Below are 57,671 nucleotides of genomic sequence, written 5' to 3'. Positions count from 1 at the left end.
GGAAGCCGAGAGCACGGTGAGCATGGGGGAGAAGGTTCGGGTGCATATCGCCTCCGAGCACAACGAACTCAAAGGCCTCGACGCCGAAGCTGAGGTGGTACGGGTTACCGCGCTGGGGAATGGTCGCCAATCCTTGGGGCTGGCAATTCTGTCGATGAAATAGCACACACCAGATATGACAAAGGCGGCCTAAGCCGCCTTTGTCATATCTGGAACTGTTAAATCTGCAACAAGCGTTAGAAATCGTCTTCGACCTGACCGTCCTTCACCTTGAACTCTCGGTTCTGCAGGAAAGCGTTACGGATAAACAGGTACTTGTCGCCGCTGATCAACTTCTCAGCCGACAGCAGGCTGGCGCGAGTATCGATCACATCCACCGCACGGGTCACGTTACGCGCTGGCACATCATTAATGTACGGATAGGGTTCGAGGAAGCTATCAGGAATCTTGCCGGCGGCATCCCGCACAGTGCTTGGCCCCAGCAGCGGCAAGACCAGATAAGGGCCACTGCCCAAGCCCCAGGCGCCAAACGTCTGACCGAAATCTTCATCGTTGCGTTGCAGGCCCATTTCATTGGCCACATCGAAGAAGCCCAGCAAACCGAAGGTGGTGTTGAATATCAGGCGACTGGTATCAACGCCAGCGTTCTGCACTTTACCTTGCAGGAGGTCGTTGGCCAGGTTGCCGACATCGCCAACGTTGTTGAACGCGTTATGTATGCCATCTTCGAGAAACTGTGGAGTCACTGCCTGATAGCCCTGCGCCAGAGGCTTCAACGCATAGGTGTCGAGGGTATCGTTGAAACGGAACATCGCGCGATTGAAGCCCTCCCACGGGTCCTCTTCAGCGGCCTGCGCCACCACTGGCAACAGCGCCAAGCTGGCACAAACAAAAAGTTGGCCTAGACGACCGACCCAGCTCGTGGCGATCAAACGCATTTGCAGTCTCTCCGTGAGAAAAGTAGTGTGGCGCCCCTGAGGCAGCCATGTAGGCGGCGCAGTATAAAGCCACAAACGCCTGTTTTGGCAGCATAGCGATGCTCCCCGCAGCGAGAAAAAACACTGAAAACTGCTCTGGGTCGAACTCAGCAGTAGTCAGTCAGAACCTGTGCAAGAGCAGCTCTCAATCCGAGTAAATAGCCTCCAGCTCGATTTCTAAGGCATCTGGACGCCAGAACTCCTGATCGAACTCCACAGCCCGCCCGTCCCGGGCGAAGCTCAAGCGCTCCAGGTAGAGCGCCGGCGAACCTGGCGCCAACTGCAAAGGCTCTGCCTGTGCGGCACTCAATGCCGTCGGGTGCATGGCCAGCTGGCAGCGCGCTGGAACCAAGTCAAAGCGTTCGCGCAACAGGTTCATCAGCGAAGTGTCCAGGTCATGCTCGAGCAATCCTGGACACCAGCTGGCATCGAGAGCGATCAGCTCAATCAGCACCGGGCGCTCGTCGACCCAGCGCCGACGCTGCAGAAAGAACACCAGATCGCTCTCGGCCACCGCCATACGCTGCGCCAGCCAGGTACCAGCGGGACGACATTCGGCGAGCAAGGTCTCCGTGCGCGGCACTCGCCCCTGGGCGGTGACGTACTCCATAAAACCGGTGGTCCGGGTCGGGTTGTAGCGAATTCGTGGCGGCGCGACGAACCAGCCGCGGCGGTTCTCGCGATACACCAGCCCTTCGACCTCCAACTGCTGCAGTGCCTCACGCAGGGTGACGCGAGTGCAAGCAAAACGTTCCGCCAACTCGCGCTCCGACGGCAGCTTATTGGTGGCGAACACGCCTTGGGCAATGTCCACGGCCAACTGGTCGCGAATGCGCAGGTATTGCGGGGACTGATTAACCGGCATAAGAAGCTCTCAAATCTTGGCACGGCGATTATATCGATAGGCGGGCGCTAGCGGTGCCCGTCACGCAGCCTTCATCTAACCGTCATCTGCGCTGTTTACCTTGGACTAGACCAACTACCCGGATGCTCGCCATGCCGCCCCTCGCTACGCCTCCCCATGCCTTTACCGCTGTGCTGTTCGGCCTGTCCGGCTGCCTGGTGGATTTCGGCGCACGCACCTTGCCGGTGACACTACTGCGCCTCTGCCCCGGCGCCGCCAGCCAGCGCCTGCCCACTCAACTGGCGCCAGCCACGGCTTTAGCCGCAGTACTTGGGCGCGACCCGCAGCCCGCGGAGTTACTCGGCCTGAATCAGACGCTGGTGGAGACCGCGAGCGAACACGCCGAAGTCACCCCGGGTGCACTGGCGCTACTCGAGCAACTGCAGCAGCAAGGCGTGCCCTGTGCCTGGCTCGATGAACTGCCGCGCGATGCCAGCATCCGCCTGGCCACCCCCCTGCCCAGCTGGCTACACGCGGCACAAATCTGCAACACTCGGCCCTGGCCGGCACCGGATGCCTGCTGGCAGACGCTGATGGAGCTAAAGGTGGCTAATCTTGCCGGTTGCGTACTGATCAGCGGTGAACCGCGTTTGCTGCAGGCCGGGCTGAATGCCGGGCTCTGGACAGTCGGCTTAGCGGCCTGTGGGCCATTGTGCAACCAGGCACCTGCTGACTGGCAGGCACTCCCGGCAGTCGAACGTGATCAATTACGCGCACAGGCCACCCTCGAGTTGTACCGCTTGGGGGTCCACTCGGTAGTCGACCATCTGGCCGAACTGGGTCCAAGCTTGACCGACCTTGCCATTCGCCGACAGAAAGGAGAGAAACCTTGACTCTTAATCGCCAACATTTTACCGAGCAACTGGCTGAACTCTTCGCCCAACGTGGCGCCGAGCCCTATGGTGAGGCCGTCAGCCAAGAGCAACACGCGCTGCAGTGTGCCACCCTGGCCGAACGCTCTGGCTGTAGCGAGAGTCAGGTGGTTGCCGCACTGCTGCACGATATCGCTCACCTCTATGAAGACCCGGAGGAAATCGAGCAACACGATCTGCGCCACGAGGAGCGTGCCGGCGAGCTACTGCGTCCCCTGCTGCCGGAGGCCGTGTGGCAGCCTATTCGTCTGCATGTCGCCGCTAAGCGTTATCTCTGTGCGACGGACGCGGCCTACCATGCAGAGCTATCGCCAGCTTCGCGACACAGTCTGGAATTGCAAGGTGGCCCCTTTGATGGGCGCGAGGCGGAGGCCTTTCTACGCGCGCCGTTCGCCCAGGAAGCCCTGGTTCTACGCCGTCTGGACGACCTAGCCAAGGACCCAAGCATGCGCACACCGGCACTCGAACACTTTTATCCAGCGCTGGAGCGTCTGCTGCGCGCTTGATCGAGATCAGGCAAAGCTGCCGCGCTTGGATTAACCTCTAGAGAGGCAGGGATCTTTCGCGTTACGCGCAGGGTCAATGCTTTTGCCTATTTACGGAGGAAGAACGCCATGCCTGCCCGCGAACTGCAGCAGCAATTGAACCAACTACGCGAGCAACTGGAAAAAGGCCCGCCGCTCTCCGCCGAGGAATATGCGCATCTGCTGGAGCTGGCGAAGCAGATCGAACTGCAACTTGAGCGCGAAGCCAGCGCGCCGGATACCAGCCTGGTGGATGGCGTGAATCTCGCAGTGGAGCGTTTCGAAGTCGAGCACCCAACCCTGGCCGCCACCCTGCGCAACATTGTGCAAAGCCTGGCCAACATGGGGATTTAGATCCCCAGCAAGCAAAAACCCCGGCCGCGGCCGGGGTTTTCCGTTATTGGCGCACCAACCGGCGATTATCCGGCTTGATCGGCCCTGTACTGCGGTAGGGATTGATGTCCAACCCACCACGGCGCACATAACGCGCGTACACCGTCAGCTTTTCCGGCCGCAGCAGATGCTGCAAATCGAGAAAAATGCGCTCCACACACTGTTCATGGAAGTCCGCGTGCTGGCGGAAACTCACCAAATAGGCCAGCAAACTGGCATGATCCAGCGCCGCACCACGGTACTCCACCACTACACTGCCCCAGTCTGGCTGACCGGTGACCGGGCAGTTGGATTTGAGCAGATGGCTGTGCAGGCTTTCCTCGACGACCTGCGTCGCATCGCAGCGCAGCAGCTCGGGTTGCGGGTGCTCATAGCCCGTGATGGTTACATCCAGCTCGTCGATGCACACACCGGGCAGCGGCGCCACGCCTTCTGCCTCCACCTCGTTCAGGCTGCGCACCCGCACCGCCACCGCCTTGCCGGCTGCCGCAGACAAGTCTTTTTCCAGCACCGCCACCAGGGCCGCGAAATCGGCGAACACAGTCTGGTTCAGCGAGTTGAGGTAAAGCTTGAAGGACTTGGACTCAATGATATTCGGCGAATCCGCCGGAATCGCGAACTCGCCGATGGCTACCACCGGTTTGCCTGAGGGCAGCAGCCACGACAGCTCGAAACAGTTCCAGAAATCCACGCCTTGATAAGGCAGCGTCTGCGCCGTTAACCCCAGCTCGGCCCACTTGGCCGCGCGCGGAATCGGAAACAACAAGGACGGCGTGTAGGTGGCGATATATTCGCTGGATTTACCCAGCGGCGAATGTTCGGCAGCGGGATGCATGACGGAAAACCTGGCTAGTCAAAACGCGGCAAGTGTATACAGTTTCCGCCGCGTTTTCAGCCGGGGCCGAAGTCGGCCTGACGTTGCGAGGACCGAACCGGACAGGAGGCCCCGGTGTACCTGCCGATCGCCGAAGTCGAATCCAAGACCTGCCGCGCACTATGCCGGGGCCCCTGCGAGGCCTCAAGGGTCACCAGCGGACACGAGTGGCATGCCCTTCTATCCTACCCGCAACGGCCGCCAACGACGCAGCAGCAGGTACAGGGTCGGGATCACGAACAAGGTAAAAAAGGTACCGACCAGCAGGCCTCCGACTATCACCAGACCGATCTGCTGGCGGCTCTCGCCGCCGGCGCCGCTGGCGATCACCAGGGGCAGCGAACCCAGCACCATGGCGCCGGTAGTCATCAGAATCGGCCGCAGACGCTGCACCGAAGCGTCGATCACCGCCGCACGCAACTCCTCGCCTTCACGCAGCAGCTTGTTGGCGAACTCGACGATCAGGATGCCGTGTTTGGTGATCAGGCCGATCAGCGTCACCAGGCCGATCTGGGAGTAGATATTCAGCGTGCCACCGAACAGGCTCAGCGCCAGCAAAGCACCGACCATGGACAGGGGCACACTGAAGAGAATGATCAACGGATCGGTGAAACTCTCGAACTGTGCCGCCAGCACCAGGTAGATAAACACCAGGGCCAGGGCGAAGATCAGGGCGATGCCGGCGCTGGATTCCCTGAAATCCCGCGAGGTGCCGGTGAAGTCGTACTGGGTGTCCGCCGGGAAGACTTCGCGCGCCATGTTCTCCAGGTGGGCCAGAGCCTCGCCCAGGGTAAAACCGACGCCGACGTTGGCGCTGATGGTCACCGCACGCAGTTGATTGAAGTGGTTGAGCTCACGAGGCGCCACCGTCTCGCGCACCTCGATCAGGTTCGACATCTGAACCATCCTGCCTTCGCGACCGCGCACATATACACGATCAAGATCCGCGGGGTTGCTGCGGTCGACATTCGCCAGTTGCACCAGCACATCGTACTGCTCGCCATGCTGTTTGAAGCGGGTGACCTGTCGACTACCGAACAGACTTTCCAGGCTGCGGCCGATGGTCGCCACGTCGGTGCCGACGGCCACGGCCTGTTCGCGATTGACCTCGATCTTAAGCTGCGGAGTGTTCAACTTAAGGTCGCTGTCGGTGCTTTCCAGCCCCGGATAATCCCGTACCCTGGCCAGCAACTGCTCGACATATACCTGCAGCTCGGCGTATTCCAGAGAGGAACGGATCACCAGGTTCACTGGCTGGGTGCGGGCGCTCTGCCCCAGGGGCGGACGATTCACCGGAAAGGCCCGGATGCCGGTAATGTCCTGCAGCTTAGGCAGCAGCTCATTACGAATCTCGAACTGGCTACGCGTGCGGTCCGCCCAGTCCTCCAATTTCATAAAGGAAATACCCTGGGCCACAGTCGGGAAACCGGCGATCACCAGGTAACGGTTAGTCTCGGGAATGCTGGCATAGGCCTGCTCCAGCTGACGGGCATAACGGCTGGTGTAATCGAGGGTGGCGCCGTCCGGCCCATTGAAGATGCCGACAATGGTGCCGGTATCCTCGGTCGGCGCCAGTTCAGACTTCAGCCCACTGAACAACCATGCACAGGCCACCAAGATCGCCAACAGCAATGCCAGCACAACCACCCAGGTGCCCAGGACCCGCGCCAGCAGGTGCCTGTAACGGTCAGTCAGGCCATGAAGAAAGTCTTCGATCCAGTTGTAGACAGGGTTATGCCGCTGATTCGGCCGATGGGCTTTGAGCAACCGGCCACACATCATCGGCGTCAGGGTCAGCGCCACGAAGCCGGACACCAGCACGGCGCCGGCCAGGGTCCAGGCGAATTCGGTGAAGAGCTTGCCGGTAGTGCCCTGCATAAAGCCTATGGGGGCGAACACCGCGGACAGGGTCAGGGTCATGGCTATCACCGCGAAGGCGATCTCGCGGCTGCCCTTGAATGCCGCCTGCATAGGCGACAGGCCCGCTTCGATATGCCGGTGGATGTTCTCCAGCATGACGATGGCATCGTCCACCACCAGCCCGATCGCGAGCACCATGGCCAGCAGGGTCAGGGTGTTGATACTGAACCCCATCAGCGACATCAAAGCGAAGGCGCCGATCAGCGAGACAGGGATGGTCACCAGCGGAATCAGGGTGGCACGCAGGGAGCGCAGGAAGATAAAGATGATCAGGATGACCAGCGCCACTGCCTCCCAGATAGTGATGTAGACATTGGCGATGGATTCGCGAATGAACAGGGAGTTGTCGTTGGCCACCGCCATCTCCATACCCTCGGGCAGCAGTGCGCGGACCTCCGGCAGGGCCTCGGCCAGGCCATCGGAGATATCCAGCGGGTTGGCGGTGGCCTGCTTGACCAGCCCCAGGCTCACCGCCGGGCGGCCCTTGTAGCGCACGACGCTGCGCACGTCGGCGGCGCCGATCGCGGCATGGCCGACATCCGATAAGCGCAGCAGGTAGCCGCGCGAGTCGTCCAGGATCAGGTTGTTGAATTCATCCGGGGTTTTCAGATCGGTTTCGGCCAGCACGGTGAATTCGCGCTCCACCGATTCGATGCGCCCGGCCGGTATCTCCACGTTCTCCCGGCGCAAGGCGTTTTCGATGTCCTGCACGGTCAAGTTGTGCGCTGCGAGTTTTTCCGGGTCCAGCCAGATACGCATGGCGAAGGTGCGCGCCCCCCGCACCTGCACCTCGGATACACCGGCAATGGTCTGCAACCGGTCCTTGATCACCCGCTCCAGTAGGTCGGTGATATCCATCGCCGAGTAACGTTCGCTGTAGAAGGCCAGCCAGATCACCGGCTGCGCGTCCGCCTCGACCTTCTGTACGATGGGTTCGTCGATCTCGTCCGGCAGCAGGCCTCGGACCCGCCCCAGGCGGTCGCGCACGTCGTTGGCCGCCTCGTCGGAATTGCTGCCCAGGCGAAACTGCGCGGTGATCTGGGTATTCTCTGCGCGGCTGATGGAGCTGACGAAGTCCAACCCTTCTATGCCGGACAGCACGTCCTCGATTGGCTGCGCCACCTGGGATTCCATGATCTCCGGGCTGGCGCCGGGATATATCACGTTCACCGTGACGATCGGCACATCGATATTCGGGTATTCGCGCACCCTCAGGCGCTCGTACGCCATCAAGCCGATCAGCACCAGGATCAGCGACAGCACGGTGGCAAAGACCGGGCGGCGAATGCAGATATCCGAAAGCGTCATGTGCCATCTCTCGCACGCTTGATGCGCACCGACATACCCGGCCTGACCTTCTGCCAACCGGCACTGATCAGGGTGTCGCCCAGGCTCACCCCCTGGCGCACTTCCACCTGGCCGGCCCGGCGACGGCCGAGCTGGATCTCCCGCAGCTCTACCTTGTTATCGATCACCAGGTTGACCATGAGTTTGTCCCCCATCGGCATCACCGCCTCCTCCGGTATCACCAGGGCCTCGGGACGCTCGGCCAGGATCACCGAGACCTTCACGAACTGCCCGGGTTTGAGGCGTTGGTCACTGTTGCCGAGGGTGGCGCGAATCGCCTGGCTACGGCCGACTTCATCCAGCCGCGGGTTGATCGCCGCGATCTCACCGATAAAACGTTCACCGGGGAAGGTGTCCAGGGTGATCTCGATCGGCTGCCGAAGGCGGATCTGGCTGACGGCTTTCTGCGGAATGCGGAAATCCACCTTGAGCGGATCCAGCACCTCCAGGTTAACGATGTCCTGGCCGGCGCTGAGGTAGTCGCCAGGGCTGACCTGACGCAGCCCCAGCACACCGGCGTAAGGAGCGTGGATCTGCGTCTTGTCCAGACGCGCCTGAGCGAGGGCAAGGCTGGCCCTCGAGGCTTGCTGCTGGGATTGGGCTTCGTCCAGGGCCTGGGCGTTGCTGGCGCCGCGTTTGAACAGCATCTGGGCGCGCTGGAAGCTCCTTTCCGCCAGATCCAGGTTGGCCTGGGCCTGGGCCAACTCGGCACGGGCGATCGAGCCATCCAGGCTGAGCAGCAGGTCGCCGGCCTTGACCGCCTGCCCCTCGCTAAAATTCAGGCGGTCCACGCGCCCGACGATTTCCGAGCGGATCATCACCGACTCGTCCGAACGCAGCGAACCGAAGGTAATCAGTTCGTCCCGCACCAGAGTCTTTTGCGGCTGCACCACCTCGACCAGTGGGCCCTGGGCTTCCTCTGCCTGACTCCAGCCGGCAGTCAGCAGCAGGAAGACAGGCACAAGCAAGGGGCGCGGAAACGTGAACATAGCCAACCTCATCGTTTTGTAGAGGCTGAGTTTAACGGTCGGTCTTGCGCAGTTCCGCCGTCAAAGATGCGTCCTATGCTTATGAGGGCCGCTTACTGGCGCATTCCACGACCACTCACCAGCAGGCGGACGCAGACCACATACAACACCGCCGTAGCGACCAGCATAAAACCGATGGCAATGCTGATGCGGATATCCGAGACGCCCAGAATGCCGTAACGGAAGGCGTTGACCATGTGCAGCACCGGGTTGGCCATGGACACCGCCTGCCAGAACGGCGGCAGCAGGTTGATCGAATAGAACACCCCGCCCAGGTAGGTCAGCGGTGTCAGCACGAAGGTCGGGATGATCGAAATATCATCGAAATTGCGCGCGTACACCGCATTGATGAAACCACCCAGGGAGAAAATCGTCGCGGTCAGCAACACCACCAGAATGGTGATACCCAAGTGATGCACCTGCAACTCGGTGAAAAATAGCGACAGTAAGGTGACGATCAGCCCCACCGCCAGGCCGCGCAGCACTCCACCGATGGTGTAGCCCAGCAAAATGGTGTGTGGCGAGATCGGCGCCACCATCAACTCTTCGACCGAACGCTGGAATTTGCTGCCAAAGAAACTCGACACCACGTTGCCGTAGGCGTTGGTGATCACCGACATCATGATCAGGCCCGGCACGATGTATTCCATGTAGGTGAAGCCACCCATGTCGCCGATCTGCCGGCCAATCAGATTGCCGAAGATGACGAAGTACAAGACCATGGTAATCGCCGGCGGCAGCAGGGTTTGCGGCCAGATCCGCATGAACCGGCGGATTTCCCGATAGACGATGGTATTCAGGGCGACCCAGTTCGCCTGCAGCTCGGTATTAATTAGCTCCGAATTCATACCGCCACCTTCGCCAGATTTTTCTCCACCAGGGAAACGAACAGCTCCTCCAGGCGATTGGTTTTATTGCGCAGGCTGAGTACCTGAACGTGCTGCTGCGCCAGTTGGCGAAACAGTTCGCTCACCCCCAGGCTCTTCTCCACCTGCACCTCAAGGGTATGGCTATCCAGCAATTGCGAGGGATAGCCGATCAACTGCGGCGGAATCAACAGCGAGTCCTTGAGATCGAGCAGGAAGGTTTCCACATGCAGCTTCTTCAGTAACTCACGCATGCTGGTGTTCTCGACGATCCGGCCGTGGTCGATGATGCCGATATTGCGACACAGTTGCTCAGCCTCTTCCAGATAGTGCGTGGTCAGGATGATGCTGATGCCCTGCTCATTCAGTTCGGTGAGAAAGGTCCACATCGAACGCCGCAGTTCGATATCCACACCGGCGGTGGGCTCATCGAGAATCAGCAGACGCGGCTGATGCACCAGCGCGCGGGCAATCATCAGGCGGCGCTTCATCCCACCGGAGAGCTCTCGCGAGGGCGCGTTGCGCTTGTCCCAGAGCCCCAATTGAGTCAGGTACTGCTCGGCGCGTTCCTTGGCGATACGCGCCGGGATGCCGTAGTAACCGGCCTGGGTCACCACTATGTCGAAGGTCTTCTCGAACTGGTTGAAGTTGAACTCCTGCGGCACCACGCCCAGGCAGCGCTTGAGCGCGGACGGATTGCGATCGAGGTCATGGCCAAACACGTTCACCGTGCCACTGCTCTTGTTGACCAGGGTCGACAGGATGCCAATGGTGGTGGATTTGCCGGCACCATTGGGGCCGAGCAATGCAAAAAAATCGCCTTCGGCCACTTCCAGGTCAATACCGTGGAGGGCCTTAAAGCCATTGCCGTAGGTTTTGGTCAACTGCCGGATGGACAGAGCAGAACTCATAAGAGATACACACGCCAAAAAAATGAATGGATTTAGTTAAGGACTCTAGCCGCTGAATACAACCGGACAATCCACCCAAGTCTATCGCCAGATAGCTTGCAGGCTGAAGCTTTATGGGGTGTCAGGTTAGCGCCGCCATCACTGCCAGACGATAAGCCGGACGCTGCTTCAGCCGCTCATACCAGGCTGCCAGCCTTGTAGGCCGGGTGAAACCCGCGCGGTTAAAATTTTGATAGCCGGCTGACATTATTATTTGTACTCGGCGGGTTTCACCCGCCCTACCCGTTCGATCGGCATTTCGAACCAGGCGTAGGCGAAACAACCCAGCGGAATATCGCCCATGCCGAAGTGTTCACCGGACAGAAAAGGCTGCCTGGCCAGGGTATTTTCAGGAATGCCGAGCAGCTCAGCACAACGCTGTAGCGCAGCGGCAATCACCGCAAGATCGCGTTGATCGGCCGGGGTACGCACGATGCCCCGCACCACAGGGCTTTTTTTGCGTTGGTGGAGTTCTTTCGTCCCCATATTTTCCGCATTACGCAATCTCCTCCGGCTCGATCGTCCTAGGCTTTTTCCAGCTCAGGCACCCTACCACTGCGAGCGCAGGAATAAAGACCGCGGGGCTGATGTTATCTATCGAGCATTTTTATAGTTCAGGTTGCACCTCTGCCTGCAGGTCACCCATCACCACTGGTGCATCGGCCGCAAACAGGTGGGGATAACAGAGCGCCAAGTGGCTGAAAAACAGCTCTTCAGGCAGATCGGCAAACTGACCATGATCGACCAGGTACTCCATATAGCGTTCGCCCTGCTGGTTGAACGGGTGGAACACGCTGTCGGTTCGCCCATCGAAATCCAGCGGCGCCACCTTGAATAATTTGCACAAGGTCAAGTTGAACGCAGGCGTGGCCTTGACCCAACGCCCCTCGAGATAAAACTCGGTGTAGCCGTGCATGGCGAACACCTCGCTGCGTAACAATTCCAGCAGACGCGGAGTCGACAGGTGATTGCGCACATCCGCCAGGCCGATTCTCGCGGGAATCCCGCAGTGCCGAGCGCAGGCCGCCAGCAATGTGGCTTTAGGTACGCAGTAGCTTTCGCCAGTCGACAGCGCATGACTGCCCTTCAAGGTTTCCGGGTCACGACTGAAGACGTATGGGTTGTAACGGATGCCATCGCGGACCGCGTAGTACAGGCTCGCCGCCTGCTCGATCGGGTCACGGCTGCTGCCGCGCATGCGCTCGGCGAACTCCACTAGCATCGGGTGGTCACTATCGATGAAGCGGCCGGGTTCAAGGTATTCGCGCATGGGGAAACTCTCCGGGGGGCGTAGCGTCAATGAAGGCAGGGCTTCACTCAAAGCGAACCTCAGTCTAACGACGCCCATCCTGCCGCGCTCACCGCGATTCGGCCAAGCTTACCGCTCTTGTCGCCATCTTCTACCGATGCCGACTAAGCTCGTGAGGACCTGCTATAGCCACGCTGTCTCCATGGAGGATTCCGCATGCTCGTTGTCTGGTTGCTCGTTCTAGTTCTCGGCGTCGCCTTTCTGGCTCACCGTCGCACCGCCCCGCTACCTGCCCTGGCAGTGGTTGCCGCCTATTTGCTGGCGATGGCTGTGTTCAGTCGCGCGCCTGTATTGCTGCTGGCGATCTTCTGGCTGCTGTGGCTTGGCGTGGCTTTACCGCTGGTGCTGCCAGAACTACGCCGCAAGCTGATCAGCGCGCCCCTGTTCGCCTGGTTCCAGCGCACACTGCCAGCAATGTCGGAAACCGAGCGCGATGCCATCGAAGCCGGCACCGTCTGGTGGGACGGCGAGCTGTTTAGCGGCCGCCCGAACTGGGACACGCTACTCGCCTACCCCAAGGCGCAGCTGACGGCAGAAGAACAAGCCTTTCTCGACGGCCCGACTGAAGAACTCTGCGCGATGGTAAGCGACTGGGAAATCGGCCAACTGCTGGATTTACCGCCCCAAGCCTGGGAACACATCAAGCAACACGGCTTCTTCGCCCTGATCATTCCCAAGGAATACGGCGGTAAAGGCTTCTCCGCCTACGCCCACTCGCAAGTCGCGATGAAACTGGCGACCCGCAGCGGCGATCTGGCGTCCACCGTGATGGTACCCAACTCCCTCGGCCCCGCAGAATTGCTGCTGCATTACGGCACCGATGAACAGCGCAAATACTACCTGCCACGCCTGGCCCGCGGTGATGACATCCCCTGTTTCGCCCTCACCGGCCCGCTAGCGGGCTCGGATGCCGGCGCCATGCCGGATGTCGGGATCATCTGCAAAGGTCAATGGGAAGGCCAGGAAGTCACAGGTCTGCGCCTGACCTGGGAGAAGCGCTACATCACCCTCGGACCGGTCGCGACGCTGCTCGGCCTGGCGTTCAAGGCCTACGACCCCGAGCACCTGCTGGGTGAGCAAGAAGATCTCGGCATCAGCCTCGCACTAGTACCCATCGAAACCCCGGGAGTCGAAATCGGCCGCCGCCATCTGCCGCTCGGCGCCGCCTTTATGAACGGGCCAAACTCTGGCAAAGACGTGTTCATCCCACTGGACTACCTGATTGGCGGGCAGGCCATGCTCGGTAAGGGCTGGATGATGCTGATGAACTGCCTGTCAGTCGGCCGCTCCATCTCGCTGCCGGCGGCCGGCACCGGCGCGGCAAAATTCGCCAGTCTAGTGACCGGCCAATACACGCAAATTCGCGAGCAGTTCAACGTGCCTCTGGCGGCCTTCGAAGGGGTTCAGGAGGCCCTGGCGCGGATCGGCGGCAATGCCTGGCTGATGGACAGCGCACGCATCCTCACCGCCAATGCCGTGGATCTCGGCGAGAAACCCTCGGTGCTCTCCGCCATCCTCAAGTACCACCTGACCGAGCGCGGGCGTGAGTGCATCGGCCACGCCATGGACGTGCATGGCGGCAAGGGCATCATCATGGGTCCGAATAACTACCTGGGCCGCGCGTGGCAAGGTGCGCCGATCTCCATCACCGTGGAAGGCGCTAACATTCTCTCGCGCAACCTGATGATCTTTGGCCAGGGAGCGATCCGCTGCCATCCCTATGTACTCAAGGAAATGACTCTGGCCGGCCGTGAGGACCAGGATCAGGCATTGCTCGAATTCGACCAACTGCTGCTGCAACACATCGGCTTCGCCGTCAGCAATACCGCCAGCAGCTTGATCCTCAGCCTAACCCTCGGCGGTTTCGCCGAGGTGCCTGGTGACAACCTCAGCCGCCCTTACTACCGAGCACTGAACCGTCTTGCCGCCGCCTTCGCCCTGCTCGCCGACTTCAGCATGATGCTGCTCGGCGGCGAACTGAAACGCCGCGAACGCCTATCCGCGCGACTGGGCGATGTACTCAGCCACCTTTATCTGGCCTCTGCGGCACTCAAGCGCTATCACGACCTCGACTATCCCGAATATCTGCGCCCTTCCGTGCGCTGGGCACTTGAAGAAAGCCTGGAAAAAGCCGAGAAAGCGCTCGACGAACTTCTCAGCAACTTTCCCAACCGGGTACTTGGCGGCCTGTTGCGCGCCCTGGTGTTCCCCTTCGGCCGCCGCCACAAGGGCCCATCGGACGTCCAGGATGCCGAGATCGCCGGTATTCTCGGGCGCGCCAGTGGCGACCCAGCCTTGGAGGAGCTGCTCGCCGGCTGCTATCGCCCACAAGCGCAAAGCGACCCGGTCGGCGCCTTGCAGCATGCCGTCAACCTGCTGAGCGCCAGCCAACCACTACAGAAGAAACTGCAGCAGGCGCTCAAGAGCGGTCAGGTACAACCGGCCGCTGGCGAAAACGTTATCGACGCCGCGCTCACAGCTGGAGTACTACTCCCTGAAGAAGCGCAGACCTTACGCCAGGCCGAAGCCGCGCGGCGCCAGGTGATCGATGTCGACGACTTCGCCAAGGACGAGCTCAAGCCCAGCCCCGGTAAAGTCCGCTAGCGGGACAGCGGGCGCCGGGAGCTCTATACTTCCGCGCCCGTTTTGCTCTTGAGGATTTGCACATGGCCAGCCCCTATCTCGACCATCATCTCGCCCTGCTCGCGCACCTGCGTGGCATCCTGGTCGCCTTGGGCGAGGCCGAGCAGGTTCCCGAGGAAAGCCATGCGCTGTTCCTCGACCGTTTCGATGAACTGCTGACGCTGCTGCAAGAGTCTCCAGAAGAGAGCCTGTACCTGGGCCAGGATCTGCTTTGCCAGGTCATCCACCGCTACCCGCAAATCACCCATCTGGTACCACGCGACCTGTTGTGGTTCTTCGGCGGTGATTGTCTGCACTTTATGCCGGATGAGGAAATCACCCTCTTCCAGGCACTTGACGAACGTCGCTACGAAGCAGAGCAAAATGACGAACCCTTCGACTGGGTGCAGGAAAAGCAGCTGCTGGCACTCCCCCAGGAAAGCAGCAAGCACTAAAAGCTCGGACTCAAAAAGAAAAAGGCCCGCACGGCATGACCGGCGGGCCTTTTTCATGCTGCAAACTTAACATCCAACAAAGCATGCAGAAACAAAAACGCCGCTCAGAGAGCGGCGTTTTTGTTTTTTTGGAGCGGGAAACGAGACTCGAACTCGCGACCCCGACCTTGGCAAGGTCGTGCTCTACCAACTGAGCTATTCCCGCTTGAACAACGTTTACAACTAGAAAATGGCGTCCCCTAGGGGACTCGAACCCCTGTTACCGCCGTGAAAGGGCGGTGTCCTAGGCCACTAGACGAAGGGGACAAACAACGCTTTTCAACATTGCTTGGAAAATTTGGAGCGGGAAACGAGACTCGAACTCGCGACCCCGACCTTGGCAAGGTCGTGCTCTACCAACTGAGCTATTCCCGCTTGAACATCGTTTACAACTAGAAAATGGCGTCCCCTAGGGGACTCGAACCCCTGTTACCGCCGTGAAAGGGCGGTGTCCTAGGCCACTAGACGAAGGGGACGTTGCCCGGAACTCATGACAAGCCATGACGCGCATTTTCCGTGCTTTGCATGCTCTACCTGTCGGCTTAGCGCTGCAAAGTGGCGCGAATTCTAGGGAGCCTTTCCAAGGTCGTCAACACTTGAGTGAAAATTACTTTAAATCAATGACTTCAGACCAGAAACTGATGCGTCTCTATCAGCATCAGCGCTAAGGCACTACACTCGGGCGAAAAAACCAGTAGTCGAGAGGTTGTAAAGGTGTCCCCACTCGTAATTACTCTGCTCATAGTCACCGGCATCTCCATCCTGATCGCCATTGGCTACATCACTCACATGGTAGAGAACAGTAAACTGGAAAAAGCACGGCTTAGAGCCGATCTCAATGATCGCCTGCGTCGCTGCAACGAGATATCTGAAGCGTTACCCGGTCAGTTGATGAGCCCAGCGCTCAAACTGCTGCTCTGCCGCCTGCTGCTGCAGTTTAGTGAACGCATGCTGGTGCTGGACAAAAACAGCGCCGCACTCAAGGAGCGGATCGAGGAACTGCGTGGACTGATCGGCAAAGGCGAGTCGATCCCTGTACGCAATCCACAGCAACCCATACTGACTGAAGCGAAAGCCAAAGATATTCGCTTCCTTCTGGAAAACCTCCACGGCCAGATCACCCGCTCGGCTCAAGACGCTTTCCTGCCTACCAATGAGGCCAAGCATTGGTTCCAAGAAGTTCGCGAGATGCTGGTACAGCTGCATATCGAACTGTTTAACAACGTCGGCCAGCAGGCACTTCAACAGAACCAACCCGGCCAGGCCCGCCTGGCGTTCGAACGCGGCGTGCAGTATCTACGCAAACAACCGGATCCGACCCGCTATCAAGGGCCGCTCAAACAGTTGGAAAACCTATTGGCGCGGGCCAATTCGATGGTGCTGGAAAATATTAAGCCAGCGACAGACGAACCCAACCAACTGAACGACGGCCTCAGGTCACTGGAAACCGATGACGACTGGAAGAAGAAGAATATGTACGACTAAGGGGGCGCTTTGCCCTTAAGGCGCGCGAGTCGGTACAGACAGTGCTTCCAGGCGAGCAGAAGATGCTGGCCGAATTGAGCGGCAAGGCTTAACCGCCATGCAAATCAAAAAGCCCGGATGCCGGGCTTTTTGATTTCACGCACTTTATACCGCCGGCTCAGCAGTCGGTCAGACGCAAAAATATTGCCGCCAACTGCTCCAGCCCTCGCTGATCCGCTTCGCTGAAACGCGCGAGCTTGGGACTGTCCAGATCCAGCACTGCAATCAACCGCCCATCCTTCACCAGCGGAATCACCAACTCGCTATTGGAGGCACTGTCGCAGGCGATATGCCCGGGAAAAGCGTGCACATCGTCAACCCGCTGAGTCTGCCGAGTGGCCGCGGCAGCACCACAAACCCCCTTAGCGAAAGGAATCCGCACGCAGGCCACCTGGCCTTGGAATGGCCCGAGTACCAGCTCCCCTTGATGATTCAAGTAGAAACCCGCCCAGTTCAAATCTTCCAACTCATGGAAGAGGAACGCGGAAAACTGCGCAGCATTGGCAATAAAGTCGCGCTCATCGGCCAGCAAGGACTCCAGCTGCGCCGCCAACAAGCCATAGCCCTCCAGCCCCGCTCCGCTGTGTTGTAGATCGATCACCCCTTCACCTCCAACAGCTTCAGCCCCACCCAGTACCGCGCAAACTGATAGGCGCAGCGGCCATTGCGATTACCGCGTCCCAGCGCCCAGCGAATGGCGAGTATTCCCAACTCATCATCCCACGCCCAAATCAGCCCGGCCTGCGCCGCCAACACGCCGACCCAATGGCGCACCACGTCGAGGAAATGCTCCTGGCTAAAGGGGTAGAACGACAGCCATAGGCCAAAGCGGTCGGATAGCGCAATCTTGTCCTCCACCGCCTCATTCGGGTGCAGTTCGCCATCGACCATCTGCCAGTTTTCGTTGTCGCTTTGCTTTTCCGGCACCAGATGGCGGCGATTTGACGTGGCATACAGCAGCACGTTGTCCGGAGCACGCTCCAGCGAGCCATCCAGCACACTTTTCAACACGCGGTAGTCGCCCTCGCCAGCCTCGAAAGACAGGTCATCACAGAACAACACAAAGCGCTGCGACTGCTTCGCCAGTAGCTCGACAACGCGTGGCAGATCGGCCAGATGATCACGTTCAATCTCGATCAACCGCAGCCCGGCACCAGCATGTTCGGCCAACAGCGCCCGCACCAGCGACGACTTGCCCGTGCCACGCGCCCCCCAGAGCAAGGCGTGGTTAGCTGGCAGACCCGCGACGAACTGCCGAGTATTACGCGCCAGTTGCTCACGCTGGGTATCCACGCCGATCAAATCCGTCAAGTCCAGATCCAAGCTCACCGTCAACGGCTGCAAGTACCCACTGCGGCCTTCACGGTGCCAGCGTGCCGCTAAGCTCTGACTCCAATCGAGCGACACCCGCGGCGCCGGTAACAGAGGTTCGAGACGCGCCAGCACGGCATCCGCACGCTCTAGAAAAGCATTCAAACGGGAGTCCACGGCTTGCTCCTTAGGATCGATCAGAGGCATTGCACCCTGCCAGCCAACGAGTCAGATCGGCTATGCTTGGCGAGCGCACGGACACGAGGCTCGCCCAGTTACCCATGGATATTTCGCTCACCCATCGCCTGTCATTCAAACAGGCCAGCCTGACGGTACTGGTAGCGTTTATCCTCGGCACGTTGCTCAGCCTGCTTCAAGTGAGCAGCGATTATGCCAGCGAAGATGCCTCCATCAACCGCGAGATTCGCGCGCTACTGGAGATCAGCCACAACTCCGCCACCCGCATCGCCTACAACATCGATACAGAGCAGGCCCAGGAGCTGGTTGTCGGCCTGTTGCGCTCGCCGGCCGTAATCAGTGCCGAGATCGTCGACGACAGTGGCGTGAGCCTGGCCAGCGCCAACCGCCCACGCATCGAGAGCGACTATCGGCTATTCAGCGACTACCTGTTCGGCGAGCGCCGGCAGTTCGAAAATCCGTTGTTCGTTGCCCACGCGCCCCATGAACCCCTCGGCCTGCTGCGTCTGGAAATAGACACCTACGCCTTCGGCAGCCACTTCCTGCGGCGCGCCCTGCTCACCCTGCTCAGCGGCTTTGCCTACAGCCTACTGCTCTCGCTGATCCTGCTGGAGTTGTTCTACTTCATGCTGACCAAACCGCTAGTCGGCGTTATCCACGCCCTCAGCGCGCGCGATCTGCGCAGCCCGACCCGGCAACCACTGCCCTGCCCGGCCGGCCATGAACACGATGAAATCGGCATCCTGGTGGATGTCACCAACCAGCAACTGACCAGCATCTCCGAGGAAATCGAACAACGGCGCGAGGCCGAGGCTCGCCTGAGCCAGTACCTGGGCGAACTCGAGAACATCATCTCCGCCCGCACCACCGAGCTGAAAGCGAGCAACACCCGCCTGACCTTGTCGAATCAAGAACTGGAGATTGCTCACAGCACGGCCCATAAGATGGCCCTGGCGCGCGCAACCTTCCTGGCCAACATGAGCCACGAGATCCGCACCCCGCTCAATGGCCTGCTTGGCATGCTCGCCCTGGCGCTCGACAGCCCGCTGAATACCGAGCAACGCCAACAACTGTCGATCGCCCACGACTCCGGCAAGGTATTGGTGGAACTGCTAAACGACATCCTTGACCTGTCCAAGTTCGAGGCCGGCCAGCTGGAGTTGGAGCGCATCCCCTTCGACCTCGGCGAGCTGACCGAGGACACCGCCAGCCTGTTGTCGCAGAACGCTGGCCCTAGTGTCGAATTAACCTGCCTGATTGATCCACTGCTGCCGGCGCAGCTGCTCGGCGACCCGACCCGAGTCCGCCAGATCGTCAGCAACTTGCTGGCCAACGCCCTCAAGTTCACCCATTCCGGCCGCGTCGATGTACGCGTCAGCGCCAATGCTCTGGGTGTGAAGATCATCGTCGGTGATAGCGGCATCGGCATTGCCGAAGCGGCCCATGCGCGGATTTTCCAGCCATTTGCCCAAGCCGGCGCGACTATCACCCGCGAGTACGGCGGCACCGGGCTCGGTCTGGCCCTGACCCGGCGGCTCTGCGAGGCCATGCACGGGCAACTCAGCCTCACTTCGCAGGTAGGCGTTGGTAGCCAGTTCTGCGCCGAATTGCCGCTATCCGGCTCCACCTCGGCACTGGAGCTGCCGCCGCTGCAAGGTCGCGTGGTCGCACTCAGTTCCGCCAGCAGCGGCCTGAGCGAACTACTGGGCAGCCTAGTGCCGGCCTGGGGCCTGGATTATCAGCGCCTGGACAGCTCTGCCGAGCTTGCGGAAATCAAGGCCGACCTGCTGATTAGCGACCGCCCGGAAGCACTGTTCGGCCTGCGCCCGGCTCTTCAGCAGCCAATCCTGCTAGTCACCGCCTATGGCAACTTTATGCCCAGCGAGCAAGCCGCCGCCCTGGCCCCCATGGAGCAGCTAGCTCGGCCTTTGGCGCGCACGGCACTCTATCAAGCCCTGCAGCGAGTCCTGCAGCCGGACACGGAGATAGTCGCCAGCCCCCCTCACGTTGTGCCGCCCGTACAAAGACAGGGACGCGTGCTCCTAGTGGAAGACAACCCGGTCAACCAATTGGTGGCCAAAGGCATGCTGAACAAAATGGGCTGCCAGGTGCTGATCGCCGCGCACGGTGGTCAGGCGCTCGACTATCTAGAGCAAGAGCCCGTCGACCTGGTACTGATGGACTGCAATATGCCGGTGATGGATGGCTATGAGGCCAGCCGCAGGATTCGCCAGAGCGGACGCTGGCCAGACTTGCCGATCATTGCCCTGACCGCCAACGCCCTGCCGGACGAGCGCGAGCGCTGCGCCGCCGCCGGCATGAATGACTACCTGGCCAAGCCCTTTCGCCGTGAAGAGCTGGCCGCTTTACTGGAGCAATGGTTACCTATTATGGCAAAGCCATAAGCCGATCAAGCAAATCACCGATACGACTGCGCAACTCGTCCAGCTCATCCAGATTGACTCCGCTTGCGCAGAGCAACTGCGTCTTCAGCGGCAAAACCTGCGCGCGCAAGGCCAAGCCCGCGGCTGTTAACGCCAGATGCACTTCGCGCTCATCACGTGTCGCACGCTGGCGCAGCACCAGACCCAACTGCTGCAGACGCTTGAGCAGCGGAGTCAGCGTGCCGGAGTCCAGCAGCAGACGCTCACCCAAGGCCTTCACCGTCGGCTGCTCAGGCGCTGCCCCCTGCCACTCCCAGAGCACCAGCATCACCAGGTACTGCGGGTAGGTCAGGCCGAGTTGATCGAGCATCGGCTTATAGGCGCGGGTCACCGCACGCGAGGCGGCGTACAGTTTGAAACACAGCTGATTGTCGAGCTGCAACGCCGTTAGCGCATCCAGTTGCGGCACATTCATCTCGGTCATTTCAACAGTGCTTCGATCTCGGCAGTCAGCTCCTCCGGCTTGGTCGTTGGCGCGAAGCGCTTGACCAATTTGCCGTCCTGACCGATCAGGAACTTGGTGAAGTTCCATTTCACGCCCTGGCTACCGAGCAGGCCTGGCGCGCGTTTTTTCAGCTGGACGAACAGAGGGTGAGCTTCAGCGCCATTCACATCGATCTTCTTGAACAGCGGAAAGCTCACGCCAAAGTTCAACTCACAGAATTCGGCGATCGCGCCTTCGTTGCCCGGCTCTTGTTTACCGAACTGGTTGCAGGGGAAACCCAATACCACCAGCCCCTGACCCTTGTATTCCTGCCAGAGGTGTTCCAGCCCTCTGTACTGCGGGGTGAAACCGCATTGACTGGCAGTGTTGACCACCAGCACAGCCTTGCCGCCGAAATCGGCCAAGGTCTTCTGCTCGCCTTTGATCGTGGTACACGGAATGTTGAAAAGTGCGTCGCTCATGGAACTGGCTCCTGAATAAAGTAGGGACAATTACCAACATAGCGAGCAATTCAATTGTGTGCAATTTAATAAACCTAAAATAAGGCCCGCTGATAAGCAGGCCTTGCCTTTACTACTTATTGCCGCGGTTTGAGCTTGAGCGACGCCGAATTGATGCAATAACGCAGCCCCGTCGGCTTCGGCCCATCCGGGAACAGATGCCCCAGGTGCGCATCGCACTTGGCGCAGAGCACTTCAATACGGTGCATGCCGTGGCTGAAGTCGTCCCTGCTGGCGATAGCACTGTTGGACGCGGGCTGATAGTAACTAGGCCAGCCGGTGCCGGAATCGAATTTCGCCTCGGAGTCGAACAACGCCGCGTCACAGCAGGCGCAGTGGTAAACGCCCGGGGTTTTGTCAGCGTGATACTTACCAGTAAACGCGCGCTCCGTCCCGCCCAGCCGGCAGACGTGAAACTGCTCATCGGACAGTTCGTCACGCCAGGCATCCAGGGGTTTTTCGAGCTTGTCCATGGGTACACCTCTTCATCTGAAAAAAGCCCGACCTGTACCTTTTCCGGGGCTCGGGCCACACGTATGATTGCGCACTTTAGACGCTAGTCTGTCACCCGCGTTACAGGCTGCCAAGCCGCACCCAGCTGACTTTTACCAGCGTGTTCAACGGCGTTCGTTCATTTCAGGATTACACACATGCAGGTCAGCAAATCGAACAAGCTCGCCAACGTCTGCTATGACATTCGCGGGCCGGTGCTCAAGCACGCCAAACGCCTGGAAGAGGAAGGCCATCGCATCCTCAAGCTGAACATCGGCAACCCGGCGCCGTTTGGCTTCGAAGCCCCGGAGGAAATTCTCCAGGACGTGATCCGCAACCTGCCGACCGCCCAAGGTTACAGCGACTCCAAAGGCCTGTTCAGTGCCCGCAAGGCGGTGATGCAGTACTACCAGCAAAAACAGGTGGAAGGCGTCGGCATTGAAGACATCTACCTCGGCAACGGCGTTTCCGAGCTGATCGTGATGTCCATGCAGGCCCTGCTCAACAACGGCGACGAAGTACTGATCCCGGCCCCGGACTACCCGCTGTGGACCGCCGCAGTCAGCCTGGCAGGTGGCAATCCGGTGCACTACCTGTGCGACGAGCAAGCCAACTGGTGGCCGGATCTGGACGATATCAAGGCCAAGATCACGCCGAACACCAAGGCGATGGTAATCATCAACCCGAACAACCCGACCGGCGCCGTGTATTCCAAGGAAGTGCTGGAAGGCATGGTCGAGCTGGCGCGCCAGCACAATCTGGTGCTGTTCTCCGATGAGATCTACGACAAGATCCTCTACGACGAAGCCGTGCACATCTGCACCGCCTCCTTGGCGCCGGACGTGCTGTGCCTGACCTTTAACGGGCTGTCGAAGTCCTATCGCGTGGCCGGCTTCCGCTCCGGCTGGGTCGCCATCTCCGGGCCGAAGCAGAAAGCCCAGAGCTACATCGAAGGCATCGACATCCTCGCCAACATGCGCCTGTGCGCCAACGTGCCGAGCCAGCATGCGATCCAGACCGCCCTCGGCGGCTACCAGAGCATCAACGATCTGGTATTGCCACAAGGCCGTCTGCTCGAGCAGCGCAACCGGACCTGGGAACTGCTCAACAACATCCCCGGCGTCAGCTGCGTCAAGCCGATGGGCGCACTCTATGCGTTCCCGAAAATCGACCCGAAGGTCTGCCCGATCCACAACGACGAGAAGTTCGTCCTCGACCTGCTGCTGTCAGAGAAACTTCTGGTCGTACAAGGCACCGCCTTCAACTGGCCGTGGCCGGATCACTTCCGCGTAGTCACGCTGCCGCGCCTGGACGATCTGGATCAGGCAATTGGGCGAATCGGCAACTTCCTCAAGTCGTATAGCCAATAAGCAACTGAACGCTATGAGCCAGGCCAAACGCTGATGGATCTGCAGATCGACGACTTTTATAAAGATGCCGCCGCCGGCCTGCTGCAGCTCTATCAGGCCTTCCCGCGCAAAGTCGGTCTGTATGTCGAAGACCTGATCGGCCGCGAAGAACCCGACGAGTTCGGCCTGCCGAGCAAACGGCATCAAAGCTGCTTCGGCGCCCTACTCTGGCTGGCGGATGAAGGCTATCTGCGCTACGAGTCGACCATCCACCATGACGCCCTGGATCAGGCCGTACTCAGCGAAAAGGGCTTCCTGCGCCTATCGCGCGGCATTCCTCATGCCCTGCGCGAAGGCGAAACCCTGCCGCCCAGCGTACGCCGTGTACACTCAACCCTGGCTCACCAGCTAGGCGAAGCGCTGGCCAGCCGGCACAGTGAGCGTGTCGCGCGACTGACTCGCCTGCTGTTCGCAAGCAACCTGCTTGGTGCAAGCGACACAGTTTGAAATAGTCCCTCGGTTGAATAGCGAGGGCGCGCGCCCTTATATAGCCCGCATTAGCAGTACGTCTTTTGCCGCAAGGAGAAGCTTTACACCATGATGCGCATTCTGTTGTTCCTGGCCACCAACCTGGCAGTACTGGTCATCGCCAGTATCACCCTCAAACTGCTCGGGGTAGACCGCTTTACCGGCCAGAATTACGGCAGCCTGCTGGTTTTTTGCGCCGTGTTCGGTTTCGCCGGCTCACTGATCTCGCTATTCATCTCCAAGTGGATGGCGAAGATGAGCACTGGCACCCAAATCATCAGCCAGCCACGCACCCGCCACGAACAGTGGCTGCTGCAAACCGTCGAGGAGCTGTCCCGCGCAGCCGGGATCAAGATGCCCGAGGTCGGCATCTTCCCCGCTTACGAGTCCAACGCCTTCGCCACCGGCTGGAACAAGAACGACGCATTGGTCGCCGTCAGCCAGGGCCTGCTGGAACGCTTCTCGCCGGATGAAGTGAAAGCCGTCCTAGCCCATGAAATCGGCCACGTGGCCAACGGTGACATGGTCACCCTGGCACTGATCCAAGGCGTGGTGAACACCTTCGTGATGTTCTTCGCGCGGATTTTCGGCAACTTCGTCGACAAGGTGATCCTCAAGAATGAAGAAGGTCAGGGTATCGGCTTCTATGTGGCGACCATCTTCGCCGAACTGGTACTGGGCATCCTCGCCAGCATCATCGTCATGTGGTTCTCGCGCAAACGTGAGTTCCGCGCCGACGAAGCCGGCGCCCGCCTGGCCGGCACCAGCGCGATGATCGGCGCCTTGCAGCGCCTGCGCTCCGAACAGGGCGTACCGGTGCATATGCCGGAAACCCTGACCGCCTTCGGCATCAACGGTGGCATCAAGCACGGCCTGAAAAGGCTGTTTATGAGCCACCCACCACTGGAAGAGCGCATCGAAGCGCTGCGTCAGCGCGGTTAATCAACTTCGAGCCTAGACAGGGCGGCGTGAGTCGCCCTTTTTATTGCCGGCTATTTACCGCCATTGATGGGTTTATCTCAGCATCCGTAGGCTTCGAGTCCCGCCCGGTATCAGCGGCCTACCGTCGAACCAGGCGATAAACCCGCTCATCCAGCCGATCCAACCCGCGCTGAAGAAACTTCCAGTTCTCCGCCGGCAGCACATCCCGCGCCTCGAGGAACTGCAACTGCCAGCCCGCCGCCAGCAGCCGCTGCACCTCTTCATCGGCCACCGCAAAGGGCGGCCCCTCCATCAGCGCCTGGTCATAGTCGAGAGTGATCAATAAACCCTCGCAGCCGCGCGACAGGATACTCGTGAGATGCGCCGCATAACGCTCGCGCATCTCCAGCGGCAAAGCAATCAGCGCGGCGCGATCATAGAGCGCCACGCAATCGGCCACGTCCTCAGACTTCAGAGCGAAGAAATCACCACACCAAAGCTGAATGGCTCCGGCCTGATAGACCTTGAAGGCGCCCTGCTGGCTAATCTTGGGCTGCAGTTGCTGCTCACTGAAGAAATCCTCAACTGCCCTCTCCGCCAACTCGATACCCACTACCTGCAGACCCTGCGCGGCCAACCACGCCAAGTCGAGGCTCTTGCCGCATAACGGCACTAGCACTCGCGCGCCCTCAGGAACGCTCAGTGCGGGCCAATGCTGCTGCAGGCAGGGATTAATCTCGGTCAAATGGAAACCAATCTGGTTGCGCGACCAACGCTTGTGCCAAAACTCTTCGTCCACTAAACCCTCACAAATTCGATCAAACAGCTCAAAATTTTATACTGGAACTCGATATATCTAAGCTTAAAGATGCCGGCATCCTACTTGAGGAACCGCTCATGCTACCTAGTCTGTTCATTTCCCACGGCTCCCCCATGCTCGCCCTCGAGCCTGGCGCCAGCGGCCCAGCGCTGTCCCGGCTGGCTGCCGAGTTGGCCAAACCACGCGCCATCCTGGTGGTTTCCGCCCACTGGGAAAGCAGCGAACTGATGGTCAATAGCAATTCCAAGCCGGACACCTGGCATGACTTCTACGGCTTTCCAGCCGAGTTGTATGCCGTCCAATACTCCGCCCCAGGTGATCCCGAGCTAGCTGCAGAAGTGTTGCGCCTGCTCGCCACCGCCGAACTCCCGGCACGCCTGGATCCCGAACGCGCACGCGATCATGGTGCGTGGGTGCCACTGTTATTGATGTACCCGCAGGCGGATATACCGGTCGTGCAGGTTTCCATTCCGACTCGCCTTGGCCCCGCCTTTCAGACCCGCGTCGGCCGCGCCCTGGCCAGCTTGCGCGAACAAGGCGTGCTGCTGATTGGTTCCGGCAGCATCACCCACAACCTCGGCGAACTAAACTGGCGCGCCGGCCCCGAGGTGATAGAACCCTGGGCCAAGGAGTTCCGCGACTGGGCAGTAGCCAAACTCGCCAGCGGTGATGAGGAAGCCCTGCACGACTACCGCCGTCAGGCCCCCTCAGCCGCCCGTAACCACCCGACCGACGAACACCTGCTGCCACTCTACTTCGCCCGCAGCGCAGGTAACGTCTTCAGTCTAGTGCACCAGGGCTTCACCCTGGGCGCGCTGGGCATGGATATCTACCGCTTCGACTAAGGCTTTTCTGGGTCCCCGTCCTCGCGGGGGTGAGGCTCACGCAGAGCATGGGAAAGATCCGACAGACACAAAAAAGCCCCGCACTAGACGGGGCTTTTTTATTCGTTCACGGATGACCGAGGGACGTGAGGGATTAACACCGGAGCTCCGTGAAGTGCCTGTATTTTATTCGACGAGCAAAATCCATCTGCCTATTGCCAGTCTTTCAACGCCTGATCCGCCGCCTGATTCAGCGGCTGCGCCAGCAAGCCCGTCGGCGACAGGCTGACCGCATACACAGCACCATCCGCCATCGGCAGGTAAGTCACCCGCAATGCCTGCGGGTTGAACAGGAAGAGATCGTGCTGCCCCAATCGCAGCCAGCGCCAGAGGTCGACGCCATACAGGCTTTGCGCCAAGGTCGCCTGCGCATGCTGGGCCAGCACCTGTTGTTCGATAGCGAGGAAACGGCCGGACAGTTTTTCCAGGCGATAGCCCGGCTGCAAACCGATCAGCGCCGCCAAGCCTTTCCATTGAAACATCCGCGCATCCAGCTGCCAGAGATCACCTTCCAGGGACACCGTGCGCTCATCTGCGCCCTCCAGCAGGTTCACACGGTAGCGTTGCGGGCCGTCCGCCTGAAAGCTCAGGGTCACCAGCGGCTTGCCTTCGGCCAGCGGTGTGTAACTGAGCAGATCATAGGCAACCAGCCCGACCAACCCCGCTAACGCCAGAAAAGCCAAGCCAAAGGTACCGCGCAGCCAACCGAGAAACCAATGCCGATTGAACAGGATGCGCGCAGCGATCAACACGGCAAGCAATGCCAGCAGCGCTATGCCCCAAGCCAAACCGTCATACTGCATAAGCCCAATTCCTTCCGCCTACAATAGCCGGCATTATGCGTAGCAACCCCGCAGCCGAACAGCCAGCTCGCTGCACAATCGGACACTAGTCGACTTTTTATGCCCTTTCCTTTCGAGCTCGTGGTTGACCCCGCCACCTTGGCCATTCTCGCCGTGGTGGCTTTTTTAGCAGGTTTTATCGACGCCATTGCCGGCGGTGGCGGCCTACTGACCATTCCAGCACTACTCACCGCCGGACTGCCACCGCATCTGGTACTCGGCACCAACAAGCTGTGCGCCACCTTCGGCTCGGCCACCGCCAGCTACACCTTCTACCGCCGCAAGTTGTTCGCTCCCCGGCAATGGCGTAACGCGCTGATCAGTACCGCGATTGGCGCCCTGCTCGGCGCCTGTTTAGCCCATTGGCTGCCCGCCGCCTGGCTGAATCAGATGCTGCCGGCCGTGGTCTTCGCTTGTGGGCTTTATCTGCTGTTCAGTCGTATGCCAGCCGCCCCTCTAAATCCGGATGCGCCCATCGCCACAGCTCGTCAGTGGCCACAAGGTCTGGGCCTGGGTTTTTACGATGGTGTTGCAGGGCCCGGCACGGGCGCCTTTTGGACGGTCAGCAGCTTGCTGCTCTACCCACTCGATTTACTGCGCGCCAGCGGCGTAGCGCGCAGCATGAACTTCGTCAGCAATGCCGCGGCGCTGGCGGTATTTATCGTCTCAGGGCAGGTTGCCTGGTTGCTGGGTATCAGCATGGGGATCGCCTTGATGGCCGGAGCATTTCTCGGTGCTCACACAGCCATCAAGGGCGGGGCGAAGTTTATCCGCCCGGTATTCATTCTGGTGGTATTGGCGTTGACTGCGCGGCTAGCCTGGCAGCACTGGTTCGGTATGGCCTAGCCGGCGCGCCACATACAGGTCGATCAGATAACGCGCAATCGAGCGTGCTGCCGGTAGTGGCGGCAAATTATCCAGCGCAAACCAGCGCGCATCCTCGATCTCGTCGGGCTGCATGACGATCTCGCCACTAGCATATTCCGCGTGGTAGCCCAGCATCAGCGAGTGTGGAAACGGCCAGCCCTGGCTGCCCAGATAACGCAGATTCTGAATTTCCAGCCCGACTTCCTCGCGAACCTCGCGTGCTACGCAGTGCTCGACCGACTCCCCAGGTTCGACGAAGCCAGCCAGGGTGCTGTACATGCCTGGGACATAACGTGGAGAACGCGCCAACAGAATCTCATCTCCGCGCGTCACCAGCACGATCATGCTCGGCGAGAGACGCGGGTAATGCTGCTGCTCGCAGTTCGGGCAGTACATCGCCCGTTCAGTCGCCGAGCGCTGCATGCGAGCACCGCAACTGCCGCAGAAACGGTACTGATCAGCCCAGGTTGCGACCTGGGCGGCAAATCCAAGTAGTCTGAAAGTGTCGTAATCTGCCTGCAGCATGAACTGACGCAACCCTTGCCAGGCACAACCGGAAACTTCCGCTGCCTGCTCAAGATCGAGCAGATAGATCGGATCGCCATCGAAATAGCCAAGGCCATGCTCATCGCTAATCGGCAGGTCCTGGCGCTTGAGCCAATCTCTAGGGAACAAAACACCGTTACTGTCCGCTAAAAAGTTCTGCCGATAATGCGCCACTGCCCAACCCCCGGTTTGATCGGTGTCGAGTACCGCAGGCTGCCAGCGCCGACTCATCAGGCCGCCACCGGCAGACCCAAAGCGCGCACGCTATCGGCAGCAAGATCCAATACGCTGGGACTGGTTTCCGGACGCAACACCGCACCACCCTCCAGGTAGTATTCCAGGCTAGTCAGGGCATCAGCCAGGGTTTCCAACATTTGCTCGGACGGCATCTGTGGAGTTTCGAGCATCTGCTTCTGGATGTATTCGCCACAGGCGCCGACCAGGAATGCCGCGCGCTCCTGATTAAGGAACCACAGCCCGCCGCGCACTGCCTGCAGACTGAACGGGACATTGGCCAAGTGCAGCTTGTCGCCATTCGATTCGAGGTACGAGGTGATCGCCCGTTTGGCCAAAGCCAGGCCAGCCTGAGCCTCATCAACCACCACAATGCGCGCCTCAGACAACTGGTGCTGGGCAAAGGAAGTCGCCTCTTCTCCCGGCTGTACCTCCAGTGGACGGCTGTCACGCCGCTCGCCGCGTTCCAGGCTGGCGACCATGCTTTCCACATAGAGCACCGAATCAGCCAGTTTGTGCAGCATTTGCGGTTGGGCCGGGGTAGCTTCGTCCCAGCCGGCGACCACATGCAGTTGGCTGCTAAGAGTCGCGCCTGCGGAGTTCAAACCGACCATGCTGAGTGTCTTCGCCAGTTTGCCCAGGAGCGTATGTAAATTACTCAGTCGTTCACTGTCCGCGGTGCCGCGTTCAATCAGGTCGAGCAGGTCTTTGACACTGGCCAGCTCCTCACGAATCGCCGAAGACAGCGAACGCATCACCGACCGGCCCGGACCAGCCAGACGCTGGTATTCCTCTTCCAGTAACTGATCGGTGAACGGCAACGCCGTAAGCCCGAATATCTCGCACATCTGAGTCGCCAGCGGGCCGCGGCTATCGGCCAGCGCCACTAGATAAAGCAGCTCCTTGAGCAGACTGCGCGGCGCGTCGTACTGAGCATTGCCAAGCAGTAGTTTGAGCTCGCGATCAATCCGCGCAAACAGCTGCTTGCGCGACTTGCGCGGCAGCAACTGGCCATCGACCTGCGCTTCCAGCGCGGCGGCGCCAATCCAGCACAGGCGGCCACGGGCTTCGCCGGCAAACAGGTTATCCAGACGGCTCATGGCGCGCCCCATGAGCTTCAGGCTGGCCTGCGGATTTTGCTCACGAATGAAGCCGAGCAAACCGACTTGATACATATGCCGCAGACGCCGAGCCTCTACGGTTTGCGCCGCAGCATCGAGGGTCTGAGCGGCAGCTTGCGGGCGCACCTGGTCGAGCCGCGCGCTGAAGAAAAAACTCTCCGGCAAGGCTGGTTGTGCGCCGGCCTGACGCAGATCGTTGATCGCCGGCAGCAGCAACTCTGGCAACTCTTGGCGATGGATTTCGACGTTTTCCAGATAGCGGCGCAGCACATGCAGCGCATTGCTTAACGCCGACAGCTGCACATCACGTTCTTCACCCGCGCCGGCAGGAATGTCTGTCGCTTGTTGCAGCACTTCCTGCGCCAGTAACTCGGCACCGGCCAGCTCAATCAAATTGAGCGTGCCACGCACTTGCTGCAGGTATTCGACGGCCTGCTGCAAAAAGCTGCCGTTGTGCCGCTCGGCAATGAACTGCTCGAGGCTCAGCTCGGCTTCTTCCATGGTGGCGAACAACTCGTCGCGCACCAGACTAAGGGACGTGGCTCCAGAAACCATGACCTAGTGCGCCTCCCGCGCCGATGATGAAAACAGTTGCAGGTACTGCATCAGTCGGCGAATTCCGGCTTTTGCTTGCTCATATGCGCGGCCATTGCCACACGCAAATCAGCGGATTGCAGCATCGCGGCGTTCCAGGTCGCGATGTACTCCAGGCCATCGTCGACCCGGTGGTCGCGCATGTAGCCAATCATCTTTTTGGTGCCACGGATGGCGATCGGTGACTTGCCAGCAATCTCGTGGGCGATTGCAAACACTCCGTCGAGGAGTGCCATGTGATCGGTAAAGGTGCGATTGACCAAGCCAATGCTGCGCGCCTCTTCACCGCCGATGGTGCGGCCGGTAAAGGCCAGTTCACGCATCATGCCGTCGCCAATGATCCGCGGCAGGCGCTGTAGGGTGCCGACGTCGGCAGCCATCCCCATGTCGATTTCTTTGATCGAGAATTGCGCATCAACCGTCGCATAGCGCATGTCGCACGCCGAAATCAGGTCGATGGCGCCACCCAGGCAATAACCTTGAATAGCCGCAAGTACGGGTTTGCGGCAGGCATCCACGGCATTGAAAGAGGCCTGCAACTCGAGGATTTTGCGCCGCAGCGCTTCTGCGTTACGACCGAAGTCTTTACCCAGCTGACTACCAGCCTGAGCCAACAGCATCAGGTCGATACCGGAGGAGAAATGCTTGCCGGCCCCCGACAACACCACCACCCGAACTTCGTCGGTCACATCGATCCAGCGGAAGATCTCGATGATCTCCGTCCAGAAGTCGGCGTTCATGGCGTTGATCTTTTCCGGGCGATTGATCACCACATGGGCGATCTTATCTGCCAACTCGACACGAAAAGCTTTGTAGTCGGACACGACAGTCATCCTCGGCACAGGCGGCGCGGACGCGCATAGAAATATTGTTAGGGATAAAACCGCCCAACTATAACAAGCGTGCCATAAATGTCGATGCTGGCCTCTGTGACGCAGAACACGCTGCCAGACTTCAAAACACTTTTGAGTAACCGAGTTAAACTATTGATCTTTTTAGAGTCTCGCCAGCAATCCGCACTCACATCCGTACAAGGATCAGTCGATGTCCAAGTCGATAGCCTCCGCCTTCCGGCAGAACTTCCTAGGCCACTCACCGCATTGGTATAAGCAGTGCATTGTGTTTTTTTTGATCATCAACCCACTGGCGCTGTGGAGTCTCGGCCCCGCCGTTGCCGGCTGGCTACTGGTCGGCGAATTCATCTTCACCCTGGGCATGGCGCTCAAGTGCTATCCACTACAGCCTGGCGGCTTGCTGGTGTTGGAAGCCCTGCTGCTCGACCTGGCCAGTCCAGAGGCACTTTATAAGGAGTTGGTGCACAACTTCCCGGTGATCCTGCTGTTGATGTTCATGGTCGCGGGCATCTATTTCATGAAAGACCTGCTACTGCTGGCATTCTCTCGCCTGCTGCTCGGGGTGCGCTCCAAGCCGGTGCTGGCGCTGTTGTTTTGTCTGCTGTCGGCTTTTCTCTCCGCCTTTCTCGATGCCCTGACCGTCATCGCGGTGATTATCAGCGTCAGTGTCGGCTTCTTCTCGGTTTATCACCGCGTGGCCTCAGGCAAGAGCCCGCGCGACGAGGTGAGTTACAGCTCCGATCAAGACGTGGTCGAGTTGCATCGCGAGGATCTGGAGCAATTCCGCGCGTTTCTGTGCAGCCTGTTGATGCACGGCGCGGTCGGCACGGCGCTGGGTGGGGTTTGCACCTTGGTCGGCGAGCCGCAAAACCTGCTGATCGGCCATGAAGTCGGCTGGAACTTCGTGACCTTCTTCCGTGAAGTCGCGCCAGTCTCCATGCCGGTACTCGCCGCCGGACTGCTGACCTGTGTACTGCTGGAAAAACTCTCCTGGTTCGGCTACGGCGCCCTGCTACCGATCAGTGTACGCAAGGTGCTGACCGACTATGCCGAGGAAGATGCTGCACGCCGCACCAGCGCCAATCGAGCCGCGCTGATCGTGCAGGGGTTGGCGGCACTGATCCTGATTCTCTGCCTGGCTTTTCATGTGGCCGAGGTTGGCCTCATTGGTCTGCTGGTCATCGTGTTGATTACCGCCTTTAGCGGAATCACCGATGAACACCAGATCGGCAGAGCGTTCCAGGACGCCCTACCCTTTACCGCCCTGTTGGTGGTGTTTTTCGCGGTAGTGGCGGTGATTCACCAGCAACAGCTGTTCACCCCGATCATTCTCGCAGTGCTGGCACTACCGGCAGAGCAGCAACCGGGCATGTTGTTTATCGCCAACGGACTGCTTTCGGCGATCAGCGACAACGTCTTCGTGGCCACTATCTATATCACCGAAGTGAAGCAGGCGTTCCTGGCCGGCAAGATGAGCCGTGAGCACTTCGAGGTGCTGAGCGTCGCGATCAACACCGGCACCAACCTGCCGAGTGTGGCCACACCGAATGGTCAGGCAGCCTTCCTCTTCCTGCTGACCTCGTCGATCGCACCTCTGGTGCGTTTGTCTTACGGGCGCATGGTGTGGATGGCGCTGCCTTACACCATCGTCATGAGCCTGCTTGGCTGGTGGGCCGTTAGCCACTGGCTGTAGGAGCGAATTTATTCGCGATGGGGCAGCACCGAATCGCTCTTGTTCGCGGATAAATCCGCTCCTACAGGATGCAATCCACTGTATAGCTGCGCCCGTTCGGACTGTCTTGATGTTGCAGGCCGTGCACGTCGGCTACGAAGCCCGGGAAGCTGCAGTCGAACGTCCGCGCGAACTTCAGATAATCGATGATCGAGCGCGTCGTCTGGGTAAAGCGTTCGCCCGGCATGATCAGCGGAATACCCGGCGGATAAGGCACCAACATCACCGCGGCAATCCGCCCTTGCAACTGGTCGATCGGCACCGCTTCGACTTCACCGCGTACCAGTTGGTTATAGGCGTCCGCCGGTTTCATGGCGATTTCCGGCAGCACGGTATACATGCGCTTCAGCGCCTTAGCGGTAGCGTTGTCGCGGTAGCACGCATGCAGCGCGTCGCACAGATCGCGCAGGCCCATGCCGCTGTAGCGCGCATCGGCCTTGGCAATGGAAGGCAAAGCATCCACCAAGAGCACATTGGCATCGTAATGCCGCTTGAACTCCAGCAACTCCGTGAGCAGCGTGCTCCATTTACCCTTGGTTATGCCCATGGAGAACAGCACCAGGAAGGAATACAGACCGGTCTTTTCCACCACCAGCCCACGCTCCCAGAGGAACTTGCTGACCACCGCTGCCGGAATACCGCGCTCACCGAGCGCCCCGCCGGCGGTCAGGCCTGGCATAACCAAGGTGACTTTGATCGGATCGAGTAGCACGTAGTCATCTGCCACATCCCCGAAGCCATGCCAATCGGCTTGCGGCTCGAGCAGCCAGTCACCGGTGGCCACATGATCGACGCCTTCAGCCAACGGCGGCTGCCAGATGGTGAACCACCAATCGTCCGCCGTGAGGTTCTGCCGCAGATTGGCCAGCGCGCGGCGAAAGCTCAGCGCTTCGTCGAACGTTTCCTGGATCAGCGAACGCCCTGCCGGCCCCTCCATCATCGCCGAAGCCACATCCAGCGAGGCGATGATGCCGTACTGCGGCGAGGTTGAAATGTGCATCATGAAGGCTTCATTGAAGCGATCGCGATCCAGCTGCCGTGCGCCGCCGTCTTGCACATGGATCATCGATGCCTGGCTGAAGGCGGCGAGCAGCTTGTGGGTCGAGTGGGTGCTAAACACCAAGGGACCGTTTTCCTCACGTGAGGTGCCCATGCCATAGCGACCGGCGTAGAACTCATGGAAGGCGGCGTAGGCGTACCAAGCCTCATCGAAATGCAGCACCTCGACGCTGTCGCCGAGGGTCTGCTTGATCAGCTCGGCGTTGTAGCAAAGGCCGTCGTAGGTCGAGTTAGTCACGACCGCCAACTTGACCTTCGGCGCTCGCCCCTTGGCCAGCGGGCTGGCGTCGATCTTGGCTTGGATCGACTCGCGGGTGAATTCGCTCAGCGGAATCGGCCCGATGATGCCCAGCTCGTTACGCTCCGGGCTCAGATAGAGCGGGATCGCGCCGGTCATGATGATCGAGTGCAGAATCGACTTGTGGCAGTTGCGATCTACCAGCACCAAATCGTCACGCCCGACCATCGAATGCCAGACGATCTTGTTCGCCGTCGAGGTGCCGTTGATCACGAAGTAGGTGTGGTCAGCGCCAAAGTTACGCGCCGCGCGGGTTTCAGCTTCCGCCAGGGGGCCGGTGTGATCGAGCAGCGAGCCGAGTTCCGGCACCGACACCGAGAGATCCGAGCGCAAGGTGTTCTCGCCGAAAAACTGGTGGAACGCCTGCCCCACCGGACTCTTGCGATACGCCACACCGCCGCCGTGGCCTGGGGTGTGCCAGGAGTAGTTGGACTCTGCCGTGTGCTGCACCAGCGCCTTGAAGAACGGCGGCAACAGGCCATCCAGGTAATTGCGCGCCGCGCGGGCCACCTGGCGGGCGAGGAAAGGTACGGTGTCTTCGAACAGATAGAGCAGCCCGCGCAATTGATTGAGATCGGCCATGGCTTCAGCCGGCGCATTCTCGATGGTCACCTGCTCGCCCAGAGCGAAGATCGGCAGTTGCGGCGCACGGACCCGCGCCACCCGGATCAGCTCGATCACATCGTGCAGCAGGCGTTGGTTCTCGCCCGCACCTTCGGCAGCGACCAGGATGCAGGCCAGACCATGGTGGGTCGAGGCGACTATGCGCCCTTCGGCAGAACTGCCGGTGGAGATAATGGTGAAACCTTCCAGCTCCAGCTCGCGAGCAATCTCGCGCACCCGCTCGCCGGCCACGGTGTCGGCCTTGATGTCACGGTGAACGATAAGGACGGGGAATTTTAGGTCTTTATACATCGCTGTGGCGTCCTGAAGGTGGCGGAACCTCGCCCGCCTATGCCCTCAGGTTAGAGGCTCGCCCGATTGGACGTAACCCCCCACTGCTTCACGCTGTACGAAAAGATCCCACGCCGGTAAGTCGACACCAGCCTAAGCTTCGATTTTCGGCTGTTCCATCTGCACCCAAAGCGGCGGAGCGCCGGCGGCCTTTTCGATAATCGCCAGCCGTGCGGCATGCGCAGCCAACTCTTCAGCACTGGCGCGGATCACCCGCGTACGCGGACGATCCTCCGGTAAACGGCGAATTTCACTGGCCTGGCTACCGCCGCTGGCGCCATCGCCGTCCGAAGCATTGCCCGCCAGCGACAGGCTGGTCTGTCCACCCGTCATGCTCAGGTAGACGTCAGCGAGAATCTCGGCGTCGAGCAAAGCGCCGTGCAGCTCTCGCCCGGAGTTGTCGACCCCGTAGCGCTTGCACAAGGCATCGAGATTGTTGCGCTGCCCCGGATGGCGTTCGCGCGCCATCAGCAGGGTGTCGAGCACTGAGCAATGCTCGGTGATGTCGGCGCGATCCTGCTGGCCGAGCAAGGCAAATTCGTTGTTGATGAAGCCGATGTCGAACGCCGCGTTATGGATGATCAGCTGCGCGTCTTTGATGAATTCAAAGAACTCTTCCGCCACTTCACGAAAACGCGGCTTGTCGGCGAGAAACTCATTGGTGATGCCGTGCACGGCGATGGCACCCTCATCACTTTCCCGATCCGGCTGCAAATACACATGGAAATGCCGCCCGGTCAGGCGCCGGCCGATCAACTCGACGCAACCGATCTCAATGATCCGGTGGCCATCGGTGACCGGCATGCCAGTGGTTTCGGTATCGAGTACGACACTACGCATGCTTTAAGCTCCTCGCTTCCTCTACGCCACGATTAGCCAACTGATCAGCCCGCTCGTTACCTGGGTGACCGGTATGCCCGCGGACCCATTGCCAAGTCACCTGGTGGCGGTTGACCTGCTCATCCAGTTGTTGCCAAAGGTCGGCGTTCTTCACCGGTTGCTTGGCCGCAGTTTTCCAGCCGCGCTTCTTCCAGTTCGGCAGCCACTCCTGCATGCCCTTCATCACATATTCGGAGTCGGTGACCAAACGCACATCGCACGGGCGTTTGAGCTCTGCCAGGGCGCGGATGGCCGCGGTCAGCTCCATACGGTTGTTGGTGGTATCGGCTTCACCGCCCCACAATTCTTTTTCCACGCCCTTGAAAACCAGCAACGCACCCCAGCCACCAGGACCGGGATTACCTTTACAGGCGCCGTCGGTGAAAATCTCGATCTGTTCGCTCATTAGTTCTACTGCTCAGGTGTCACTTTTCAGAATCACGCCGGCTGACCTTGGCCACCGGCATTGGCACCAGATTGCCCATAGGCACTCGCTGGGCCTGACGCAGTGGCCGCAAACCGATCACCAGCTTACGCGCCACCAATAGATAGAAGCCCGCGCAAGGCGTTTGCCAGGCACAGCCCCAAGTCTCCAGACGGCCCAGACGCGATTGCCAGGCACTCGAAGCAAGCGGCGGACGATAGCACCCGAAGCGGCGTTTCTCCAGCGCAAAGCCGAGCAGGTGCAACCAGTCACTGACCCGCGTTGGCGCAATACAACGCGCCTCACGCAAGGCATCGCGAGCGAACACGTGGCGCAAGCCCCAGCTGCTCCACGGATTGATGCCGATGATCAACAGATGCCCGCCCGGGCGCACGCTGCGCGCCGCCTCACGGAGCAAACCGTGGGGCGACAGGCAAAAGTCCAGGCCATGCTGCAACAGCACGACATCCGCCGCGGACTCGGTAAGCGGCCAGGCCTGTTCCTCACAAACGATCTCGACCCCCGGCAACGGCGCGCCCAGACGCACACTTCGCTGAATCTGCTTGGCGCCCGGCGGCAATTCGGCCGATGGCCCGTAATGCACCAAATATCCGCCGAAGAAGCGGGCCAGTTCGTCTTCCAGCAAGCGCCGCTCTTCTTCCAGCAAGAGCTGGCCCAGTGGCCCGGCAAACCAGCCACGCGCCGCACTGATCAGCGCGAGCCAGTCGGGGTCGGCCTGAGCGAAAGCCTGATCGGTCATAACAGCCTCTCCGTCAATAAACCCTGCTTGCGTTACTGAACAACAAAACGCCTAGCAAGAGATGGAACCAAGCCATGGTCATTCCATTGGCCCGCCTCACAACACAGCATGGTGCGTTTTGGGTGCCAGCCAAAGGGACGCGGCCATTTGGCCCCTGCTCCACACGAGTTACCGCTCAGATGAAGCGCCCAAAACACCTCCTCCTGCCCTGCCCCGCACAATAATGGCCTCTCGCTCAGGCCGGCAGTTATTGAGGGGAAGGCTCTGCACCTCCTGCGTAGCAGCCGGGCACATTGCAGCCTAAGATGCGCCAATGTGTTCAGCTTAGCGATTCAGGCCATGATACAGATCGACGCCCTCCCTGCTTTCAACGACAACTACCTGTGGTTGTTACAAGACACTGCCACACAACGTTGCGCGGTGGTCGACCCAGGCGACGCGGCCCCGGTGCTAGCCTGGCTGACCGCGCATCCGGGCTGGCAGCTCAGCGATATCCTCGTCACCCACCACCACTTTGACCATGTCGGCGGCGTCGAACAGCTCAAAGCCGCGACGGGTGCCCGGGTGTTAGGCCCCGCGCGGGAAAACATCCCGGCGCGCGATGTTGCCCTTCATGAGGGCGATCGAGCAGATGTGCTCGGCCGTCAGTTCCAGGTATTGGAAGTACCAGGGCATACCCTCGGGCATATCGCCTACTACCATGCTGACCCGCAACAACCCTGGTTGTTCTGTGGCGACACCTTGTTTGCCGCGGGTTGTGGCCGCTTGTTCGAGGGCACGCCCGAGCAGATGTACCACTCCCTGAGCCGCCTGGCTGCACTACCGGACCACACACAAATCTACTGCACCCACGAATACACCCTCAGCAACCTGCGCTTTGCCCAGGCAGTAGAGCCGGGGAATCCCGCCATTGTTCAACGTCTCGCCGAAGTCAGTGCCTGGCGGGCTGCCGGGCGCATTAGCCTGCCTTCCAATCTGGCCTTGGAGCGGGCGACCAACCCCTTTTTACGCAGTAGCGTAACCAGCGTCATAGAGAAAACCGACGAGCGGGACGGCACCAAAAACCGCGCACCGAGTGCGGTCTTTGCTAGCCTGAGGGCCTGGAAGGATCAGTTTTAAGGTCATTGGCTTCTGAGCAGCGTGCCGGTTAAAACTTGACCACCTTGAGTACCGTTCCTAGAATCGCCCGACCTTTCGCCTGGAATAACCTCCCAGCCAATGTCGTCATCAGCTCGCAAGACACTAGATTTAGACGCATTGGCACGGGCCGCACGAGCGCTTGTAGTGGTCTGCGCGGCGACCCTCGCCGGCTGCCAAAACATGGGCAGTAGTCGTGACGATGACCCCGGGCGCGACACCGATCTGGCGGTCGGCATGCAACAACAACCGCAATGGCTGACAGACACGCCAGAACCGGTAAAACCCCAGGACATCTGGGATCGGATGCGCGCCGGCTTCAAACTCCAGGACGAAATCGGCATCAACCCGCGCATCGAGCAGCAGCGTCTGTGGTTCGCCAGTAAGCCCTCCTACCTTGAAAGCGCCAGCGGCCGTGGCAGCCTGTATATCCACTATGTGGTCGAGCGTCTCGAAGAGCGCAACATGCCGCTCGAACTGGCCTTGTTGCCGGTCATCGAAAGCTCTTACAACCCCTTCGCCTATTCGCGCAGCGATGCTGCCGGCCTGTGGCAATTCATTCCGTCCACCGGCCGTCACTTCAACTTGCAGCAGACCAGTTGGTACGACGGCCGCCGCGACATCACCGCCTCGACCAACGCGGCGATGAATTACCTCTCGCGCCTGCATGAGATGTTTAACGGCGATTGGCTGCTCGCCCTAGCCGCCTACAACGCCGGCGAAGGCACCGTTAGCCGGGCCATTGAGCGCAACCAGAAACTCGGCCTGCCGACCGACTACTGGAACCTGCCACTGCCCAAGGAAACTCAGGACTACGTGCCCAAGCTGCTGGCCTTGTCACAGCTGGTAATGGCCCCCGACGCTTATGGCATCAACCTCGACCCGATCGCCAACGAGCCGTATTTCGAAGTGGTCGAGATCAATCAACGTATGGATCTATCGCGCGTCGCCGCCATGGCCAATGTTGACGAAGATGAGCTGTACCAGCTCAACCCGGCCTTCAAGAAACGCATCACCCTGGATGGCCCGCAACAACTGCTGGTGCCCACGGAAAAAGCCGAGCTGCTGGCCGCCAACCTGTCCATGATGAAACCGCAAGAGCTGGTGGATTGGCAGGAATACCGGGTGCGCACTGGCGACAGCCTGCATGGCATCGCCAACCGCTATCACCTGACGGTGAACACCCTCAAGGAGATTAACCATCTGCCGGGCAATCACTTGCGCGTCGGCCAGGTTCTCAGTATTCCCGCGCAACCCGGCGTGAAACCTACGCAACCGCTATTCCAGAATATCGCCCGCCGCGAAGAAGCGCCGCGCAGCTACCGCGTCAAGAATGGCGACAACCTGTGGCAGATCGCCAAAGCCAACAATGTCGACGTCCAAGACCTACGACGCTGGAACAAGCTCTCCGCCAACGGCGTCAAGGCGGGGCAGACACTCGCGTTGCAAGGCGACAAACCCGCGACGCGTAGCGCCAGCAAAGGACGTGAAAGCAAAGGACGTGAAGCGATCACCTATTACAAGGTGCAGAAAGGCGATTCGATGTACCTGATCGCCAAACGCTTCAAAGTTGAGATGCAACACCTGAAGACCTGGAACCCACGCACTAGCCAGGACCTCACACCTGGCCAGACTATTACCCTCTATCTCAGCGGCCGCTAACGCTTACTCAGCGCCTCCAGGCAGCGCCCAGTCAGCTGAGTAAAACGCTGAAAGGCCACGAACTGCTCATGTTTGAGCGCTCGCCCAGAAACCCGACTATCGGCATATAGCACGCCGATCTGCCGCGTCCCCGCCAGCAATGGCGCAATAAAGAACATTCCCTGCCCCAAGCATTGCCGAATCGGCTGGGTCACTAGCTCATTCAAGTTGTAGCTGGCCGGCACACCCATCCACAGCGCCTCCCTGTGGCGCAGCACATAACTGAAAATATGCGGCTGCTCTCGCTGCTCCGCCGGTAACACGAAGTCCGTCAACCAGCGCTGGGTATCTTCGCCCACTGCGCGCTTGACGCGGAAACGGCTCTGTTCATCGGCCAACACCGCCAGCATCACCCGCTCAAGCCCTGCGCCCTGATGTAAGCCTTTGAATAAGGCGTCGAGAATCAGTCCGATATCGCCCCGTTTGGAAACCATCAGCCCGAGATCCTGCAGCGCTTGCTGGAGCACCAGCAGATCGGCTTGCAGCAAACGCGCCTTGCGCTGCTCTTGCTGCACACGGATCAGCTCGGGGTCGGTCGACGGGATCAAACGACACAACTTGCTCGCGCCGAAGGTGGCCGCCACCTTGACCGCTTCATCGGCGCTGGCCAGCACCTGTTGCAGTGCATCTTCCGGGCTGATCCCGATAAAGTCGGCCAGTTGCAGGATGAGCGCTTCCACCCCCGGCGAATCCCAGCCGTCCAACGCCGCCTCACTGATACGTGTACCAAGGCTGACGGCATACACGGCGGGATCATTATGGCTGGCGCTGTTATGCGCCAGAGTGACGATCTCCCCCAGGTTCCAGCTTTTAACCAGCCCCTGCGTCAACTGACGAAAGCTGGTGCCCAGCACCTCACGCACCGCCTCGTCCGCATCCACCCCAGGCTGAGCCAACGCACTGGCCAACTCATCAGCCTGCTCGCCACCACAGCCCCAGAACGCCAGCGCACCCAGGTGGTAGAGCAGCGCGGCGATAAACACCTCTTCCTGGTGCTTAGAGAGGACATAACCGGCGATGTTGCGCGCCTGCACTGCCGCGTGAAAGGAGCGTGCGAGCAACTCCTGCAACTGCTCACGCGGGGCGCGTGTGAGCAGGCCGTCGATCAGGCTGACCGAGAGCCCGATCAGCCGCACATTATCGAAGCCGATCAACACGATGGCCCGCGAGATAGTGCGAATCGACTCTTGCGAAGGGTTGTAATAGACGCTGTTGCCGACGCGCAGCACCTTGGAGGTCAAGGAAGCATCACGCAACAGCACATCGGCCAATTGCTGCACCGAGGCCTTTTCTTCCTGAGCCAGTCGGTGCAGATCCTGCACTACTGCAGCCAAAGCAGGTAACTCGGCGTTGTTTAATCGATCAATCCATGACTGCAAACCATGGCTGCGTGTTGCCAAGATGAGAACCTCGCGGTGGGTTAATCCAATGTCGCCATAATGCCCGTTTCCCCAGCCACAGGGCTTGCTCTTTTTCCAGCGGATACAAGCTGTTACTGTACCGACCAAGAAGCCCAAAGCCGCCACGGATCGGATCCCTCGCCTGATGCGTCCCCTCCTCTTGCTGTTCCTCAGCCTGGCCATGAGCTTTCCCGCTTTCGCAACCATCAGCGAAAGCCATGGTTATGCCCAGTTCGGTGCTCTCAAGTATCCCGCCAGTTTTACCCATTTCGACTGGGTCAACCCTGATGCGCCCAAGGGCGGCACTATCCGAGTAATGGCCTTCGGCACCTTCGATACGCTCAACCCCTACACCTTCAAGGGCACCAGCCCATCGTCCACACCCAATTTTCAGCAGTATGGGGTGACCGAGCTAAACGAACCGTTGATGGCCGGCACCGGGCACTACGACCCCTCCGGTGACGAGCCGGCCTCCAGCTATGGCTTGATTGCCCAGTCGGTGGAATACAACGAGGATCGCAGTTGGGTGGTGTTCAACCTGCGCCCTGAAGCACGCTTCCATGACGGCAAGCCGATCACCGCCTACGACGTCGCGTTCTCCTACCACCTGCTGCTCAAGGAGGGGCATCCGCAATACCGTACTAACCTGCAGGAAGTGCAACGGGTCGATATTCTCGGCCGTCACCGCATCCGCTTCGTCTTCAAACGGGCCGGCAATCCGCTGCTGATTCTGCGTCTCGGCGAACTACCGGTATTGCCACAGCACTACTGGAAAAACCGCGACTTCAAAGCCACTACCTTCGAGCCACCACTGGGTAGCGGACCGTACAAGGTCACCCACGTGCTGCCCGGCCGCCAACTGGTGTTCGAGCGGGTGAAAGACTGGTGGGGCGAGAAGCTGCCGGCCAACCACGGCAAGTACAATTTCGACCGGGTCGCGGTGGAGTTCTACCGGGACAGCGATGTCGCGTTCGAGGCCTTCAAGGCTGGCGAATTCGACTTCTACATCGAGCATCAGGCGAAAAATTGGGCCAACGGCTACCGTTTCCCCGCCGTCATCCGCGGTGAAGTGATCCGCGCCGAGATCCCCCATCGAATCCCCACGCAGACCCAGGGGCTGTTCATGAACAGCCGCCGCGCCACCTTTGCCGAGAGCAAGGTGCGTGAGGCCATGGGCTTGATGTTCGATTTCGAGTGGACCAACCGCACGTTGTTCAATAGCGCCTACACGCGCGCCAAGAGCTACTACCCGAACAGCGAGTTCTCAGCTGTCGGAAAACCCGAGGGCCGCGAATGGCTGCTGCTCTCGCCCTACCGCAAACAGTTGCCCGCGAGCCTGTTTACCGAGCCCTTCAGCGTGCCGCAAACTGACGGGCGCGGCATCCCGCGGGAAACCCTGCGCCGCGCGCTGGGTCTATTAGCCGAAGCCGGCTGGAAACCCTCCGGGCAACGCCTGCTGAACAACCGCGGTGAACCGCTGCGTTTTGAGATTTTGCTGGTAAACCCGAACCTTGAGCGCATCCTCCAGCCCTATAGCGAGAACCTCGCCAGCATCGGCATTCAGGCCAATCTGCGTACCGTGGATCGTGCCCAGTACAAACAGCGCCTGGACCAATTCGATTTCGACATGATTCTGATGACCCTGCCGCAAACCCTCAGCCCAGGCCTGGAGCAATGGCAGTATTTCCACTCCAGCCAGGTCGGCGTCAAAGGCAGCAAAAACTACGCCGGCGTCGCCCACCCGGTGATCGACAGCATGCTCGAACAGTTGCTGGCCGCGCAGACCCGCGACGAACAGGTAGCAGCTGCTCGCGCCCTGGATCGCGTCCTGCTCTCGCAGCACTACAGCATTCCCAATTGGTACCTCAACTATCATCGCCTGGCGTACCGCAACCGGTTCGCCTTCATCACCACGCCGCCCTACACCTTGGGTTTGCGGGCCTGGTGGCTGAAGCCCACGGAGAACGCCCAATGACGAGCACTTTGCGCGCCCTGCTGCTGCACGGCAGCGGCGTCCTGCTCTTGAGCCTGGCCAGCCTCAGCCAGGCTACGCCGAAACATGCTCTTACCCTGTATGACGAGCCGGCCAAGTACCCGGCCGACTTCAAACACTTCGCCTATGTAAACCCGGACGCACCGAAAGGCGGCACTCTGCGACTTGCCGGTAACGGTGGCTTCGACAGCCTCAACGCCTTCATTCCCAAAGGAGTTGCGGCGGATCAGCTCAACCTGATCTACGACAGCCTGACCTACCACTCACCAGACGAACCCTTCACTGAGTACGGTCTGCTCGCCGAAAAAATCGAGAAGGCGGCAGATGGCAGCTATGTGCGCTTCTATCTGAACCCGAAAGCCCGCTTCAACGATGGCACCCCGGTCACCGCCGAGGATGTGATCTTCACCTTCGAGACCCTACTCAAGAACGGCGACCCGATGTACCGCAACTACTATGCGGACGTCGACAAGGTGGTCGCCGAAGACCCGCTGCGTGTGCGTTTCGACTTCAAACATGCCGGTAACCGTGAACTGCCGCTGATTCTTGGCCAACTGCAAATCTTGCCTAAACATTGGTGGGCGACGCGCGACTTCTCCAAGTCCAATCTCGAACCACCGCTCGGCAGCGGGCCATACCGGATTACGTCCGTCGCCGCGGGGCGCACCCTCCGCTTCGAGCGGGTGAAAGACTGGTGGGGCAAGGATCTACCGGTCAATCGTGGCTATTACAACTTCGACGCCATCGTCGTCGACTACTATCGCGACATGTCCGTGGCCCTGGAAGCCTTCAAAGCTGGGCAGTTCGACATGAACCTGGAGTATTCCGCCAAGGACTGGGCAACCGGTTACGACAGCCCGCCCTTGCGCGACGGCCGCATCATTAAAGAAGCCATTGCCAACCACAACTCGGTGGGCATGCAGGCCTTCGCCTTCAATATCCGCCGTCCGCTGTTCCAGGATCGCCGCGTGCGCGAAGCGATCGGTCTACTGTTCGACTTCGAATGGTCGAACAAACAGCTGTTTTTCGGCTCCTACAAGCGCAACAGCAGCTACTTCGAAAACTCGGAAATGGCCGCCCATGCCCTGCCGGACGCAAAAGAGCTGAAGATTCTCGAGCCGTTACGCGCGCAGATTCCGCTGGAAGTCTTCAGCCAGGTCTACCAGCCGCCGGTCAACAATGGCGACGGCATCATTCGTGAGCAGAAACGCAAGGCCTATCAACTGCTGCTGGATGCCGGCTACCGCATCGAGAATGACAAAATGGTCGGCCCGGACGGCAAACCGCTGGTGTTCGAGTTCATGCTGTACCAGACCAATATGGAGCGCATCCTGCTGCCGTTCATGCGCAACCTGGCCGAACTGGGCATCGACATGCAGATTCGCCGGGTCGACGCCTCGCAGTTCGTCAACCGCCTGCGCTCACGTGACTTCGACATGACCAACGCCACGTGGGGGCAATCCAACTCGCCAGGCAACGAACAGCGCGAATTCTGGCACTCCAGCAGCGCTGACAGCCCCGGCAGCCGCAACTTCATTGGTCTGCGCAACCCGGCGATCGACCAACTGGTCGAGGGGGTCATCCGCGCCGACTCCCGGCAGAGCCTGATCGAGCACGCCCGCGCCTTGGATCGCGTGCTGCTGTGGGGCCACTACGTGATACCCAACTACTACGTCGATACTTGGCGCGTCGCCTACTGGAATAAGTTTGGCCGCCCAGCCGCCACGCCCCGCTACGACTACGGTCTGATGACCTGGTGGCAAAGCAGCGAAACAGCCGATCCTGGCCAACCACAATCAGAAGCGCAGCCCCAACCAGCACCTAAGGAAGCCGAATAAATGCTCACCTATATTCTGCGCCGGCTGCTGCTGATCATCCCCACACTGTTCGGCATCCTGCTGATCAACTTCATCATCATCCAGGCCGCGCCTGGCGGCCCGGTGGAGCAGATGATCGCCAAACTCGAGGGTTTCGAAGGCGCCACCAGCCGCATCGCTGGCGGCGGTGCAGAAGTGGCCGTGGCCGGATCCAACTATCGCGGTGCCCAGGGCCTGGACCCCGAGTTGGTGCATGAGATCGAGCGCATGTACGGCTTCGATAAACCGGCCCCCGAGCGTTTCTGGCTGATGCTGAAAAGCTATTCGCAACTGGACTTCGGTGAGAGCTTCTTTCGCGACGCCAAGGTCACCGACCTGATCATCGAGAAGATGCCGGTGTCCATCTCCATTGGGCTGTGGAGCACCCTGATCATGTATCTGGTGTCCATCCCGCTGGGTATCGCCAAAGCCACCCGGCATGGCAGCACCTTCGACGTCTGGACCAGCTCGGCGATCATCGTCGGCTATGCGGTCCCGGCCTTCCTGTTCGCCATCCTGTTGATAGTGCTGTTCGCCGGCGGCAGCTATTTCGACTGGTTCCCGCTCAGGGGGCTGACCTCGAACAACTTCGACGAACTCAGCCTCGGCGGCAAAGTCCTCGACTATTTCTGGCATCTGGTGCTGCCGGTAACCGCCCTGGTGATCGGCAACTTCGCCACCCTGACGTTCCTGACCAAAAACAGCTTCCTCGACGAAATCAACAAACAATACGTGGTTACCGCCCGCGCCAAAGGCCTGACGGAAACCCGTGTGCTCTATGGCCATGTGTTTCGCAATGCCATGCTGCTGATCATCGCTGGCTTCCCGGCGGCCTTCATCGGTATTTTCTTCACCGGCTCACTGCTGATCGAGGTGATCTTCTCCCTCGACGGCCTGGGACTGATGAGCTTCGAGGCCGCGATCAACCGTGATTACCCAGTGGTATTCGGCACCCTCTTCATCTTCACCTTGGTCGGGCTGATCGTGAAATTGATCGGTGACATCACCTACACTCTGGTCGATCCGCGTATCGACTTCGAAAATCGGGAGGGTTGAGATGAAACTCTCCCCGCTGAATCAACGCCGCTTCGCACGCCTCAAGGCCCACAAGCGCGGCTGGTGGTCCCTCTGGCTGTTCCTCGGACTGTTTATCCTCAGCCTCGGTGCCGAGCTGATCGCCAACGACAAACCGCTGGCAGTGCGTTACGCCGGCGAGTGGTACTTCCCGGTCGCGAAGCGCTACCCGGAGACCGCTTTCGGTGGCGAATTCCCTCTGGAGGCCAACTACAAGAGCCCGTATATCCGCGAGCTGATCGCAGCGAAGGATGGCTGGATCCTGTGGCCGCCGATCCCCTTCAGCTATTCGAGTATCAATTACGACTTGAAGGTGCCGGCCCCGGCGCCACCCTCGGCGGAGAACCTGCTAGGCACCGACGACCAGGGCCGTGATGTGCTCGCCCGGGTGATCTATGGCTTCCGTATCTCGGTGCTGTTCGCCCTAACGCTGACCATCCTCAGCTCGATCATCGGCGTGATCGCCGGCGCCCTGCAGGGCTTTTATGGCGGCTGGGTCGACCTGCTCGGCCAGCGCTTCCTCGAAGTCTGGTCGGGGCTGCCGGTGCTTTATCTGCTGATCATCCTCGCCAGCTTCGTGCAGCCGAACTTCTGGTGGCTGCTGGGCATCATGCTGCTGTTCTCCTGGATGAGCCTGGTCGATGTGGTGCGCGCCGAGTTCCTCCGTGGGCGCAACCTGGAATATGTCCGCGCTGCCCGCGCGCTAGGGATGCAGAACGTCGCCATCATGTTCCGTCACATCCTGCCGAACGCCATGATCTCGACCATGACCTTCATGCCATTCATCCTCACTGGCGCCATCGGCACCCTCACCGCCCTGGACTTCCTTGGCTTCGGCCTGCCGCCCGGCGCGCCTTCGCTGGGCGAATTGGTCGCCCAGGGCAAATCCAATATGCAGGCTCCTTGGCTGGGGATCAGCGCCTTTGCCGTGCTAGGCCTGATGCTGACCTTATTGGTGTTTATCGGCGAAGCCGCACGCGATGCCTTCGACCCGAGGAAATAAGATGGCTGAGAATCTGCAAGCCCAAAATTTGATTGAAGTGCGCGACCTGGCCGTCGAGTTCGTAATGGGCGAGAACGTACAGCGCGTTGTGGAAGGCGTTAGCTTCGATATTCGCCGCGGCGAAACCCTGGCGCTGGTCGGCGAGAGTGGTTCAGGCAAGTCGGTCACCGCCCATTCGATTTTGCGTCTACTGCCCTACCCGCTGGCTCGTCATCCTTCGGGCAGCATCCACTATGCCGGTCACGACCTGCTCAAGCTCAACGAAAACAAGCTACGCGGCATTCGTGGCAACCGCATCGCCATGGTTTTTCAAGAGCCGATGACCTCACTCAACCCACTGCATAGCATCGAGAAGCAAGTCAACGAAGTGCTCGCCCTGCACAAGGGGCTGAGCGGCAAGGCCGCCACCAGACGCACCCTGGAACTGCTGGAGCTGGTCGGCATCCCTGAGCCACACAAACGGCTCAAGGCCTTCCCTCACGAGCTCTCAGGCGGTCAACGGCAACGCGTGATGATCGCCATGGCACTGGCCAATGAGCCGGAACTACTGATTGCCGATGAGCCGACGACTGCACTGGACGTCACCGTGCAGTTGAAAATCCTCGAACTGCTCAAGGAATTGCAGGCGCGCCTGGGCATGGCACTGCTGTTAATCACCCACGATCTCAATCTAGTCAGGCGAATTGCGCATCGAGTATGTGTCATGCAGCGCGGTCGGATCGTCGAACAGGCGTCATGCGACGAACTGTTCCATGCGCCACAGCATCCCTATACCCAGGAATTGCTCGGCGCCGAACCCAGCGGCAAGCCTGCAACCAACCCTGCTGGCGCACCGCTACTGGAAGTCGATGACCTGCGGGTGTGGTTCCCGATCAAGAAAGGGTTACTGCGCCACACAGTCGATTACGTAAAAGCGGTGGACGGAATCAATTTCAGCCTGCCTCAGGGCCAAACCCTAGGCATCGTCGGTGAAAGCGGTTCCGGAAAATCCACCTTGGGTTTGGCAATCCTGCGGCTGATCGGCAGTCAGGGCGCCATACGCTTTCAGGGTCAGACGTTGAACGGTTTGTCGCAGCACCAGGTTCGCCCGCTGCGGCGACAGATGCAGGTGGTGTTCCAGGACCCGTTCGGCAGCCTCAGCCCACGTATGTCAGTGGGCGAAATTGTCGGAGAAGGTCTGCGCATCCATAAGATGGGCACTGAAACAGAGCAGGAACAGGCAATAATCGACGCGCTCCTGGAGGTAGGTCTGGATCCGGAAACTCGGCACCGCTACCCCCACGAATTTTCCGGTGGGCAACGGCAGCGGATTGCCATTGCTCGGGCACTCGTGCTCAAACCGGCGCTGATATTGCTGGACGAACCTACTTCGGCGCTCGACCGCACGGTCCAGCGTCAAGTGGTAGAACTACTGCGATCATTGCAGAGCAAGTACAACCTGACTTACCTGTTCATCAGCCATGACTTGGCGGTGGTCAAGGCGCTCAGCCACCACTTGATGGTGGTCAAGCAGGGTCAGGTAGTTGAACAGGGGCCGGCAGAGGCTATCTTCGCCGCGCCACAGCACATTTATACACAGCAGTTGCTGGAAGCCGCTTTTATGGCGCCAGTGACTGCAGATTAATCCTTGAAAGCAGGAAGAGGAATAACACCATGGGTTTTCTCGCCGGTAAGCGCGTACTGATCGTCGGTGTCGCCAGTAAACTGTCCATCGCATCCGGCATCGCTGCCGCCATGCATCGCGAGGGCGCAGAACTTGCCTTCACCTACCAGAACGACAAACTCAAAGGTCGTGTCGAAGAGTTCGCCGCAGGCTGGGGCTCCAGCGCCGACCTGTGCTTCCCTTGTGACGTGGCCAACGACGAAGAGATCGCCAAGGTCTTCGAAGAACTGGGCAAGAAGTGGGACGGCCTCGACGTCATCGTCCACTCGGTCGGTTTTGCTCCAGGCGATCAACTGAATGGCGACTTCACCGAAGTCACTACCCGTGAAGGCTTCCGCATTGCTCACGACATCAGCGCCTACAGCTTCGTCGCCCTGGCTAAAGCCGGACGCGAAATGATGAAAGGCCGCAACGGCAGCCTGTTGACCCTGTCCTACCTTGGCGCCGAGCGCACCATGCCGAATTACAACGTCATGGGCATGGCCAAAGCCAGCCTGGAAGCTGGTGTACGCTACTTGGCCGGCAGCCTTGGCCCGGAAGGCACCCGCGTTAACGCAGTCTCTGCTGGCCCGATCCGTACCTTGGCCGCTTCCGGCATCAAGAGCTTTCGCAAGATGCTCGCCGCCAACGAAGCGCAGACCCCGATGCGCCGTAACGTAACCATCGAGGAAGTCGGCAATGCCGGCGCCTTCCTCTGCTCTGACCTCGCGTCGGGCATCAGCGGCGAAATCATGTACGTGGACGGCGGTTTCAACACCACCGCCATGGGCGCTATCGAAGACTGATTAAACGCATGTCTAGTCCTGAAAATAAGGTTAAACGTATCAACCTTATTCAGGACGGGTCAGCAACAATCGAGTAGGAGGCGGCTTCACAGCCGCCGTCCTCTCACACCACCGTACGTACGGTTCCGTATACGGCGGTTCAAGTTATGCGGCTAAGCCCGTTTATCGTATCCAGTATCGAGACCACTCCGAGTTGATCCCACAGCTTCTTCGGTAACGCCTGATTCATATGTGGCGCTCCCGAGTTCCACCATAGGCCTCGACCGTTGCCCGCTGATGTATAGGCCCGCGCTTCGCTAAGTCCTAGGTGCAACAGGTTGCGCGCCCTCGTAGAGGGCCGTTTCCATTGGCGCCAAATGACACAACGAAGTTTATGGCGAACCCAGCCATCAAGCTCCTCAAGTGGCCGCTTGCTCTGGCTCAGCTTGAAGTAGCCGGCCCAGCCGCGCAGCACTGGGTTTATCCGCTCGATGACAGTCGCCATCTTGCAGCCCCGCGCGCGGCGCAGCAGCCCCCTGAGTCGGTCGCGCAAGCGACGCAGGCTCAGGGGGGCCACTCTCAGTCTTGGTTGTTGATGCCAGCTCATCCCATAGCCCAGGTAGTCGCAAACCCACGAGCGTGCCACTCGGCTCTTATCCCGGTTCAGCACCAGTTTCAGCCGCTGACTCAGGAAGCGCTCAACGCTGGCCATCACTCGTTCGCCAGACCGCTGACTGCGCACGTAAATGTTCGCGTCATCGGCATAACGCACGAAGCGATGGCCCCGCCGCGTCAGCTCTTGGTCGAGCTCGTTGAGCAGAATGTTCGACAGCAACGGCGAGAGCGGGCCGCCTTGCGGCGTCCCTTCCTGCCGTCGACTGGCGATCCCGCCCGACATCACTCCGGCCTCGAGATAACGGCGAATAAGCCTGAGCACCCGTTTGTCTTCAACTTGACGCTGCACATGGGCCATCAACACATCGCGGCTGACCCGATCAAAGAACTTCTCCAGATCGAGTTCCACGCACCAGCGGTGACCCGCCGCCACATGGGCACGGGCTGTTTCGATAGCTTGGTGAGCGCTTCTGCCCGGACGGAAGCCGTAGCTGTAATCTGAGAACAGTGGGTCGAAGATCGGCGTGAGCTGTTGCAGCAGTGCCTGTTGGATCAAGCGGTCCACGACGCTGGGGATACCCAGCTGTCTTGTGCCGCCTTTGGGCTTGGGAATTTCGACGGCGCGTACACCTTGTGGGTGATACTCGCCGGCCAGCAGCCTTGCCTTGAGGGTTGGCCAATACTGTTTCACGTAGCCCGCTAATTCGTCGACCGTCATGCCATCGGCACCCGGCGCGCCCTTGTTGCTGACCACGCGGTGATACGCACGCTTGAGGTTGGCCGGTGCAAGTACCCGCGCCATCAGCGTGTCCGGCTCCGCTTTCGTTCACGCCACAGACGCCGTCGATACCTGCACGCTGTCAGTCGTTGCCCTCGGATTCTGTCCGGGACTCGGAGTAACAGTCTTCTCTGGGAGAAATTTCTGCATTTCGGTATTCAACGAGACTCTGACGCCTACTGGCGGCATAACCTGTTCGGCCCTTGGTGGCGCGGTTATTCGCCACTTACTACGGCCTCGGCTGACTTCTGCACGCTCATCCCGGCGCCTCGCGGCGCGAGGTAGCACAGTGGCAAACGTACAGATCTCCCAGGGTAATTCGCGCGACCTTCCTGCTTATGCCTGTCGGATCTACGTCGTAGCGTTCCGTGCAAGTATTGGGCTTTAGTGATCTTTGCCACCTCACCCCACCACGCCGCCTCTATCCGCTTCCTGTTCGTCAGGCCAGCATTTTGCCTAGGGCTTCCTTCAGATTCGCAGTCGCCCGCGACACCCTTGCCTTCGACTAACACTTCCCCTTGCCGGGTGTGCAGAGGACTTTCACCTCCAAGTCACCAGCGTGGCCACCACAGCCAAGCTGGCTGCGCTTACGCGCAACGCGCCATGCCTGGCGCACAAAGAAAAGGCCGCTCAATGAGCGGCCTTTTTCATGGGCAGAATAGCGTGCGCTTAGAAGCGCTCGATCTTCGCCTTGGCTTCCAGCTGGTTACGGAAGGCAGCAAAATCCTGCTGGCCACTGCGCGATGCCAAGAAACGGCGATACATCCCCTTCTCTTCATCGCTTAACGCTTCTTCCGGCTCACTGACACCTTTCAGCTGCAGCAACACGTAATCGCCATTGCCCAGCGTCACACCCGCAAAGCTAGGCTTGTCGGCGCCTTCAGGCTTCGGCATGCGAAAAAGTGCTTGCAGTACGACCGGCTCAACACCTTCCTGGCTGCGCGTCGCCGCTTCCACGACCTTCCAGGCCTGACCATCCTGCGCCTGCGCCTGCGCCACCGGCGTTTTGCCTTCACGTAAAGCGCTTAGCAACGCCTGGCCTTTAGCCTCAACAGCCTCGCTAGCCCGCACCTGCGTCAAGTGCTCGCGGATACTGGCGACCACCTGCTCGAGCGGCAATTGCTCAGGCTTCTTATGCTCTTTGGCGCGCAGGATCACCACCGTATCGGGATCCAGTTCGATAGCCCCGCTATTGGCACCCTCCTCCAATACCTCAGGGCTGAACGCCGCCTGAATGACTTGGCGGTTAGCCGTCAGACCTTCGCCCCCATCACGACCGAAAGGTGCGCTGGTTTTGACTACCAGCCCTTGCTCTTGAGCCGGCTGTGCCAGGTCGGAAGCCTCGAATGCAGAGCTTTCCAACTCTTTCGTCACTTCGACGAAACGCTGTTCAACTTGCTGCGTCTTCAGGTCACGCGTCAGTTTATCTTTCAAACTGGCAAAGCTTGGGACTTCTGGAGCCTGTACACCCAGCAACTTGATCAGATGCCAGCCGTAAGTACTGCGCACTGGAGCGGATACTTCGTTCTTCTGCAAGGCATAGAGCGCCTCTTCGAAGGCGGGGTCGTAGACTCCTGGGCCGGCATAACCAAGGTCACCACCGTTGGCAGCGGAGCCAGGGTCTTGAGAGAACTCTTTGGCCAGTACCGCGAAGTCTTCACCTTGGGCCAGGCGTTTTTTGACTTCTTCGATCTTCGTCTTGGCCTGTTCGTCGGTCTGCTTATCGTTGATCTCAACGAGAATATGCGCAGCTTGGCGCTGCTCGGCCAGATTGGAAACTTCCTTCTGATAGAGCGCCTGCAGGTCTTCGTCTTTGACTTCAACCTTGTCGAAGAAGGCTTCCTTTTTCAGCTCAAGGTACTCGAGCACAACTTGCTCAGGACTCATGAACTGCTTGGCATTCTCGTCGTAGTAAGCCTTGATCTCATCATCAGTGAGCTTCACGGCTTTGGCATCAGCCTGGAGGGTCAGGGTAGCGAAATCGCGGGTCTGCCTCTCAAGGCGAGCAAAGGCCTGGACTTCATCGTCGGTCACGAAGCCGCTACCAGCCAGCCCGGCACGCAGTTGACCGATCAGCATCTCCTGCTCGAGCATCTGGCGGAACTGCAGACGGGTATAGCCCATCTGGCGGATGACTTCGTCGAAGCGAGTCGAGCTGAACTTGCCATCCACCTGAAACTCTGGCGTTTGCAAAACCAGTTGATCGATAGCCGGCTGGGAGAAGGCGAAATCTGAATCTTTAGCCCCTTGCAGCAGCAGCTTGCGCTCGATCAGGCCCTTGAGAGCGGCTTCGCGTAATAGCTTGTCGTCCAACAACGAGGCATCAAAATCTTTACCAAGCTTTTGCATCAACTGACGGCGTTGCATTTCCACCGCCTGACTCAGCTCGTTCTGACTGATTTCTTCGGCGTTAACGTCGGCAGCACTCTGGCGGCTACCCGTGGCATTGAAGATAGCGTCGAAGCCCGTCAGCGCCATCAAGACGACGATGACACCGATAATGGTCTTGGCAATCCAGCCTTGTGAATTGTCCCTGATATTCTGCAGCATGCGTCCCCCAGAAACGACCGTACTGAAAAAGCGGCCGTGGAGCGTGGGTAGAATCCGGATAGAAGAAAGGCGCATCCGAGGATGCGCCTTCTCGTAACTGGCGGAGCGGACGGGACTCGAACCCGCGACCCCCGGCGTGACAGGCCGGTATTCTAACCGACTGAACTACCGCTCCGCTGCCTGATCAGGAATGACCCTGACCAGGATGGGCAAAGGCCCGAAAGACGCTTAGTTAACGGCGTCTTTCAGAGCTTTACCAGCTTTGAAGCCTGGGATCTTAGCAGCAGCAATGCTGATCGGCTTACCAGTCTGCGGGTTGCGGCCAGTGCGAGCAGCACGCTCTTTAACGGCAAAGGTACCGAAACCAACTAGTACTACAGAATCACCAGCCTTGAGAGCGCCAGTGACGGATTCGATTACTGCGTCCAGCGCACGGCCAGCGACAGCTTTCGGGATATCAGCAGATGCAGCGATAGCATCAATCAGTTCCGACTTGTTCACTCTAAGTCCCCTTATTCCTGTTTGAGTTTATTTCTTAATTTTGGGTGAAAGCAAAGCGGGTGCTGGATGGCCTGCTGACACAAGAAGAGCCGCTTTATAACAAGGGCTCTAAAAATGTGTCAAGGAAGCCCCCCGGCTAATGCGTGCTAATTCGCTCCTTGGAATCAGTCTCGCGTGTGTCATCCTTTGCAACCATCTCTGGAGCCGCATCGGGCAAGGGCTCCGGGGCGTATTGCAGCGCAATTTGCAGGACCTCGTCAATCCATTTAACCGGTTTAATCTGCAGGTCTTGCTTAATATTTTCCGGAATCTCTTTCAGATCGCGCACGTTTTCTTCCGGAATAATCACGATCTTGATTCCACCGCGATGCGCCGCAAGCAGTTTTTCTTTTAAGCCGCCGATAGCAAGAACTTGGCCACGCAGAGTGATCTCACCGGTCATCGCCACATCTGCACGCACAGGTATCTGCGTTAACGCCGAAACCAGGGCCGTACACATGCCTACGCCTGCGCTGGGCCCATCTTTAGGCGTTGCGCCTTCGGGCATATGGATATGGATGTCACGCTTCTCATGGAAGTCCAGAGCGACTCCCAGACTTTTCGCCCGACTACGCACAACAGTGAGTGCGGCGGTGATGGATTCAACCATGACATCACCCAGCGAACCAGTCTTGATCAACTGCCCCTTACCCGGCACGACAGCCGCTTCGATGGTCAACAACTCACCACCTACTTGCGTCCATGCCAAGCCAGTAACCTGGCCAATTTGGTCTTGCTGCTCGGCCAAGCCATAGCGATATTTGCTCACGCCAAGGAAGTGCTCAAGTGAATCAGCTGTTACCAACACCTTGAAACGCTTCTCGCGGACGTGCTCTTTAACCGCCTTACGGCACACTTTAGCGATCTGCCGCTCAAGACTACGCACCCCAGCTTCACGGGTGTAGTAGCGAATCATGTCGCGGATTGCCGCACTCTCAAACTCCAGCTCACCCTTTTTCAGGCCATTAGCCTGTGTCTGCTTGGGCGCCAGGTACTTGACTGCGATATTGATTTTTTCGTCCTCGGTATAACCCGGCAGACGGATCACCTCCATACGATCCAGCAAAGGTGCTGGAATATTCATGGAGTTTGCGGTGCAAAGGAACATCACATCCGAGAGGTCGTAATCGACTTCTAAATAGTGATCATTGAAGTTGTGGTTCTGCTCAGGATCGAGCACTTCCAACAATGCAGAAGCAGGATCGCCACGCATGTCTTGGCCCATTTTGTCGATCTCATCGAGCAAAAAGAGCGGGTTGCGAACACCAACCTTAGTCATCTTTTGAATCAAACGACCGGGCATTGAGCCGATATAAGTCCGGCGGTGACCGCGAATTTCCGCCTCGTCACGTACCCCACCCAATGCCATGCGCACGAACTTGCGATTCGTTGCATGGGCAATCGACTCAGCCAGCGAAGTTTTACCTACTCCCGGCGGACCAACCAAGCAAAGCACCGGCCCTTTGACTTTTTTTACACGCTTCTGCACGGCGAGATATTCAAGAATGCGCTCCTTGACCTCCTCCAAACCGTAGTGATCGGTATCAAGGATCTCCTCAGCCTTAGCCAGGTCAAGACGCACCTTGCTTTCAGCCTTCCAGGGCACATTTACCAGCCAGTCGATATAAGAGCGCACCACGGTCGCCTCAGCAGACATCGGCGACATCTGCTTGAGCTTATTCAGCTCGGCCTGCGCTTTGGTGTACGCTTCCTTGGTCAAGCCGGCGTTTTCGATGCGTTTTTTCAGCTCATCGAGTTCGTTGTGGCCTTCTTCGCTATCACCCAGCTCTTTCTGAATGGCCTTCATTTGCTCATTCAGGTAGTACTCGCGCTGACTGCGCTCCATCTGCTTCTTCACACGACCACGGATGCGCTTCTCAACCTGCAACAGGTCAATCTCAGCATCCAACAAGGCCAGCACATGTTCGACACGTAGCGACAGATCGGTAATCTCCAGAATTTCCTGCTTCTGCTCGATTTTCAGCGCCATATGCGCCGCCATGGTATCGACTAGGCGACTTGGCTCATCGATGCTGTTCAACGAGGAAAGAACCTCTGCAGGCACCTTCTTTCCCAACTGAACATACTGCTCAAACTGACTGAGCAAGCTGCGGGTAAAGACCTCTGACTCACGCTCAGCCGCCTCCACTTCCTCAATCAGCGCAACCTCAGCGCGGCAATGGCCATCCACCTCGATAAAGCGCTCAATGGAACCGCGCTGCTCGCCCTCCACCAGGACCTTGACGGTGCCATCCGGCAGTTTCAGCAACTGCAGCACGGTAGCAACGGTCCCGACACGGTACAGCGCATCTTCAACAGGGTCGTCATCTGCCGGATTTTTCTGCGCAAGCAGAAGAATCTGCTTATCGCCAGTCATTGCGGCTTCCAGGGCTTCGATAGATTTCTCGCGCCCCACGAATAGCGGGATAACCATGTGTGGGTAGACCACAACATCGCGCAACGGCAAGAGAGGCAATTCGACGGTTGTCTTCATGATTTCGGCTCTACGGCGGCCATTCGGCCGTAAACAGATGGGAATACCCTTGACCCTAAGATGGGGGCAGCCCCGAGAAAAAACAAGCACTGCAGCAGGAAATACAAAGGGGCCCGCAGGCCCCTTTATACTCAAGTCACAGCGTTGATCACGCCTCAGGCACCGCTTTGGCTGGCGGCTCGCTGTTTGAGTAAATCAGCAGCGGCTTGGACGTGCCAGCGATGACACTCTCATCGATCACTACCTTGCTAACCTCGGACTGCGAGGGAATCTCGTACATGGTGTCGAGCAACACGCCTTCAAGGATCGAACGCAGCCCGCGAGCACCGGTCTTACGCTCCAGCGCGCGATGAGCCACAGACTTCAGCGCATCCGGACGAAACTCCAGATCTACGCCCTCCATCTCGAACAGCTTGGCGTATTGCTTGGTCAGAGCGTTCTTC

The 57,671-nt window shown here is 59.5% G+C and carries 48 protein-coding genes, 5 tRNA genes and 3 pseudogenes (2 of these 56 cut by a window edge); 22 read left to right on the top strand and 34 right to left on the bottom strand.

What is annotated here, in order from left to right; translation table 11 throughout:
* Positions 1–163: the 3' portion of a PilZ domain-containing protein gene (locus D3879_RS23280; protein WP_119956590.1), read on the top strand. The gene continues 137 nt to the left of window position 1, outside the view; the window shows 163 of its 300 coding nt (coding positions 138–300); its start codon lies off the left edge, out of view; it ends in the stop codon at positions 161–163.
* Between the two features lie 73 nt (positions 164–236).
* Here the strand turns inward: D3879_RS23280 and D3879_RS23275 are convergent, their stop codons facing one another.
* Both D3879_RS23275 and D3879_RS23270 read right to left on the bottom strand, forming a co-directional pair.
* The gene (locus D3879_RS23275; RefSeq protein ID WP_119956589.1) at positions 237–938 is read right to left on the bottom strand and encodes an MlaA family lipoprotein; all 702 of its coding nucleotides are present in this window, start codon (positions 936–938) and stop codon (positions 237–239) included.
* Between the two features lie 184 nt (positions 939–1,122).
* Positions 1,123–1,842 carry a UTRA domain-containing protein gene (locus D3879_RS23270; RefSeq protein WP_119956588.1) on the bottom strand — a complete coding sequence of 240 codons (720 nt, stop codon included), beginning with the start codon at positions 1,840–1,842 and terminating at the stop codon, positions 1,123–1,125.
* 131 nt (positions 1,843–1,973) lie between these two features.
* Between D3879_RS23270 and D3879_RS23265 the strand changes: the two genes are divergently transcribed.
* From D3879_RS23265 to D3879_RS23255, 3 genes and pseudogenes are all read left to right on the top strand, one after another.
* The gene (locus D3879_RS23265; RefSeq protein ID WP_119956587.1) at positions 1,974–2,714 is read left to right on the top strand and encodes an HAD superfamily inactivated hydrolase PcrP; all 741 of its coding nucleotides are present in this window, start codon (positions 1,974–1,976) and stop codon (positions 2,712–2,714) included.
* Positions 2,711–3,293, top strand: a pseudogene (locus tag D3879_RS23260) (phosphonate degradation HD-domain oxygenase). The gene D3879_RS23265 and the pseudogene D3879_RS23260 overlap by 4 nt, the downstream one beginning before the upstream one ends.
* Before the next feature lie 74 nt (positions 3,294–3,367).
* Positions 3,368–3,631, top strand: a complete 264-nt coding sequence (locus D3879_RS23255) for a DUF4404 family protein (protein WP_119956585.1) — start codon at positions 3,368–3,370, stop codon at positions 3,629–3,631.
* Positions 3,632–3,674: 43 nt separating this feature from the next.
* Here the strand turns inward: D3879_RS23255 and queF are convergent, their stop codons facing one another.
* The 7 genes and pseudogenes from queF to D3879_RS23220 form a co-directional block, all read right to left on the bottom strand.
* Positions 3,675–4,505, bottom strand: coding sequence for an NADPH-dependent 7-cyano-7-deazaguanine reductase QueF (gene queF / locus D3879_RS23250; protein WP_119956584.1), 831 nt, complete (start codon positions 4,503–4,505; stop codon positions 3,675–3,677).
* 219 nt (positions 4,506–4,724) lie between these two features.
* Positions 4,725–7,772 carry an efflux RND transporter permease subunit gene (locus D3879_RS23245; RefSeq protein WP_119956583.1) on the bottom strand — a complete coding sequence of 1,016 codons (3,048 nt, stop codon included), beginning with the start codon at positions 7,770–7,772 and terminating at the stop codon, positions 4,725–4,727.
* Positions 7,769–8,800, bottom strand: a complete 1,032-nt coding sequence (locus tag D3879_RS23240; RefSeq protein WP_119956582.1) for an efflux RND transporter periplasmic adaptor subunit — start codon at positions 8,798–8,800, stop codon at positions 7,769–7,771. The genes D3879_RS23245 and D3879_RS23240 overlap by 4 nt, the downstream gene beginning before the upstream one ends.
* Positions 8,801–8,892: 92 nt before the next feature.
* Complete coding sequence (locus D3879_RS23235) at positions 8,893–9,672, bottom strand: ABC transporter permease (RefSeq protein ID WP_119957074.1); 780 nt, start codon at positions 9,670–9,672, stop codon at positions 8,893–8,895.
* Between the two features lie 11 nt (positions 9,673–9,683).
* Positions 9,684–10,616, bottom strand: coding sequence for an ABC transporter ATP-binding protein (locus tag D3879_RS23230; RefSeq protein ID WP_119956581.1), 933 nt, complete (start codon positions 10,614–10,616; stop codon positions 9,684–9,686).
* 282 nt (positions 10,617–10,898) lie between these two features.
* A pseudogene (locus D3879_RS27955) lies at positions 10,899–11,093 on the bottom strand (glutathione S-transferase family protein); the annotation flags it as partial.
* Between the two features lie 169 nt (positions 11,094–11,262).
* Positions 11,263–11,925 (bottom strand): transglutaminase-like domain-containing protein, encoded by a 663-nt coding sequence (locus tag D3879_RS23220; protein ID WP_119956580.1) that lies wholly within the window; start codon positions 11,923–11,925, stop codon positions 11,263–11,265.
* 195 nt (positions 11,926–12,120) lie between these two features.
* Between D3879_RS23220 and D3879_RS23215 the strand changes: the two genes are divergently transcribed.
* Together D3879_RS23215 and D3879_RS23210 are read left to right on the top strand one after the other, a co-directional pair.
* Positions 12,121–14,568 carry an acyl-CoA dehydrogenase gene (locus D3879_RS23215; protein WP_119956579.1) on the top strand — a complete coding sequence of 816 codons (2,448 nt, stop codon included), beginning with the start codon at positions 12,121–12,123 and terminating at the stop codon, positions 14,566–14,568.
* 62 nt (positions 14,569–14,630) lie between these two features.
* Positions 14,631–15,041, top strand: coding sequence for a PA2817 family protein (locus D3879_RS23210; RefSeq protein WP_119956578.1), 411 nt, complete (start codon positions 14,631–14,633; stop codon positions 15,039–15,041).
* Positions 15,042–15,170: 129 nt separating this feature from the next.
* On the opposite strand, the gene D3879_RS23205 is transcribed toward D3879_RS23210, so the two are convergent.
* The 4 genes from D3879_RS23205 to D3879_RS23190 all read right to left on the bottom strand — a co-directional run bounded on the left by D3879_RS23205 (position 15,171) and on the right by D3879_RS23190 (position 15,556).
* Positions 15,171–15,246, bottom strand: a tRNA-Gly gene (locus D3879_RS23205).
* Positions 15,247–15,271: 25 nt separating this feature from the next.
* A tRNA-Glu gene (locus D3879_RS23200) sits at positions 15,272–15,347 on the bottom strand.
* A 32-nt stretch (positions 15,348–15,379) separates the two neighbouring features.
* Positions 15,380–15,455, bottom strand: a tRNA-Gly gene (locus D3879_RS23195).
* Positions 15,456–15,480: 25 nt separating this feature from the next.
* A tRNA-Glu gene (locus D3879_RS23190) sits at positions 15,481–15,556 on the bottom strand.
* A 238-nt stretch (positions 15,557–15,794) separates the two neighbouring features.
* Between D3879_RS23190 and D3879_RS23185 the strand changes: the two genes are divergently transcribed.
* Positions 15,795–16,565 (top strand): hypothetical protein, encoded by a 771-nt coding sequence (locus tag D3879_RS23185; protein WP_119956577.1) that lies wholly within the window; start codon positions 15,795–15,797, stop codon positions 16,563–16,565.
* Positions 16,566–16,722: 157 nt separating this feature from the next.
* Here the strand turns inward: D3879_RS23185 and D3879_RS23180 are convergent, their stop codons facing one another.
* Complete coding sequence (locus D3879_RS23180) at positions 16,723–17,205, bottom strand: GAF domain-containing protein (protein ID WP_119956576.1); 483 nt, start codon at positions 17,203–17,205, stop codon at positions 16,723–16,725.
* Positions 17,202–18,092: an ATP-binding protein gene (locus tag D3879_RS23175; protein WP_119957073.1), complete on the bottom strand. Its 891-nt coding sequence runs from the start codon at positions 18,090–18,092 to the stop codon at positions 17,202–17,204. Before D3879_RS23175 ends, D3879_RS23180 begins: the two co-directional genes overlap by 4 nt.
* 104 nt (positions 18,093–18,196) lie before the next feature.
* Here D3879_RS23175 and D3879_RS23170 point away from each other — a divergent pair, with 104 nt between their 5' ends.
* Positions 18,197–20,518, top strand: coding sequence for a response regulator (locus tag D3879_RS23170; RefSeq protein ID WP_119956575.1), 2,322 nt, complete (start codon positions 18,197–18,199; stop codon positions 20,516–20,518).
* Here the strand turns inward: D3879_RS23170 and D3879_RS23165 are convergent.
* The 3 genes from D3879_RS23165 to msrB form a co-directional block, all read right to left on the bottom strand.
* Complete coding sequence (locus D3879_RS23165) at positions 20,502–20,972, bottom strand: MarR family winged helix-turn-helix transcriptional regulator (protein ID WP_119957072.1); 471 nt, start codon at positions 20,970–20,972, stop codon at positions 20,502–20,504. The two genes, D3879_RS23170 and D3879_RS23165, sit on opposite strands and share 17 nt — an antisense overlap.
* A gap of 5 nt (positions 20,973–20,977) precedes the next feature.
* Positions 20,978–21,463: a glutathione peroxidase gene (locus tag D3879_RS23160; protein WP_119956574.1), complete on the bottom strand. Its 486-nt coding sequence runs from the start codon at positions 21,461–21,463 to the stop codon at positions 20,978–20,980.
* A gap of 116 nt (positions 21,464–21,579) precedes the next feature.
* Positions 21,580–21,975: a peptide-methionine (R)-S-oxide reductase MsrB gene (msrB, locus tag D3879_RS23155; protein ID WP_119956573.1), complete on the bottom strand. Its 396-nt coding sequence runs from the start codon at positions 21,973–21,975 to the stop codon at positions 21,580–21,582.
* A 177-nt stretch (positions 21,976–22,152) separates the two neighbouring features.
* Here msrB and D3879_RS23150 point away from each other — a divergent pair, with 177 nt between their 5' ends.
* From D3879_RS23150 to htpX, 3 genes are all read left to right on the top strand, one after another.
* On the top strand, positions 22,153–23,364 hold the full coding sequence (locus tag D3879_RS23150; RefSeq protein WP_119956572.1) for a pyridoxal phosphate-dependent aminotransferase: 1,212 nt from the start codon (positions 22,153–22,155) through the stop codon (positions 23,362–23,364).
* Positions 23,365–23,397: 33 nt separating this feature from the next.
* On the top strand, positions 23,398–23,850 hold the full coding sequence (locus D3879_RS23145) for a hypothetical protein (protein ID WP_119956571.1): 453 nt from the start codon (positions 23,398–23,400) through the stop codon (positions 23,848–23,850).
* Positions 23,851–23,940: 90 nt separating this feature from the next.
* Complete coding sequence (htpX, locus tag D3879_RS23140; RefSeq protein ID WP_119956570.1) at positions 23,941–24,813, top strand: protease HtpX; 873 nt, start codon at positions 23,941–23,943, stop codon at positions 24,811–24,813.
* A gap of 118 nt (positions 24,814–24,931) precedes the next feature.
* On the opposite strand, the gene D3879_RS23135 is transcribed toward htpX, so the two are convergent.
* Positions 24,932–25,591, bottom strand: coding sequence for a thiopurine S-methyltransferase (locus D3879_RS23135; protein ID WP_119956569.1), 660 nt, complete (start codon positions 25,589–25,591; stop codon positions 24,932–24,934).
* Positions 25,592–25,689: 98 nt separating this feature from the next.
* Between D3879_RS23135 and D3879_RS23130 the strand changes: the two genes are divergently transcribed.
* A complete protein-coding gene (locus D3879_RS23130) occupies positions 25,690–26,457 on the top strand; it encodes a DODA-type extradiol aromatic ring-opening family dioxygenase (RefSeq protein ID WP_119956568.1) in 768 nt (255 codons plus the stop codon).
* 191 nt (positions 26,458–26,648) lie between these two features.
* On the opposite strand, the gene D3879_RS23125 is transcribed toward D3879_RS23130, so the two are convergent.
* Positions 26,649–27,299: a hypothetical protein gene (locus tag D3879_RS23125; RefSeq protein ID WP_119956567.1), complete on the bottom strand. Its 651-nt coding sequence runs from the start codon at positions 27,297–27,299 to the stop codon at positions 26,649–26,651.
* Between the two features lie 99 nt (positions 27,300–27,398).
* On the opposite strand from D3879_RS23125, the gene D3879_RS23120 reads away from it, so the two are divergent.
* On the top strand, positions 27,399–28,184 hold the full coding sequence (locus tag D3879_RS23120) for a TSUP family transporter (RefSeq protein ID WP_119956566.1): 786 nt from the start codon (positions 27,399–27,401) through the stop codon (positions 28,182–28,184).
* On the opposite strand, the gene nudC is transcribed toward D3879_RS23120, so the two are convergent.
* Genes nudC through D3879_RS23105 form a run of 3 tightly spaced genes read right to left on the bottom strand, consistent with a single transcriptional unit; the run spans position 28,152 to position 31,524 of the window.
* Positions 28,152–28,982 (bottom strand): NAD(+) diphosphatase, encoded by an 831-nt coding sequence (gene nudC / locus D3879_RS23115; protein ID WP_119956565.1) that lies wholly within the window; start codon positions 28,980–28,982, stop codon positions 28,152–28,154. The genes D3879_RS23120 and nudC overlap by 33 nt on opposite strands.
* Positions 28,982–30,661, bottom strand: a complete 1,680-nt coding sequence (locus D3879_RS23110; protein WP_119956564.1) for a FimL-related protein — start codon at positions 30,659–30,661, stop codon at positions 28,982–28,984. The genes nudC and D3879_RS23110 overlap by 1 nt, the downstream gene beginning before the upstream one ends.
* A 50-nt stretch (positions 30,662–30,711) precedes the next feature.
* Positions 30,712–31,524, bottom strand: a complete 813-nt coding sequence (locus D3879_RS23105; RefSeq protein ID WP_119956563.1) for a crotonase/enoyl-CoA hydratase family protein — start codon at positions 31,522–31,524, stop codon at positions 30,712–30,714.
* Between the two features lie 220 nt (positions 31,525–31,744).
* Between D3879_RS23105 and nhaB the strand changes: the two genes are divergently transcribed.
* Positions 31,745–33,247 (top strand): sodium/proton antiporter NhaB, encoded by a 1,503-nt coding sequence (nhaB, locus tag D3879_RS23100; protein ID WP_119956562.1) that lies wholly within the window; start codon positions 31,745–31,747, stop codon positions 33,245–33,247.
* 61 nt (positions 33,248–33,308) lie between these two features.
* Here nhaB and D3879_RS23095 read toward each other — a convergent pair whose 3' ends face one another.
* The 4 genes from D3879_RS23095 to D3879_RS23080 all read right to left on the bottom strand — a co-directional run bounded on the left by D3879_RS23095 (position 33,309) and on the right by D3879_RS23080 (position 37,660).
* Complete coding sequence (locus D3879_RS23095; RefSeq protein WP_119956561.1) at positions 33,309–35,558, bottom strand: arginine/lysine/ornithine decarboxylase; 2,250 nt, start codon at positions 35,556–35,558, stop codon at positions 33,309–33,311.
* Positions 35,559–35,690: 132 nt separating this feature from the next.
* Positions 35,691–36,437 carry a DNA polymerase III subunit epsilon gene (gene dnaQ / locus D3879_RS23090; protein ID WP_119956560.1) on the bottom strand — a complete coding sequence of 249 codons (747 nt, stop codon included), beginning with the start codon at positions 36,435–36,437 and terminating at the stop codon, positions 35,691–35,693.
* Positions 36,430–36,882: a ribonuclease HI gene (rnhA, locus tag D3879_RS23085; protein ID WP_119956559.1), complete on the bottom strand. Its 453-nt coding sequence runs from the start codon at positions 36,880–36,882 to the stop codon at positions 36,430–36,432. Before rnhA ends, dnaQ begins: the two co-directional genes overlap by 8 nt.
* A gap of 19 nt (positions 36,883–36,901) precedes the next feature.
* Positions 36,902–37,660, bottom strand: a complete 759-nt coding sequence (locus tag D3879_RS23080; protein ID WP_119956558.1) for a methyltransferase domain-containing protein — start codon at positions 37,658–37,660, stop codon at positions 36,902–36,904.
* Positions 37,661–37,999: 339 nt separating this feature from the next.
* Here D3879_RS23080 and gloB point away from each other — a divergent pair, with 339 nt between their 5' ends.
* Entirely contained in the window at positions 38,000–38,779 is a 780-nt protein-coding gene (gene gloB / locus D3879_RS23075) for a hydroxyacylglutathione hydrolase (RefSeq protein WP_119957071.1), read from the top strand.
* A gap of 99 nt (positions 38,780–38,878) precedes the next feature.
* Positions 38,879–40,459: a lytic transglycosylase domain-containing protein gene (locus tag D3879_RS23070; RefSeq protein WP_119956557.1), complete on the top strand. Its 1,581-nt coding sequence runs from the start codon at positions 38,879–38,881 to the stop codon at positions 40,457–40,459.
* On the opposite strand, the gene D3879_RS23065 is transcribed toward D3879_RS23070, so the two are convergent.
* On the bottom strand, positions 40,456–41,877 hold the full coding sequence (locus tag D3879_RS23065; RefSeq protein ID WP_420800955.1) for an HDOD domain-containing protein: 1,422 nt from the start codon (positions 41,875–41,877) through the stop codon (positions 40,456–40,458). The two genes, D3879_RS23070 and D3879_RS23065, sit on opposite strands and share 4 nt — an antisense overlap.
* Positions 41,878–42,043: 166 nt before the next feature.
* On the opposite strand from D3879_RS23065, the gene D3879_RS23060 reads away from it, so the two are divergent.
* The 6 genes from D3879_RS23060 to fabI are packed head-to-tail and all read left to right on the top strand — an operon-like array spanning position 42,044 to position 50,272.
* Positions 42,044–43,873 (top strand): extracellular solute-binding protein, encoded by a 1,830-nt coding sequence (locus tag D3879_RS23060; RefSeq protein WP_119956555.1) that lies wholly within the window; start codon positions 42,044–42,046, stop codon positions 43,871–43,873.
* Complete coding sequence (locus D3879_RS23055) at positions 43,870–45,729, top strand: extracellular solute-binding protein (protein ID WP_119956554.1); 1,860 nt, start codon at positions 43,870–43,872, stop codon at positions 45,727–45,729. The genes D3879_RS23060 and D3879_RS23055 overlap by 4 nt, the downstream gene beginning before the upstream one ends.
* Entirely contained in the window at positions 45,730–46,803 is a 1,074-nt protein-coding gene (locus D3879_RS23050) for a microcin C ABC transporter permease YejB (RefSeq protein WP_119956553.1), read from the top strand.
* 1 nt (position 46,804) lies between these two features.
* Positions 46,805–47,824, top strand: coding sequence for an ABC transporter permease (locus D3879_RS23045; RefSeq protein WP_119956552.1), 1,020 nt, complete (start codon positions 46,805–46,807; stop codon positions 47,822–47,824).
* 1 nt (position 47,825) lies between these two features.
* On the top strand, positions 47,826–49,448 hold the full coding sequence (locus D3879_RS23040; protein WP_177412481.1) for an ABC transporter ATP-binding protein: 1,623 nt from the start codon (positions 47,826–47,828) through the stop codon (positions 49,446–49,448).
* Positions 49,449–49,477: 29 nt separating this feature from the next.
* Positions 49,478–50,272: an enoyl-ACP reductase FabI gene (gene fabI, locus D3879_RS23035; protein ID WP_119956551.1), complete on the top strand. Its 795-nt coding sequence runs from the start codon at positions 49,478–49,480 to the stop codon at positions 50,270–50,272.
* Positions 50,273–50,411: 139 nt separating this feature from the next.
* Here the strand turns inward: fabI and ltrA are convergent.
* From ltrA to clpX, 6 genes and pseudogenes are all read right to left on the bottom strand, one after another.
* Positions 50,412–51,833, bottom strand: a pseudogene (ltrA, locus tag D3879_RS23030) (group II intron reverse transcriptase/maturase).
* Between the two features lie 480 nt (positions 51,834–52,313).
* Positions 52,314–54,194 carry a SurA N-terminal domain-containing protein gene (locus D3879_RS23020; RefSeq protein WP_119956548.1) on the bottom strand — a complete coding sequence of 627 codons (1,881 nt, stop codon included), beginning with the start codon at positions 54,192–54,194 and terminating at the stop codon, positions 52,314–52,316.
* A gap of 98 nt (positions 54,195–54,292) precedes the next feature.
* A tRNA-Asp gene (locus tag D3879_RS23015) sits at positions 54,293–54,369 on the bottom strand.
* A 53-nt stretch (positions 54,370–54,422) separates the two neighbouring features.
* Entirely contained in the window at positions 54,423–54,695 is a 273-nt protein-coding gene (gene hupB / locus D3879_RS23010) for a nucleoid-associated protein HU-beta (RefSeq protein ID WP_003239952.1), read from the bottom strand.
* 136 nt (positions 54,696–54,831) lie between these two features.
* Complete coding sequence (gene lon, locus D3879_RS23005; protein ID WP_119956547.1) at positions 54,832–57,228, bottom strand: endopeptidase La; 2,397 nt, start codon at positions 57,226–57,228, stop codon at positions 54,832–54,834.
* 148 nt (positions 57,229–57,376) lie between these two features.
* Positions 57,377–57,671 carry the 3' end of an ATP-dependent Clp protease ATP-binding subunit ClpX gene (clpX, locus tag D3879_RS23000; protein WP_119956546.1) on the bottom strand. Its footprint extends 986 nt past the window's final position, so the window shows 295 of its 1,281 coding nt (coding positions 987–1,281); its start codon lies off the right edge, out of view; it ends in the stop codon at positions 57,377–57,379.

Origin of the sequence: Pseudomonas cavernicola, assembly GCF_003596405.1 — a bacterium.
Lineage (GTDB): Bacteria > Pseudomonadota > Gammaproteobacteria > Pseudomonadales > Pseudomonadaceae > Aquipseudomonas > Aquipseudomonas cavernicola.
This window is presented reverse-complemented; position numbering and strand designations above follow the sequence as displayed.

Excerpts from the sequence above, each read along its gene's own strand:
- D3879_RS23275 (WP_119956589.1), bottom strand. The coding sequence starts at position 938 with ATGCGTTTGATCGCCACGAGCTGGGTCGGTCGTCTAGGCCAACTTTTT.
- D3879_RS23270 (WP_119956588.1), bottom strand. The coding sequence starts at position 1,842 with ATGCCGGTTAATCAGTCCCCGCAATACCTGCGCATTCGCGACCAGTTG.
- D3879_RS23265 (WP_119956587.1), top strand. The coding sequence starts at position 1,974 with ATGCCGCCCCTCGCTACGCCTCCCCATGCCTTTACCGCTGTGCTGTTC.
- D3879_RS23255 (WP_119956585.1), top strand. The coding sequence starts at position 3,368 with ATGCCTGCCCGCGAACTGCAGCAGCAATTGAACCAACTACGCGAGCAA.
- queF (WP_119956584.1), bottom strand. The coding sequence starts at position 4,505 with ATGCATCCCGCTGCCGAACATTCGCCGCTGGGTAAATCCAGCGAATAT.
- D3879_RS23245 (WP_119956583.1), bottom strand. The coding sequence starts at position 7,772 with ATGACGCTTTCGGATATCTGCATTCGCCGCCCGGTCTTTGCCACCGTG.
- D3879_RS23240 (WP_119956582.1), bottom strand. The coding sequence starts at position 8,800 with ATGTTCACGTTTCCGCGCCCCTTGCTTGTGCCTGTCTTCCTGCTGCTG.
- D3879_RS23230 (WP_119956581.1), bottom strand. The coding sequence starts at position 10,616 with ATGAGTTCTGCTCTGTCCATCCGGCAGTTGACCAAAACCTACGGCAAT.
- D3879_RS23220 (WP_119956580.1), bottom strand. The coding sequence starts at position 11,925 with ATGCGCGAATACCTTGAACCCGGCCGCTTCATCGATAGTGACCACCCG.
- D3879_RS23215 (WP_119956579.1), top strand. The coding sequence starts at position 12,121 with ATGCTCGTTGTCTGGTTGCTCGTTCTAGTTCTCGGCGTCGCCTTTCTG.
- D3879_RS23210 (WP_119956578.1), top strand. The coding sequence starts at position 14,631 with ATGGCCAGCCCCTATCTCGACCATCATCTCGCCCTGCTCGCGCACCTG.
- D3879_RS23170 (WP_119956575.1), top strand. The coding sequence starts at position 18,197 with ATGGATATTTCGCTCACCCATCGCCTGTCATTCAAACAGGCCAGCCTG.
- D3879_RS23165 (WP_119957072.1), bottom strand. The coding sequence starts at position 20,972 with ATGAATGTGCCGCAACTGGATGCGCTAACGGCGTTGCAGCTCGACAAT.
- D3879_RS23160 (WP_119956574.1), bottom strand. The coding sequence starts at position 21,463 with ATGAGCGACGCACTTTTCAACATTCCGTGTACCACGATCAAAGGCGAG.
- msrB (WP_119956573.1), bottom strand. The coding sequence starts at position 21,975 with ATGGACAAGCTCGAAAAACCCCTGGATGCCTGGCGTGACGAACTGTCC.
- D3879_RS23150 (WP_119956572.1), top strand. The coding sequence starts at position 22,153 with ATGCAGGTCAGCAAATCGAACAAGCTCGCCAACGTCTGCTATGACATT.
- D3879_RS23145 (WP_119956571.1), top strand. The coding sequence starts at position 23,398 with ATGGATCTGCAGATCGACGACTTTTATAAAGATGCCGCCGCCGGCCTG.
- htpX (WP_119956570.1), top strand. The coding sequence starts at position 23,941 with ATGATGCGCATTCTGTTGTTCCTGGCCACCAACCTGGCAGTACTGGTC.
- D3879_RS23130 (WP_119956568.1), top strand. The coding sequence starts at position 25,690 with ATGCTACCTAGTCTGTTCATTTCCCACGGCTCCCCCATGCTCGCCCTC.
- D3879_RS23125 (WP_119956567.1), bottom strand. The coding sequence starts at position 27,299 with ATGCAGTATGACGGTTTGGCTTGGGGCATAGCGCTGCTGGCATTGCTT.
- D3879_RS23120 (WP_119956566.1), top strand. The coding sequence starts at position 27,399 with ATGCCCTTTCCTTTCGAGCTCGTGGTTGACCCCGCCACCTTGGCCATT.
- nudC (WP_119956565.1), bottom strand. The coding sequence starts at position 28,982 with ATGAGTCGGCGCTGGCAGCCTGCGGTACTCGACACCGATCAAACCGGG.
- D3879_RS23110 (WP_119956564.1), bottom strand. The coding sequence starts at position 30,661 with ATGGTTTCTGGAGCCACGTCCCTTAGTCTGGTGCGCGACGAGTTGTTC.
- nhaB (WP_119956562.1), top strand. The coding sequence starts at position 31,745 with ATGTCCAAGTCGATAGCCTCCGCCTTCCGGCAGAACTTCCTAGGCCAC.
- D3879_RS23095 (WP_119956561.1), bottom strand. The coding sequence starts at position 35,558 with ATGTATAAAGACCTAAAATTCCCCGTCCTTATCGTTCACCGTGACATC.
- dnaQ (WP_119956560.1), bottom strand. The coding sequence starts at position 36,437 with ATGCGTAGTGTCGTACTCGATACCGAAACCACTGGCATGCCGGTCACC.
- rnhA (WP_119956559.1), bottom strand. The coding sequence starts at position 36,882 with ATGAGCGAACAGATCGAGATTTTCACCGACGGCGCCTGTAAAGGTAAT.
- D3879_RS23080 (WP_119956558.1), bottom strand. The coding sequence starts at position 37,660 with ATGACCGATCAGGCTTTCGCTCAGGCCGACCCCGACTGGCTCGCGCTG.
- gloB (WP_119957071.1), top strand. The coding sequence starts at position 38,000 with ATGATACAGATCGACGCCCTCCCTGCTTTCAACGACAACTACCTGTGG.
- D3879_RS23070 (WP_119956557.1), top strand. The coding sequence starts at position 38,879 with ATGTCGTCATCAGCTCGCAAGACACTAGATTTAGACGCATTGGCACGG.
- D3879_RS23060 (WP_119956555.1), top strand. The coding sequence starts at position 42,044 with ATGCGTCCCCTCCTCTTGCTGTTCCTCAGCCTGGCCATGAGCTTTCCC.
- D3879_RS23055 (WP_119956554.1), top strand. The coding sequence starts at position 43,870 with ATGACGAGCACTTTGCGCGCCCTGCTGCTGCACGGCAGCGGCGTCCTG.
- D3879_RS23050 (WP_119956553.1), top strand. The coding sequence starts at position 45,730 with ATGCTCACCTATATTCTGCGCCGGCTGCTGCTGATCATCCCCACACTG.
- D3879_RS23045 (WP_119956552.1), top strand. The coding sequence starts at position 46,805 with ATGAAACTCTCCCCGCTGAATCAACGCCGCTTCGCACGCCTCAAGGCC.
- D3879_RS23040 (WP_177412481.1), top strand. The coding sequence starts at position 47,826 with ATGGCTGAGAATCTGCAAGCCCAAAATTTGATTGAAGTGCGCGACCTG.
- fabI (WP_119956551.1), top strand. The coding sequence starts at position 49,478 with ATGGGTTTTCTCGCCGGTAAGCGCGTACTGATCGTCGGTGTCGCCAGT.
- D3879_RS23020 (WP_119956548.1), bottom strand. The coding sequence starts at position 54,194 with ATGCTGCAGAATATCAGGGACAATTCACAAGGCTGGATTGCCAAGACC.
- lon (WP_119956547.1), bottom strand. The coding sequence starts at position 57,228 with ATGAAGACAACCGTCGAATTGCCTCTCTTGCCGTTGCGCGATGTTGTG.